Here is a 57671-nt window from a genome sequence, read left to right as displayed (position 1 = left end):
GCATCACGCGTGTTGAACAGCACCTGCGTGTTGGTGCCGAAGTTGGTGCCCACGAGCTCGATGACCTGGCCGACATTGGCCGCGGCCTGCGCCGCATTGGCGGCGTTGCCCTGCAACTGAGTCGAAATCACCTGGCTCAGCGTGGCGGCCTTGATGCCCACATCGACGGCGCCCAGGTCGAGCTTGTAGATCAGGCCCTGGTTGGTGGACGCGCGCAGCGTGCCGTCGGCAGCGAAGGCCAGGCCCGAGACGTTGGGCAGACCTTGGGTGGAGAAGTCCACGCGACGCAGCTCGACCCCGGAGCGGCTGATCTTGACCAGCTGCGCCGCGGCGTTGGAAGAGCCGATCCAGAAGTTGCCGTCGGTCGGGTCGATGGCCATGCCGGCCCAGCTCTGCACGTTGACGGGCAGGGCAAAGCGGGCGATCTCGACGCCGTTGGCCGGGTTGAGCTCGACGAGCTGGTTGAGGTTGTGCGAGAGCGCGAAGAGATGGCCGGTGGCGGCGTCGAAGACGCCGGCGGTGAAGGCGTAGCCCGTGGGGATGGCCTGTCGCTTGATGACGCTGCCGGTGGCAAGGTCGATGGCGGTGACGCTGTTGGAGTTGCCCTGGAAGAGCAGCAGGCTGCCGGCGGGCACGGTGGTGCCGCCCAGCGTCATGGACTGAGACAGGATCTGCAGCCCGGTGTAGTTGCTGCCGGACTGTGAGCCGAAGGCGGCGGTCAGCGTGAGGGTCTGCAGCACGGCACCGGTGGCGGGATCCAGGCGCAGCAGGTGGCCGGGGTTGGTGGTGTCGCTGGCCCACAGGGCGCCGGACACCGGATCGATGGCGACATCGCCGAGCTGGCCGGTGCTGGCCGTGTCGGAGCCGGCGCGCAATGCGTTGAGTGCAAGAGGGGCAGACGTGCCACCGGCCGTGGTGATGGTGGCCGAGCCCATGCCGAAGCGCGGCATGAGCGTCGAGTTCAGCGTGGCCAGGCCGCTGTAGAAGGTGGTGTCCAGCGCGCTGTCGGTGTAGTTGGAGACATCCACACCGGCGTTGGTGACCGAATCGACGACGGTGGCGCCGGGCAACGTGAACGTGGTGGCACCCTCGACGAAACCGGCGCCGTAGAGCGCACCGTTGCTGTCGATGCGGCGCAGCACTGGAACGACCTGCAGCACCGGCTGGCTGGTGGAGCCAAAGATCTGCAGCGAGAACGCGCCATTGGCATGGGTGGGCACGACAAGCGTGGCGCGCGTCCCGTCGGCGGATACCGAGACCGGGCGGAGCACCCCCAGCGCGGGATTGCCGTTGTAGTCGACGTAGCGATGCAGCACATCGGTGTCGGTGGTGAGACCCGTGCCGATGAGGGTGATGGCCTGGCCAGGGTTGGCCGAGGCCAGTGCAGCATCAGCGGGGGTGCCGGACAACGCAGTGGACTGGATGCTGGTGAGGCTGAGTGAGAAGGTGGCGCTTGTGCCGCCCGCCGTCTTGAGGGTGATGGGACCGAACACGCCGCTGGACAGCGGCACGGTCAGCGTCACCTGGCCGTTGAAGTACTGGCCCTGGTTGGGGTCGTAGATCTGCTGGACGTCGGGGCCGATGTTGGCGCCGGTGTCCGTGAGAACCACGCTGCCAGCACCGCTGCCAAAGCGGTACTCGGAGCTGCTGCCTTCAACAAAGCCGCTCCCCTTGATAACCACGACAACCGTGCTGCCGTCGCCGGAAACAGACTGCACTTGCACGTCCGTGATGCGCGGGACGATTTGCAGGGGGAAGGTCCCGTCAGGGAAGTCCGTGCGTGTGCTGCCTTCCAGGCCGAAGACGGTCACGTCACCCGTCACCGCGTTGAGCGGAACGGTGAAGTAGGCGATGCCTCGTGCCGCGTCCCAGCGCGTGGCGCTGACGGTAGTCGTCGACAGGTTGCCTCCCGCGTCGATCACGGGAACGGTGGCACGAGCAAGGACGGGATCAAAGGGAACGCCGATGCCAATCTGCTGGCCCGGATTGGCCGATGGTGCCGTCAGAATCTCGGCCACGCCGGATTCAGCTTTGACATCGCTCGCCGGGCGGATGGTGAAGTGGCGCACCAGATCTGCAGTGAGCTTGTTACCCGCCTTGTCGCTGACGGCGTCGCCCGCCACCCTGAGCTGATATTCGCCCGGTGCGAGGTAGCCGCCGGTCAGGACGGAGAACATCTGCCCTTGCGAGCGGAAATCCAAGCTGACTGGCAATGCCACGTCATCGGTCGTACCGAACTGGCCGTCAGCCCCGGCTCGAGCGAGCGTGACGGCGCTGGTGGTGAGGCGAGCAACGTCCAGCGGTTCATCGAAGCGGAAGTCCACCGACTTGACGAAGAAGCGCCGCGCGCCTTCCTCGACGTTGACGGACTGAAGGGCAGGCGCGAAGGTGTCGGGGACGACGTCCAGCGTCATCAGATTCGACAGGCCGACGTTGCCGCCGGTGTCGGTGGCACGGACCTGGATGGTCATCTTGGTGCCGCCTGCGGCGATCGTGGGCGCCTGAGCAAACAGCTCCCACGGGAACGCGACATCGGTGGAGACGACCTGACCGTTGATCAGCAACTCGATATTGCGAACCTGTACGTCGTCGCGGATGGACGGCAGGATCCGAACGGCACGACCTTCGAGCACCTGGACGCCTGGCGTGCTGACATCAGCATCGAGCGCGTCCGCCACGATGGAGACGACAGGCGCCACGCCCTGCGTGTCAAAACCGGCGTAGTTGACGATCTGAAGGCCGCTACTCCCGTTGGCCACGAAGGCCAGGCCGTTGGCCAGCGCGATGTCCTTGGGCGCAGACGGCAGGTTGATGCGCGTGAGGAAGGCGCCGGTGTTGGTCGGGTCGTTGCCATTCAACACGTCGAGTGCATAGATTTGCTGGCCTTGTGGGCCACGCAAATTGCCAACGTTGACCAGCAGACCGGAGCCGTTTGCGGCAATGCCTTGCCCAGCCACATTGACGGCGTCCACATCGCTCAACAAACTGATGTTGCCCGGATCGCGCACGTCGACCGTGCTGAACCCTTGATTGAAGTCGTTGGTCGTCCCAACGTAGGCGGTGCCGCCGCCCACAAAGATGTTGCCGCCGCCGTTTGCGAGCGTCAGCGAATCACGTGATACGAGCAGGTCCCCATTGATGGCGATCGTCCGCAGCGTGCGACTGCTGTCCATCGTGTAGAGCGCTGTGCCGTCGACCGCGATGTCGGTCAGCGTGCTGCCACCGAAGCTGGCGAGATCGAGCGTGCTGCGCACATCGCCGGTATTGAGGTCGATGGCAGCAATGCGCGAGCCGTAGATGGCGTATGCGATGCCGTCTCGGACAACCACTCCAGTGACGGAAGCACCAAGCGCAACCGTTTGCAGTAGCTTGGGAGCTGCCGGCGTTGAGATATCGATCAGATGCAGGCCAGCATCGCTGCCCGCGACTGCGGCGATGCCGCGGCCGCCATCCGCGGCGATATCGACGCTGGTACCGGCCAGATCCAGTTGGGAAAGCAGGCGCGGCTTGGTAAAGGACGATGCGTCGACGACGGCTAGGCCGTAGCTGCCTGTGGCAACAAGTGCGGTTGCAGTGCCGGCGCCGCTTGTTGCGCCAAGAGTCGCTACGGCTTCCGCGCTGCCTTGCAGGGCTGACGTGGCTAGTACGCCAACTGGCAAGTTAAGCCCACCCAAGGGGTCCAAACCTTGCTGAATTTCCGTGAAGTCGTCGAGACCGTCTCTATCTGTGTCTTTGCCGTTTCGATTGGTGCCGATCGCAAACTCGATATCGTCAGGCAGGCCGTCGAAGTCGGAGTCTGGTGCAGTGCTAGGCTTGAATATCAGATTTGAGGTCAAGTCCATGCCGCGACCCGACTGGCGAGTGACGCCGCTGCTTTGGGCGATCAAGCCACTTTCAGGATCGAAGACGGTGATCTTGTAGGGACTGTTGGCGGGGAGAAATACACTGAAGTTGCCGGCCGAGTCGCTGGTGGCGCGTAGTGTGTTTCCTCCCACCTCAACGGCAATGAAGTCATTTCCCCAATCGAAGGAATGAACGCCATTAAAGCCTGTTGCAGTCACTGACAACGTCAGATCAGGAGTGTTTGATGCATTCGAGCGAACAGTAATCTTCTGTGCAGTCAGTCCGGAACGGTCCATCCCCATCTCAACGCCGAATACCAGCGTCTCGCCAAATGCGAGTGTGACTGGGTGAGTCGCCAGATCTGCGGGGAGTCCGACAAGCTTGATGTCCGATCTTGCGTTTGCTAAGAGAACGTCATTGATGCTCAATGGCGTCAGCCCGTCGTTCCGCAGGACAAAGACATCGGCGGCAGAAGTTCTCGCGGAGAGGTCCAGACCTCCCAGGTTGTTCTCTGCTCTTTCGACGGTGAGGAAGGCTTCCGTGGGTCTCGCAAAGCCTTGTAGATCCAGCGAAACGTCTGCGCCGGCTTCATTGGCTTGAATGCTGATCCTGCCCGTCTGTGCTCCCACGGAGGACGGGTTGAATGTAACTGTCAGGTTCGCAGAGGTGCCTGCTTTGATCACGTCACCACTTTTGAGGCCGGTGAAGGAAAACGAGGCGTTCGAGCTGATTAAGTTTTTCAGCGTGAAATCGTCACTTCCATAGTTGAAGAGACGAAGTGTTTTCGTTGTGCCCGTTTGAGTCGATGACTGTCCGATGCTGATTGGTTGGGGGCCGAAGTCAATCGTGTTGAGAATCAGCGTTGCGCTCGATGTGTCGGTAACGGATATTCTTGCGCCGGCGAATGTGAAGTCTGGTGTTTCTGGTTCATCCGCGTCTGGCAGGGCAGAGAAGGGTGCTGCAGCGATGTAGTTTTGTGTGTAGTAGTCAATGGCCGTCACTACGTCGGAATCGCCGTAGACCATGTTGGCAGCCATCAGCAGGGATGGATTTGTAATTCCTGTGAATGCCAGCGGGCCCTCCCATAGGCTGCCCGCGTGACCCATCATCATGTCGTTCTGGCCGTGGATCCCTCCGATGACTACCTCCCTAGTAGGTTTGTCGGAGAAGGTCTTGTAGGTGTGTGCTAATCCCAGTGTGTGGCCATACTCATGTGCGGCTGTGTCGGACACAATCTTGATCAGCTGGTCGCGGGTCAAGGATTCGCTTCCTTCGAGATGCGTGTCAGGATGCAAGTCAACTTGGCCAGTCAATCGGTTGTTGATAACTGCATCAAGCCTGAAGGCCCGCTCTGCAGGGCTGTAGTTCTTGATTGATTCCATCAATGTCTTGATGGCACTCGCGTCGTCAACGCCGCCGGCGGGAGTGGATGTGCCAAAAAGGGTTGACGGTATTTGGCCCAATGCGAGGATCGAGAAGTTTGAATTTGTGCTGGCGACGACAGATGTCATGTCGCCGAATCCTGCGCCCGTAGCGATGCCCGAGGAGTAGGCCGCGAAATGCGCGTAGGTCGCGTTCGCGATGGCATTGGCCAGATCCAGCCTCTCGTTAGGCTTGGACGTTGTCAGGTCGTCTTCAAGGTTGTCGAAGAGTTTGATCTCCGCTGCAGAAACACCGGCTGTTTCTGAATAGACCGTGTACGAGTCATTGCGGCTTGCGATAGCCTCGAAAGTGCTGACAAGGCTTGTAACGTCGACGTAGACGCGCTGTATGAGCGCGCCCTGTCCAGCTAGATCCACCTTCTGCGGAACAAGAACGGCATTGGGGTATCGGAAGCGAAGCTCGCCCGTGTTGGCGCCGGAGGCTGTGGGATCGAAAGCGAGCTGCGTAGCGTTCGATCCAGTGAAAGCCGCTCCGCTTGCGTTGGCTTGCAATCCGGAGCTGCCTGCCAAGATCTTCAGCGGAACGGTTCGCGCCACGCCGTCCACCAATGCTGCACTGAACTCGGCTTTGGCGTCTTCGTGATCGCTGTCCGTGGCATCGATGTAGCGAGTTACATAAACGACTCGAGTCTTGGTATGCGTCGTACCGTCAGGACGCCCCGTCACCTCTTTGATGGTGATCTTGCTGCCGTAGAGGCGGTTCTCATTGATCTTTGACATCCCGCCGGATGGTTCAATCTCGGCGAAAGTCTTGGGGTTAAAGCTGAACTCCTTGCTGTCTCCTGAACCAGCGACCAGCTTGAACTCATCTCCGTCTAGCTTCACGTCACCCGTGGACTTCATGAACTCTGCTAGCGGTCCGTCCACTGCGATGTTCACCTTGATGTACGGCTGCTTTTTTCCTGGCGGATCAGCAGGGGGCGGCGGCACCGGGCAATCTGCCGGGGGAGCCGGCTGTGTGGGTGTGTCTGGTAGCGCGTCGGGCGCTTTCCATTCGGCCTCGAAGAAGCTATCGAAGAGAGATCCCAGCAGGCCAGTGCCGTCAGCCGTGATCAATTCCAGTACTTCGATGGTGGCAGGGTCTTCTGTGTCGCCCGGCTGCTTTGGCCTGGGCTGCTCAGGCGGCCCGCCCGTGCCACCACACTCTCCTGGCGGTGCTACGCCATGCCAACCAGGCGCTTTGATGCCGGAGTCAGGATCGGAAACCACCGTCAATCCGTCCGCCGATACGGTCCCGGTCCCGTTGATCACCAGCATGCCCGTCGTGTGATCGAAGCTCAGGATGGCCAGCTTCTCGCCAGGCGCTGCGCCGAACACGTTCGGGAACGTGATCTGAACCGGTTCGGCAAACGTGGCCACCCCCGGTGCCTGAATCGTGATGTCAAAGGTGTGCTGCATCACGCCGGGAGGCAGCATGTCGCGCACGAGCTCCGGCGGAACGGTGCTGAGGCCGATCTGCACGTTCTGCAGTACTTGCCCGTTCTCGCCGATCGCCGATCCCGGATTGACCGTCAGCGTCAGCGCGGAGCGCTCCTGCTCAGTGAGCTGCGGCGCTGACTTCGCATCGGTCACCGTGATCACCGTGGGGGCCGTATCGCTGACGGCCTGGAGCGAACTGGTCTGCACGCGCGGCAGGTAGACCTCCCTGCGATCCAGGTTCGTGAGCCGCTCTTCGACCGTCCCCATGCTGCCCATCAGCGTGTTCGACACACCCGGACGGAGTTGGGCATCCATCACCATTTCAGGGAAGAACACACCGTTCGGCGCATTGGTCGCCGTGCGCCCGTCGATGGCGACCTTCACCGTGCCAGCGGGCAGATCGGTCAGCTCGAAGTTGCCACTCGCATCCGTGTAGACGAACCGATCCTCTTGCCCAAGGATGTAGACCTTGGCGTGGGCGATGGGCAGCAGGAACACGTCGTCGGGCGTGTGGATCACGCCGTCCGGGCCGCGACGAATGTCGTCGAACGTCATCGGCTCCAGGTCAGGACCCGGGTCGACGACCTTGCCCACCAGCTTGGTGCCAGCAACTGCCGTTCGACTGACGGTCGTGAAGCTCTGTGCCAGCTCACCGCCCGGCGTTCCATTGCCATCCGCATCCAGGAAGCTGCCGTCGGCCGCGCCGCGGATCTTGTTGCCATCGAGATGGAGCGTGATCTGCGAGCCGCCCGGCATCGGGTTGGTGAAGAACAGCCACGCGTAGCTGCCGTCGCTGGCCGGCACGATGGTGGCGGCGAGCTTGCTGCCATCCGGACCGGTGGCGTAGAACGAGTCGGCCGTCAGCGTGGCGACGTTGACCGCGCGCGAGAAGCGCACCTGTGGTCGTACCGTGACACCTACATCACCCGATCCCTCCGTGGGCGTCAGCGCGGTGATCGTCAGGGGCGGCAGCGCCTCGAGCTTGACGGCACGCGTCAGGGTGGACGAGTTGCCTGCGGCGTCGATGGCAGTGACGGTCAGCGTGTGGTCACCGACCGACAGGTTGCGAAGGAACAGCGGCTCGTCAAAGGTGCCCGTGGTCGCGTCGAAGACCAGGTTCTGGGAGACGCCGGAATCGATCTGCACGCTGAGCTGGGTCAGTGTCGTGCCCGTGGGCGAGGCGGTCCCGGTCAGTCGAGTGGCTGAGCTCAGCGCATCGCCCGCGGCGATGCTGGTCAGCGTCACGGTGGGCGCCTTTGTATCCAGTGTGAAGCTGCGAACAAAGGCGGCGCTTTCGTTGCCGGCCGCATCCCGCGCGACGAGCGTCAGCGTGTGAGTGCCATCCGCCGTGCCGTCTAGCGCCAGTGCTGTCGTGATGCTGAAGTTGCCGTTGGCGTCCAGCGCCAGCGTCTGCGCGGCGCCGCTATCGATGCGGTACTGTGCCAGGGCGACGCCGGACAGGTTGTCCAGCACCTGCCCGGTGAGCGTCAGGTTGGTGCGCGTCGCGCCTGGCGTCGCCGACGCCACGATGGTGGGCGCGGTCTTGTCCTGCTGCAGGCTGAAGCGCGCCAGCGTGGCGGCTGCCACCTGCTGGCCCAGCACCTTGCCGGCGTCATTGGCGTACTGGAAGTGGATGCCGCCGTAGATGCGGCTGCGTCCGGCCTCCGTGGCGGCCTCGCTGAAGCTCGTGAAGCTGCGGGTCACATTCGGCAGCGTCACGCTGATGGTTGTGAACGCGGTGTTGTCTCCGAAGGCCGATGCCAGCACCGCGGCGGCGGCGTTGCTGAAGGTGGAGTGGCCCGAGACGTAGTCTGGGTGGGACGGATTGATCATCAACGGCGTCCAGTTCGGATCCGCCGTCGTCGCTGCGTTGCCGTCCGTGTCGGCCAACTGGATGGCCGTTTCGGGGCGCCAGGCACCGTAGTAATACTTGGCATCCCACGCCGCGATGGCGGCGTCGGCCATGGCCACATTCAGCTGTGCGAACAGCCGTGCATTGGCGCTCAGGCTGTTGCCCTTGGCTTGCGCCACCTGCGCAGCGATCAGGTTCCAGTGTCCGGGGGGCGTGTAGCTGCCTTTGCCGTCTGCCCAGAAGTGCGCCTGCTGCGTCTGGTCGGCAGTGCGGGTGGTGCTGTTGGCGCTGCCCAGCGCCTTGATTTCGTTCACGTCCGCGGCGTAGGCCGCGCTGTCCAGCGCCGGTGGCGCGGGCGGGCGGTATTGATCGGGTCGGCTGAGCACGAAGGGGGTGACCGTCGCCCACTCGGGCGCCTCGGCCACGTCGTACATGGGCGCAGTGGGGCGCCACTTGCCCGGCTCCGTGCTGCCGCTGAATGGCGCGAAATCCGCGGAGCCATCCCCGCTGCGGATGCTCCACACGCCGTCCGCCACGCTCAGGCCCAACGCGATGCCGGTGTCCTTCGCGGCACTGTCGGGGATGCCGGCAAGCGCTGTGGCGAGCGCAGCGTCGAACGTCGCTTTCTGCGCGGGGTAGGTCAGGCTCAGGATGCGGTGCGCGGCGACTGCTGCTGCCGCGTGGGCGCTGGCCGGTGTGCCAACAGTGCGCTGCACCAGAAACGCCGGCGTGCCGTCGATGGCAGCCAGCGCGTCGTACTGGGCGAGATTGATCATCGCCAGCGTGCGCGTGGCCACCTCGGGATCCGTCACGTCCTGCTGGATCGCGCGCAAGGCGACGGTGTTCCAGACCAGCACCTGGTCGGCCTGGACGACCGTGGTGCGCGTCAGCGTGCGTGTGAGGCTGGTCGTGTTCCCCGCGGCGTCCCTGGCCGTCAAGGTGAGGACGTTGGCGCCTTCATTGAGCTGCACCCCCGGGAGCACAAAGCTCCCATTGCCGGCAGCCGTCGTCGACAGCCCTTGCGCTTCCAGCCGAACGACGGCGCCAGGCTCGGCCGTGCCCTTGAGCTGCACGGTACCGCCCGACGTTTCGTCCAAGCTGGCGTTGGTGGCGTCGGCACTGCTGAGCGCGAACCCCGAGAAGTCCGGCGCGACGCTATCCAGCGTGAACTGGACGCTCAGCACGGCAGACTTGTTGCCTGCGGCATCAGCCGCCTGCAGGCGCACCAGGTGGGTGCCATCACTGAGCTTGCCGCCGATCAATGCCTCCAGGACTTCCCGGGAAAGCGTGAAGCTGCCGTCTCGCGCGAGCAGGTTGTCCAACTGCGCGCTGGGGAGTTCGTTGGCGGCGCCATCGACGATGGCATACAGGTGCGCGACGCCGACGTTGTCGCTGGCCTTGCCGGTGATGCTGGGATCGCGAGTCTGGCCGTCGGTCGCCGATGTACCGGTGTCATTGGCGAGCCCCGCCGTGATCGTGGGCGCTGCCTGATCGACGGCCGCGCCGGTGCGTGTCACCGACAGCGTGCTGGTGCGGGTGTTGCCCGCGGCGTCAGCCAGGAAAAGCGTGAACTCGGTGAGGCCGACCTCCAGCGAAACGTCGATGAAGCCGAGCTTGCCGTCTGCGCCGACCGTGCCGCTGGCCAACGGCGTGTTGCTGCCAGCGCGCCGCAGAACCACTGCTGCGCCCGGCTCCGCCTCGACCAGCAGGTCCACCTTGGCGAGATCGGTGATGCGGTCGTTCGGCGTGCCCGTATCGCTGGCAGCGGCGAGGTTGAAGCCGGTAATGCCGGGGGCCACGCTGTCAAACACAAAGCTCACATCCAGCTGCGCCGAGACGTTGCCCGCGGCGTCCTTGGCCATCAGCCGGACGGTATGCGCCCCGTCAGACAAGGTGCTCCCCGCCAGCGTGTCCAACACCTGGCGGCTCAACGTGAAGCTGCCGTCCGCGCCGAGCAACTGAGCAAGCTCGACGGTGGGGAGTTGGCCACTCGCCGGATCCAGCGCGGCATAGAGGTGCGCGACACCGACGTTGTCCAGGGCCCGGCCGGCGATGCTGGGGTCGGAGGTCAGGCGGTCATTCGACGCACTCCCCGTGTCGTTGGCCAATTGGGCGTTCAGCGTGGGCGCCGCCTGGTCTGCCGGCGGGATGCGTGTCACCGACAACTTGCCCGTCGTCGTGTTGCCCGCCGCATCCGAGAGCGATACCTCCAGGATGGTCTCACCCAGTTCCAAGGCGATATCGCTGAAGCTGAAGGTGCCATCCGCGCCCACGACCCCGCTGGCCAGCTCGGATGCCGAGCCAAACCGGCGCAGCACAGCCCGAGCCGCCGGCTCGCCGGTCCCGATCAGCTGAACCTTGGCGAGGTCAGTGATGCGGTCATTGGGGGCACCGGTGTCGCTCGCTGGCGCCAGGCCGAATGCTGTCAGTGCAGGGGCAATCAGGTCGGCAGGGGCGGTGCGGAACTGGGGCAGACCGCTCGGGTCGAGCGTGGCGGCACCGATGCGGACCGTCGTGGGGAAACCCGGCGCGACGATGCTGGTCCTGCCCAACAAGCTGCCACCGACAGTGAACTCCTGCAGCCTCTGCGCGACGCCCCCCAGTTGCGCGTCGTTGCCGTCGTTGAGCACGCCATCGGTGGGGTCGACGCTGACGAAGAAGGAGCTGTCGACGACGTCCCCGACCACCCGGAGGCGAGCCAAGGTACCGGCCTTGAAGCTGTCGGCATTGGCGCCGGCCCCCCCCAGCGCCGCGTCGTCGCCCAGGTTGGCGCCCACCATCACGTGCAGCGCGCGCGCGCTGCCACCAACCTGCAGCACTTGCAGTGCGGCGACCGCCACATCGCCGGACAGGTCGCCCTTGGAGACCAGTTGCGTGAGCGCGCCGTCGACGTTCACGCGCCAATCGGTGCGACTGGCGCCCACCGAGATCGAGCTTGCACGACCGTGGACGCTCCAGATGCCACGCTGAACGGTTCCGCCGATGGAAACGCTGCCGAGCGCGAACGCGCTGGTCGGGCCGCTCACGAACAGATCGGCCGCGAAGTCACCGCTCACCGTGGCGGACGCCACGGTCAGAGCATTGAGTCGGCTGCTGCCCGCCGTACTGGCCAGCCACTCTGTGGCTGTCAGCGTCACAGCGGCATTGCGCGCGTTCAGGACGGCGTCCTGCAGCGTGCTCGCTTTCAGGGTGAAACTGCCGGCACCCTCGACAGTCAAGGTGGATTGCTGGATTTGTCCGAGGGTCAGGCTGCTCACACGGCCGGAGAACTGTGCGGTGCCGCGCAGGTCGGCCAGACCCAGGTTGACGCTGCCAACGTCGGCACTGACCTGCAGATCCTTGATCAGGAAGCGCGTGCTGCCTGTGGCCGTCACCGTGGTCGCAGCCGTCGTGCCGGTCAGCTTGATGGCGTAGCCGCCATCTGGAATGGCCTGGACCTCCACCTGCCCGGGGCCGGACAGCTGGATGGTCGGCAACACCACCGTGGCTGCGGTCTGCATGGTCGGCCCGGCGTCCGTCGATGGAGCCACGACGTTCTGCACCGACGCGGCGATGTCTTGATACTGGCTGGGCATCGGGTTCCAGCCCGGTGCCAGATCGGCTGACAACAGCAACCTCGGCTCCAGCCCTTCAACTTTGAAGCTGCGCATCTGATCGCGCGATGCCTTCTGCGACGCCGCGTAGGCACGCCGTGCATCGCGCCAGCGACGGAACTGTGCCCAGCGTTCCTCGATCCAGCCCAGCCAGAAGATTCGGGCCCGACGCACCAATGCCATCAGCAGGGCGCTGGGCTTGGCCTGCGCGCGAGCCTGTTGGCGCGAACTGACGCGTTTTGTGGCGCGCGAGTAGTCGTTGCCTGCTTGGGCATTCATTGGATGTCTCCCAGGTTGCTGCCGTCCCGGCCTTGCTTGGCAGGTCACGGGCGCGGTGGGCGCCCAGCCAAGTTGTTACTACTTGTTGGATGGCAGGCGCCAACTGTGCGAATCGCCATATTTCGGCGCAACCGCAATTCCGAGGAATTGCCCCATCGGTCGTGGGATCGCCTTCATACGCTTGACGGATGGCTAGGTGAAAACTCTAGACAACGCAGTTAGCCAGCGGATGGCCTGGCAGCCCTGGGGTGGCGCGGGGTGACGCCCCTACGACGTTTTCCTTGGCCGCGCACTGACGATTGAAGACTTCGAGGATCGAGCGTGCTCGCGCGTCACCGAGGGCTTCCAGATGAGCCTGGTGCCCGCGCCGCTCACGCACAGCAAGGCTGGTTGCCCGAGTTCAATAGACACCCCAGCGTCGAGGTGGATGACGCACTCGAGATCTCCGAGCGGACGCAGATCTGAGGGGCCGACCGGCGGTCGTCACTTGCAATGGACGAGGTCGGCCGCCCGCATTCAATAGGGGGCGCCGTTCTTATGCGTGAAGAGCCATTTGCCGTCTTCACCAAGAAGGGCAGCGATGTCGTCGTCCGGATAGCTGGCTTGATCCCCGGCTGTCCTGTCGCCGACCACAAGACAGAGACACTCGCGCTCGCCGCGGTTGACCAGCATGTGGGCATCTCCGCTGCCGGCTCGGAACCCCGCACACATCCCGGGCCCCAGCAGGGTTTCTCCAGCGTCGGTGACGAGCGTCGGAGCCCCAGCAAGGACGTAGACAAACTCGTCCTGCCTCAGGTGCGCATGCCGCAGTGCCGACACGGCGCCCGGAGCCAGCGCAAGCAGATTGACGCCGAAGTTCGACAAGCCGAAAACATCACCCAGCGGCCGTATTACCCGGCCAGACATGCGCGAAGCGAAGGGCTCCGGGTAGCTGCTGGGCCTGCTTCGTGCCGCAGCCTGGTGTGCGTTGATGGCGACGGGCGGCTTGTCCTGGTTCATGTGTTTTCCTTGAGGTCGTTGCTGAAGTCGTCGAGCGCGTCGTCCTCACTCATGCTGCGCAAAGTCATGAGCTTGTCTCCAGCATTGGCCGGATCTCAGGTTCAGAGCGTCGCCTGTTCCAGGCTGCGCAGATAGTTGAACTCCGGCGCCTCGACACCGGCCAGGCGACGGATCTCCACCAGGAGGTCGGACTCGAAGAAGGCTTTGGCCTGTGCAAGCGAGGTCCACCTGGAGAAGTGAACGACACGGTTGCGATCGCACGCGTCGTGCAGCAAGTGATAGCTCTGCTCGCCGGCCTCCTTGCGCAGGGCGGCGGCCCCGTCAAAGACCTGCTTCCAGGCGGGATAGTCCTTGACGGCATGAATGATGAGTACGTGGTCCATGGATGTCCGGAGGTCGTCAGTCGGGCGAGTGGCAGGCAACACAGAGCTTGTTGCCATCGGGGTCGCGGAAGTAGGCGCCGTAGTAGTGCTCGTGATATTCGGGCCGCAAGCCCGGAGCGCCCTCGCAGGTGCCGCCATGCGCCAGGGCGGCGGCATAGGCATCGCGCACCGCGGCCCGGTTCGCGGCAAGAAAGGCCGTCATCTGCCCGTTGCCCGGCTGGTGCGCCTGCCCATCGTGAGGCTTGGCGATGACGAACAGCGGGCGCGGTCCCGGGCGCGATTGCCAGCCCGCCCAGGGGTGGCCCGCATCGCAGAACCGGGCTTGAACGCCGAGGGCTGCCATCAGGGGCTGATAGAAGGCGAGAGCGCGCTCGAAGTCGCTCACGCCGACAAAGATGTGTGAGTACATGGGCGGGAGCGCCACTTGCTAGCGATCGATTTCGACGGTGGCCCTGAGCGTGAGCGGAACGCCGCCACGCAGTGACAGGACGCCTATGACCGAACGGGCATGCAGCCCTGCTTCGCCGAAGATCTCGACGAGAAGATCGGAGGCGCCATCCAGGACCTTCGCGTGGCCCTCGAAGTCCGCTGTCGTGCAGATGGCGCCATGCAGCTCGACGATGCGTTCGACCCGGTCCAGGGAGCCGAGCGCATGCCTGATCGTGGCCAGCAGATCGATGCATGCGGAGCGCGCGAGTTCACGGCCCTGTTCCGTCGAATAGTCGCTTCCGACCCGTCCTCTCGGCGGCACGCCGTCGACCGGAAGAGGCGCCTTGCCCGACAAGAAGAGCAGCTGGCCCGACTGCACGGCCGTCGCGTAGTTGCCCGCCGGGCCGCTGCCCGTTGGCAGTTGGATGCCCAGAGACTTGATTCGTTGCTCAGCGTTCATGGTGCGCCGTCCTGAGAGTTTTCAAGAACAAAGGGGGAGAAGCTGCAGCCACGCTGCCAGGTGCCCGGGCGCCAGCCATGCGCGTGAGATCAGGGCGCCGGCCGCCATCAGCAGCAGGGCCGGCAGCAGGCATTGCCAGAGCCCGGCGTCGAGCCGCTTCATGCCGGCCTCCTGCTCGGAGCGGGTCGCGCAATCTCGCGGTCGCTGATGGGCCAGTGCAGCGCCGCAGCCAGCAGGCCCAGCACCACCGAACACCCCCAGATGAGGTCGTAGGACTGGGTTTGCTCGAACAGGTAGCTGCCCATCCAGACGCCCAGAAACGATCCCAGCTGGTGGCCGAAGAAGACGAAGCCGAACAGCGTGGTGATGTAGCGCAGGCCGAAGACCTGCGAGACCAGGCCGTTGGTCAGCGGCACCGTGCCCAGCCAGAGGAACCCCATCACCGCGGCAAATAGATACAGGCTGACGGGGCTCAGCGGCAGCAGCACGAACAGCGCCATCGCTGCTGCGCGCAGCAGGTAGATGCCGGCCAGCAGGTACTTTCTGCGATGGCGCGCACCAAGCAGCCCGAAGCAGTAGGTGCCGAGCACGTTTGCCAGCGCAATGATCGCCAAGGCAGTGACGGCATGGGCAGGCGCCATGCCTTTGTCGAGCAGATAGGCGGGCAGATGCGTGGCGATGAAAGCGAGCTGGAATCCGCAGGCCAGGAAACCCAGGTTGAGCATCCAGAAGCCCGAATGGCTGAAGGCCTCCTTCAACGCGGCTGGCAAGGGCTGCTCGGCCTGGGTGGCCATTGAGACCGCGCTTTCACTGCGCAAGGGGAAGGCCAGTGGCATAACGAGCAGCATGGCCAGTGCCAAGGCGATCAGGGTGCCGGGCCAGCTCCATGCACTCAGGAGTTGCTGCGCGGCCGGCACCAGGGCGAACTGCACGAGGCCGCCGATGGCCCCGGACAGGCCCAGAGCCCAGCTGCGCCGCTCGGGCGTCACCAACCGGCTGATGGCGCCGTACACCGCACCGAAGGTCGTGCCGGACAGGCCGAGGCCGATACACAGCCCAGCAGCCCAGACAAAGCCCGCCGGTGTTTCCGTATGCACCATGAGGAACAGACCCAGGGCGTAGAACAGCAGGCCTGCAGCGATGACCTTGGCGGAGCCGAAGCGGTCCGCCACCATGCCGGTGAAGGGCTGGGCAATACCCCAGCTCAAGTTCTGGATTGCCATGGCGAAGCCGAAGGTCTCGCGCGACCAGCCGCGGTCCAGCGTCACGGGCAACAGGAACAGGCCCTGCACATGGCGCACACCCAGCGCCAGCCCCATGACGATACCGCCGGCCAGGACCAGCACCCAGGCCTGCTGCCACCATGGGGCAGGCAGGGTTGTTGATGGCGACGGCGAAGAATGGGTTTGCACACGACCTCTCTTGGCGGCCATTACAGAATTTCCGGGCCCGTGCTTCAATCGATCTTCTCGTCGCACCACATGCGCCACAGGAATGTCACTGCCCCTCGTTCGCCTTTCCTTCCTGGATCTCGTCCGCGGGTTTGTCGCGGTCGGGCGGCGCATGAGCATCACGCTCGCCTCGCAGGACCTGTGCCTCACGCAATCGGCGGTCAGCCGCCAGATCAACGCCCTGGAGGAGCAACTGGGCGTCAAGCTGCTGGTGCGGGGCTACCGCTCCATCGCCTTCACGCCCGAGGGTGAGCGCCTGTTTCGAAGTGCCGATGGCGCAGTGCAGCAGTTGCAGGATGTGGTGGGCGAGATCCAAAGGACCGGCTTACTCAAGCCCGTCGTGTTGAGCGCGACCATTGGCGTCACGGGCTTGTGGCTGTTGCCGCGGCTGAGCCGCTTCCAGAAGCGCCATCCCGGCGTGGACCTGCGTGTCTCGGCGAACAACCGGGTGGCAGACCTGCGAACCGAAGGCATCGACCTGGCCATCCGTTACACCACGGCGGCCTTGGCGCCTGAGGGGGCCGTCCGCCTGTTCGGCGAGTCCGTCGCACCGGTTGCGCATCCATCCCTGGGGCTCAAGTCTTTGCGCTCGGTTCAAGCACTGGCCAAGCTGTCGCTGCTGGAGTTCGACAACCCGATGCATCCCTGGCTGCAATGGGGGGACTGGCTCAGCGCCCGCGGTTGGTCCGATGTGAAGCACCGGGGCGTCCTTCATTTCAATCAATACGATCAGGTGATCCAGGCGGCCCTCGATGCCCAGGGCGTGGCTTTGGGGCGGCTGGAACTGATCCAACCCCTGATCGACGAAGGCAGGCTGGTGTTGCTGGCCCCGCCCAAGCAAGGCGCCGAGATGGCGCACGCCTATTGGCTCATCTCCGCCAGCGATCACCCGCGGGCGGATGTGCACCGTGTGGCGGAGTGGATCGTGAGCGAAGCGCAGAGCTCGCGCGAGCTCATCGGGGCCGGCGCTGCGTAGGCTCTCTCAGTCCTGCCTGCAGCGGAGCAACGCATCCTCCAGGCGGTCGTTGCCCCAGAACATCTCGTCGCCGACGAAGAACATGGGCGCGCCGAACACGCCACGGCTCGCTGCGGCCTCGGTTTGGTGGCGCAAGCGCAGCTTGTTCGCGTCGGACACCGCCTCATCAAGGATGGCTTGGGCCGGCAGGCCGAACTGGGTGAGCACCTCCGCCAGTACTTCACGCGATTCGATCTCGCTGTCCTCCACGAAGTTGAGCGTCATCACCCGCCGGCAATAGGCACCCATCCAGCCTTGCCCTGCACCGACCAGCGCCACGCGCATCGCCAGCAGGGAGGGGCGCGGAAATGTCGAGGGCCGCGTCCAGGGCAGGCCGTATTTCTCGCACTCTCGCGCCATGTCCTGCCAGACATAGTCCCCCTTGGCCTTCTGCAGCACGAAGGGCGAGTTGTTCCAGCCCTGGTTGCGAAAGATCGGGCCCAGCAGAAAGGGCCGCCAGCGCAAATCCACGCCCAGCCGGGCCGCAGCCGCTTCGATGCGCATCACGCTCAGATAGCTGTAGTTGCTCGTGAACTCAAACCAGAACTCGATGGCTTTGGGGTTGGAGTTCGCGTTCATGGCTCTTCGCTCTCATAGACGACCAGGCAGCGCAACTCGATGCTCTCGCGAAGCGGTGCGTCGGTCGGAATCTCGGGCAGGTCGAAGGCCGTGTGCAGGGTGAAACGGGCCACGCCGCTGAGCTGGGAGTCGTACTGCTTGAATACCAGCGCCTCGTGGCGGTCCATCTCCGGGAGGTAGGACCAGCGATGCCGCTGTGAATGCCTCGCGACATAGATTTCCCCGGTCCGGCGAGGGTATCGAACCTCGCTTTCGACAAGGTCCCCCGCGCTGACCGTGCAGGCATCGCAAACGGCGAGCGGCGTGTCCAGCACCGGCCCCTTGATGGAACGCCAGATGTTGACGATGCCGTAACGCCCGACGCGAGCGGCCGCTTGCGCGTCGCCAATGACCAGAGCCAATCGCCTGCGGCCCGAGGCCTCGGTGTAGTCGTTGTGGATGCGGCCGTTGGCAGCGGCCATGCCTGCGCTTGAGCTTCGGCCAAAGCTCAGGGCGCTGCGGCCCACCTCGCGCCGACGGACCAGGTGATCGAAGACATGGGCCTGCCGTGCCCCGGTGGCGGCAAGCGCCAGTTCGGCGGCTTCCCGGTAGTAGATCGCCTTGACCGCCTCCTGATCGAGAAAGTCCGTGACCGTGGTCGGCGCATCCCACAGCGCGAAGCCTTCACGTTCGAGGCAAGGTCTCTCGCTGGCCTGGCGGGCATCGGCGATGAGCGTCTGGTGCAGGTCGTACTCGCAATTCTCCCAGGGCATGCCTGGCGGTGGCTCGCAGACATAGCTGTAGGGGCGCTCAGTTGTGGGCTTCAGGTAGTTCAGCCCCGCCCGGAGTTCCGGCCGGTCAGGTTGCGACGTCATGGGGGTCTCGGCTCTTGCACACAGCCCCATTGAACCCAGCCGAGGCAGTTGCCTCAATCAACTTTCTGGTTCCTCCGCATGCGCTGCCGGAATGTCGTGAGGCGGGAAAGTCGTTTGATGAGGGGCGCCGTGAACGCTTCAATGACCCCGTCAGTTCGATGAGGCGGTGCCAGCATGATGTGGATGAGAAAGCCCCGGAGCCCCACGGCCGTGGATGTCGAGTTCGCGAAGTCCTACCGCATCACCACTTCAAGAGACGTGTGGGTCACGTGCCTGACAGGCACGGCCTGGTTGACGCGAGACGGCTGCCTCGCCGATCTGATTCTTTCGCCGGGCGATGTGACGCGGGTCTCAAAGGCGGACGCTGCCCTCGTCACCGGCATGCCGCGCTGCAGAATCGGGATAGGCGAGAAGCGCGAGCACTTGGCGGCGTTGCAAGGGATAGCCTGACCATCAGGCGCATGAATGCCGAGCAGGACGAAGTTGAAGAACGCGGAGATCGGCGCGAGGTCGGCCGCGCTGCCGAAGATTCCCCAGGAACTGCTTGATCAGTTCGTCATGGGGCCGATGACCGCCCAGGAGATCCAGCAGGCCTCAATGGCCATCATGAAGGCGTTGATCGAGCAGATGCTGGGCTATGAGTTGAACCTTCGATTCGGCCCATGCACGTGCTGTGGCCGGACGTCGATCTTCTTGTGAAACGGTAAGACTAACGGTGCGTTGCCCTTACCCGGCGGGGCGCGTCAGAGTCCATCGCGCCCGCCAGATCCGACGGGGAAGTCACGCGCTGAACGCCGGTTCAAGGGCTTGGCCGTCGCCAGTTGCGCGAGCCGCGGCGAGGAGCATGGCTGGTGCATTTCGACTCTCTGATGAAAGTCCCGTGTCGGATCTTCCGAGACCGTCGCTGATTCAGGGGGCAGTCGTGCCCCGCTGAGTGCATGTCCCGTCACAGGCGCTGCACATCGCATTCCTAGAGTCGCCCGCCATCCCGACTCTTCTCTCCGGAGTGCCCCCATGTCCCCCAATGATCGCCGCGGCTTCCTGCGCAGCCTGGGCCAGGCCGCTGGCGCCAGCGCCATGCTGGCCAGCTTCCCGCCCGCCATCCAGCGAGCGCTGGCCATCCCCGCCAACCAGCGCACCGGCACGTTGCACGATGTCGAGCACATCGTCATCCTGACGCAGGAGAACCGCTCCTTCGACCACTACTTCGGCACGCTGGCCGGCGTGCGCGGCTTTGCCGACCCGTTTCCGGTGCCGACGCTTGACCGCCCCGGTACCTTCACCGGCAAGACCGTGTTCGTGCAGCCCAACGGCGGTGGCGCGAAGGTGCCGGGCCGGCCCGACTGGGGTGGCCAGCGCACGGCCATCGCGCCCTTTCACCTGAACACGCAGCAGGACTTCTCCGTCATGCGCGTCGCCGGCACGCCGCATTCGTGGACCGACGCGCAGGCCGCGTGGGACCACGGCCGCATGAACAACTGGCCCGCGGCCAAGCAGGCCCATTCGCTGGGCTATTTCAAGGAAGCGGACCTCCCGTTCCAGTTCGCGCTGGCGCGGGCCTTCACGCTGTGCGACCACTACCACTGCGCCACGCAGACCGGCACCAACACGAATCGTCTGTTCCTGTGGAGCGGCGGCAACGACCCGCTGGCGCAAGCCGGCGGCCCGTCCACCGACAACAGCCACGACTGGTTCAACGAGAACCCGGCCACCGACTACACCTGGACGACCTATCCCGAGCGCCTGCAGTCCGCCGGCATCTCCTGGCAGGTCTACCAGAACATGGATGACAACTTCACGGACAACTCGCTCGCCGGTTTCCGTCCTTTCCGCGACGCCTGGTACGGCCGTCCGGGCTATTCGGCGCAGCTGAAGGCGCGTGGCGTCAGCACGCGTGACCTCGACATGCTCAAGGCCGACGTGCAGGCCGGCCGGCTGCCGCAGGTGTCGTGGATCGTCGCGACCGCCGAGGGCTCCGAGCATCCGGGACCGTCCAGCCCCGCGTCGGGCGCCGACTACACGGCCCGCGTGCTGGACGCGCTGACGTCCAACCCGGAGGTCTGGTCCAAGACCGTGCTGTTCATCAACTTCGACGAGAACGACGGCTTCTTCGACCACCTGCCGCCGCCAGCGGCGCCGTCGTACCAGACCTACGACGCCGACCCGGCCAAGGCGGTCTTCGCCGGCGCTTCGACCGTGGACACGACCGGCGAGTACCACCACGTGCTCAACGGCAGCTCGCCGACCTACCAGCACCGCAACTACGGCATGGGGCCGCGCGTGCCGATGTACGTCGTGTCGCCGTGGACCAAAGGCGGCTGGGTCAACTCCCAGGTGCACGACCACACGTCGGTCATCCGCTTCATCGAGGCCCGTTTCGGCGTGCAGGAGCCGTTGATCACGCCGTGGCGCCGCGCGGTCAGCGGCAACCTGGTGGGCTGCTTCGACTTCGCTCACCCCGAAGACAGTGCCTTCGTGCAGAACCTGCCGGCCACCGCCGCGCTGCGTGCCCGCGCGCTGACGCTGCCCGGTACCAAGACGCCGGTTACGCCCACCACGCTGGCTGCGCCCATCCAGGAGGCCGGCCTGCGCATGGCGCGCGCGCTGCCGTACGAACTGCAGGTACAGGCGAACGCCGCGGCATCCGGCGTCACGCTGCGCTTCGAGAACGCCGGCGAGGCCGGCGCGGTCTTCCACGTCTACAACCGTCTCGCGCTGGACCAGATCCCGCGCCGCTACACCGTCGAGGCCGGCAAGCAGCTCGATGGCGTCTGGACCGGCGCTGCCGGCGCCGCTTACGACCTGTGGGTGCTGGGCCCCAATGGCTTCCACCGCCATTTCACCGGCAACCTGCCCAAGCCCGGCGTGGCCCAGGCCCAACCCGGTGTGACGGTGAAGGCCGACCGCGTCTTCCTGGAGCTGGTGCTGGAGCTTCGCAACGCGGGCACCAAGCCCTGCACCTTCGTGCTGCAGGCGCACCGCTATGCCTCTGTGCCCAACCGCAGTTGGATCGTCGCGGCCGGCACAGTGCAGACCGTGCGTGCCCCTGTGGACAGCGAGCACCGCTGGTACGACTTCAGCCTGAAGGCCACCGAGGTCGCCGGCTTCGGCGTACGCCTGGCGGGCCACCTGGAGAACGGCGAACCCTCCGTCAGCGACCCGGCCATGCATGGCCCCGCCGTGCTCGACCAGACCCGCCCCTGAATCCTTCACGCATCAAGAGACTTTCATGATCAAGCACACCCTCGCCCTGGCACTCATGGCGCTCAGCCTGAGCGCGCAGGCGCAAGCCACGCTCGGCACCAATCTCATCATCAACGGCGATGCCGAGAGCGGCGTTGCCGGCTGGACAGGCTTCGACGGCTACTCGATGTTCCAGTCCGTGAACTACGGCAGCAACTGGGTGCTCCCCACGCAGCCCGGCCCGGCAAACCGCGGCAGCAAGATGTTCACCGGCCTGACGGCACAGGCTGCAGGCTTCCAGACCATCGAGCTCGGCGGCGCGCTGGCTGGCCAGTCGCTGCACTACGACCTGAGCGGCTATCTCGGCGGCTGGGCGGAGCAGGGCGACAACGCGCTGCTCTACGTGTCGTTCCTCGACACGGTGGGCAACGAGATCGGCTCCGCCAGCATCGGTCCGGTGACGCCGGCCGACCGCAACAACCAGACCGGCCTGTTCCTGCGCACCGCGTCGGGTGAACTGCCCCTCGGCACGACGTCGCTGCAGTTCTCGCTGTCGATGGAGCGCGTGGGTGGTGGCGACAACGACGGTTATGCCGACAGCCTGTCGTTCGTCGTCAGCAGCGTGCCGGAAGGCAGCACGCTGGCCTATGCGCTGGCAGGCCTGAGCCTGCTGGGCGGCCTGGCGGCACGGCGTCGCCGCTGATCTCAGGACGTCGGGCGCGTTGGAACAGGCTCCAGGTGCCGACCCGGGCGCCGTTCATCCACAGGCCCGGCGTGCGGGTGTGCGAGCGACGGCCCATGGCACCAGGCTGGCTGGTGGCTTGGTGAGCCAGAAGCCGTGGTGGGCGCCAGCTGCTTGCCTAGCGCGACCTCGACACCGAGGCTGTTGAACAGCCGCAGCAGCCTGGCGGACCCCACCTTGTCTGCGTACCTCTCCATCGAGGAGTACGTCTGCCGCGAGACCCCCTGCTGCAGGGTCACCTCTTCCTGGGTCAGGCCGGCCCCCTTGCGGAAAGCCTGGAGCAGGTAGGGCAGTTGACGGGCGTGCGGACGACGAACTGAGACATACAACTTCTAGGCTGTAAACGGAACTCACAGCTTTCGATGTGTATGTCCAGTCTGCTGCCTGAAGGCAGTAGATCCAATAAACAGCCTTTGATCTGTGATCAAAGCGGTGACACCGCTCACCCCACTACGCCAAAGAGGTAAGGAACTGGGCAGCGCGACGCGCTCGTTGCGCGGCAGGAAGTTGGTACAGCGCCTCTAGCAGCTTCGCCACCTCGTCATCCTCGCAGTAGAGGTACGGGAGCGATACGCCCAGGGCGTCGGCGAGCAATCTTGCGGTTGCGACGGCCGGCTCATGAACGCCCAACTCGTACCGGCTGATTCTTGCCCGGCTGCTGGACTCATCGATACCGATGAGTACGCCTAACTTCTCCTGAGACCAGCCCAGCGCCTCTCGCCGGGCACGCATACGCCGCCCGACAACGGTTGTTGCTGAACTCTCATTTGTTGGCATGTCACGAGTCTCGTAACAGGTGCATAATTCGTCGTCACGAAATACGTGACATCAGGGTGAGGTGACTCCTGACGCTTTGCCACATTGAGGAGAGTGACCTATGGCTTACTTCTTCTGTGAATCCCCCCGCTGGTTCAGCGGCCCGCTGTGCTGCCGATACCTGGTTGCCCGGTTCAGCAAGCTGAGCGTTCCGATGATCGAAGAAGGCGCCCCCGTGCCTGCCGAATGGCACTGGGCGCTTGGCTTCTTCGCGGACGGCCAGTTCGAGGCGCTCGGCGCATGGCAGGGTGAAGGCGAGGGCACAGCCCAGCGCATTGCCAGGGACCTCCATGACCGGGGCATCGAGCGCATCAAAGCCATTGCCGCCGAGGATCGCCTTCTGGAAGCGATGGCTGGCCTGCGACCCAAGGTCTGTCGGAACACGACCGCGCAGCTTGTCGAGTTCGGGAGCCTGGGCTCCCGCATGCGACGTGCTGTCCGCTGGACCGACGTCGCCGGCCAGCATCTGCAGGCGCGCCTTTCGCGCGTTGCCCGGCGCCAAGCCCCATTTGCCGACCCGGCCGCAGCCGCCGACTTCATCGCCCAAGCCTTCCAACGCGCGGATCGCGATCTGCTGCGCGACCGCTGGGACCGGAAGCACCCCGCGCCCTTTGGGCAGGGAGCCTTCATCGCCGCCATGGCCATCGCGGCCTGACTGTCATGTCCGCTCGGCTGCTGAAGAACTGGCAAGACGTCCTGGCGAGGGTGCGGGGTGCGTTGCAGCGCCGTGGCCGTACTGCGCACGAGGCGGATGACCTCGTTCAGGAGGCTTGGCTGCGCCTGGTCCGCTACGAGGATGAGAAGCAGCCTGTCGAGCAGCCCGAGGCCTTTTTGATGCGAACGGCGCTCAACCTGTCGATCGACACCCATCGCACCAGCGCGGGCCGCGGAGAACACGTGCTGCTGGAGAACGTCGTGCTCATCGACACGGCGCCGTCCATGGAGGCTGTGCTGCTGGCCAAGGAGCGCATGGCGCGCCTCAACGTGGGATTGGGACGTCTGAGCGACAAAACCCGGGACGTCTTCCTGGCCCATCGCATCGATGGCCTGCCCTACACCGAGATCGCAAAGCTGCATGGCATCAGCGTCGCGACGGTTCATCACCACGTTGCCAAGGCGACTCTGCGGCTGACCAGCTGGATGGAAGGCTGGTAGCCGTGCAACCGCCGAATGCGCCTGCGACACCCGGGGCGCGAGACGAGCAGCCGTTCGTGACCCAGGAAATCGCCGCAGAGGCCGCCGTGTGGCTGGCCCGGCTGCATGGGCCCGGCAACTCCCGGGCGGTGCAGCGCGCCTGCCTGGCATGGCAGGCGAAGTCGGCCGCACACCGCCTGGCTTTCGAGCGCTGCACCGACACCTGGCAGGACGTTGCCGGGCTCCTGCGTGACCACATTCCCGCGGTGCCTTCCGACAACCCAGTCCACCGGAACGGCCGCAAGGGCAGGCGCCTGGCGCTGGCCGCCGCAGCGCTTGGCTGTGTGTCCGTGGTCGCCTGGCGACAGTGGCCGACCGAGACGTACAGCACCGGCGTGGGCGAACAGCGGCTCATCGTCCTGGCCGACGGCAGCCGTGTCACGCTGAACACGGCCACCGACATCCGTATCCAGCTGACCGAGGCGCGGCGCTTGGTGACGGTGGAGCAGGGCGAGGCACTGTTCGAAGTCGCCAAGGACGCCAGCCGACCCTTCGTGGTGCAAGTGGCAGGAACCGAGGTCGTCGCCACAGGCACTGAGTTCGTGGTCCGTTACAGCCAGGACCTCAAGGCCGATGAGGCCCTCGCCGTGACGCTGATCGAAGGGCAGGTGGTGGTTCAGGGTGCCGGCCGGAGCCCGGGGCGATCTCCGGCCGTGCCGCTGGTGATGACGCCCGGGCAGCGTGTTCGCATCGGCCACCCCTCGAAGCGTGACGCGGTTCAGGTTGATCGGCCGCGCGTCGACCAGGCGTTGGCTTGGCGTCGTGGGCAGGTGCTTCTCGACGACGTCCCGCTGGCTGAAGCCGTGACCGAGATGAACCGCTACAGCATCAAGCAGATCACCCTCGAGAGCGAAGAGTTGAGGGGCCTGCGTGTAGGCGGCGCCTACCGTACGGGAGACAGCGTGGGCTTCGCCGACGCGCTGGCCGACTTGTATGGTCTGGTGGTCCGCTCGCGGGGCGATCGGTTGGAACTGGCGATCAAATAGCGCGCCGTTCAACAAACGCGACAAAGTACGGCTGACCCGCAGACATTGCCTGCGGGTCAGGCCTGCGCGTGCAGGCGTGCTTCGTTGGGCAGCTGGGCGCAGATGTTCTCGCCGACCGTCGTCAGTTTGAGGCTGCCGCCTCGCCAGCTGAGCCAATCGCAGTCGACGTAGGCATCGATCACGGCCTCCGGCAGCAGGTCGGCGCGTCGTCGCATGAGGAGATCGACTATCTGTGGAAACGCAGCGCGCAAGGGAGCCGCCGGCTCCTTGATCGCTTCGATCGCCGTGGTGTCCTTGACTGGCAGGCGAGTCGGGTCGCTGCCTTCGGAGAGTCGTCGATCACGTCGTGTCTTCGATGAAAATCACAGCACTTGGTTGCGTTGGTTGGATTCAAGAAGCGGCGCTGGCCGTTTGTGTACCAACGACCTAGATCGAATCGGATGGAGCGAGCGCTGGCGCGTTCTCCGGAGTGCTTTGAAAATCCAACCCCGCATCACATGACCTGCCCCTTGTGCACCACCGACGGCGGCCTCGTCGTCGCGCGCACCGACCAATTCCGCGTCATCCGCGTCGTCGATGGCGACGAAGCGCGCCGCTTCCCGGCGTTCTACCGGCTCATCTGGAATGCCCATGTCGCCGAGTTCAGCGACCTGGCGGATACGGACAGACACGCCTGCATGGACGCTGTCACCGAGATCGAGCGCGTCCTAAGGTCTTTGCTGGCGCCAACCAAGGTCAACCTGGCCGCGCTGGGCAATGCCGTGCCGCATCTGCACTGGCACGTCATCGCCCGCTTTGACTGGGACAGCCACTTCCCCGCACCCGTGTGGGCCGCGCCGCAGCGGGACGAGGTGGCGGGCGGTGCGGCCGCGCGCCTCGCGCAGCCGTTGGCGGCGGTGGACGCCGCCATCGCCGCGGCGATCAGCCGCCGCTGCTGATGCGGATGCTGCGTGCAGCCATGCGCGTGTCGGCGCTGGCCTGCGGGTCGACGAAGTCGACGCTGAAGCGGTAGACCTGCGCGTCGGCCGTCGTGCTCGACGTGCAGTCCACCTTGTGCATGGCGGCGCGCACCTGGCGGGCGATGGTGCTGGACACGCCGCGCGCCTGCACGGTGCTGACGCGGCCGTTCTCCAGCACGAATTGCACCTTCACCTCGCCGTACTTGCCCTCGTCGACCCAGGTGCGGGCCAGCGCGGTCTGCAACTCTTCTTCAAGGGCGCTGCAGGCCATGCGCACGTCATGGCGCGGCACCGTTTCCAGCACGCGGCCGCCGCGCACTTCGACGCGCTCCATGCCGCTGTTCTGCGCCAGCGCAGGGCCGGCGGCCAGCGTCAGGAGGGCTGCGCCGGCGAGCAGGCGGCGGGTGAAAGAGGTGGATGTGGACATGGTGGACTCCTGGACTTGACGGTGGGGCTGGAGACGCGGAATTGCGTCGACCTGTGCTCAGGCTAGGTGCCTGTTCGAACGGGCCCAAGGCGCAAGTGATGAGATGCCGCCAGCGTGCGATGGCCTGCCGAAAATCGAGGCCGAACTGAACTCGCGCCGCGACTCCGTGGCAACGCCCTTGCATCCCATTCGTCATGGGCTGCCATCCGTGTTTGCCCGCTAGGGTGACTTCTGTCGCTGCGGTGGGTGACAACCCTGGTTTCGTGCCAGGAAGACACTGCGCGCCGCTTCGGAAAGCACCAGGCTGGCAGAGGGGCAAGAAGTCTTGGGAGAGATCCCGCCGGCGAGCCATCGACAACAAGGGTGGTGTTCCCAATGTGGAGATCCCACGGGCCGAGCCGGCACGCCGTACGCCACGGCGACTTTTGCGGAATCACCAAGATGAGTTTTGTCCTTGCAAACCGGAAATCCCTGATCGCTCTGGCCTGCGGCCTGCTGGCGACCGGCGTCGGCCAGGCCGGCGTGTCCAACACCCAGGTCGACGTCGGCCTGGCCAGCATCGTGCAACGCGCCGCCCCGGCCACCGACCGCCTGATCATTGGCTACCGCGACGCCGCCGAGGCCGACGCGGCCGACGGCCGCGTCATGCGTGCCCGCAGCGTGGATGCCACCGCCATGTCCCACCGACTGGGCTCGGTCAACACCACGCTGGGTCTGCGCGGCGCCCAGGCCAAGCTGCTGCGCCAGACCGGCACCGGCGCCCACGTGTTCAAGCTGAACAAGGCGCTGTCGCATGGCGAACTGGAGCGCGTGGCGGCCGAGCTGAAGGCCTCCGACCCCAACATCGCCTACGCGGAACCTGACCGCAAGATGTACCCGCTGATGACGCCCAACGACTCGAGCTACAGCTCGCAGTGGGACCTGTACGAGACCACCGGCGGCATCCGCGCGCCGGCCGCGTGGGACCTGGCGACCGGCTCGGGCGTCACGGTGGCCGTCATCGACACCGGCATCCGCCCGCATGCCGACCTGTCGGGCCAGATCGTGGCCGGCTACGACATGATCAACGACACCGCGGTGTCCAACGACGGCAACGCCCGTGACAGCGACCCCAGCGACCCGGGTGACTGGGTGGCAGCCAACGAGTGCGGCAGCGGCGATCCCGCGTCCAACTCCAGCTGGCACGGCACGCACGTGGCCGGCACCATCGCGGCCAAGACGAACAACTCGTCCGGCATCGCGGGCATCGCCTTCAACGCCAAGATCCAGCCCGTGCGCGTGCTGGGCAAGTGCGGCGGCTACACCTCCGACATCGCCGACGGCATGATCTGGGCGTCCGGCGGCACCGTCAGCGGCCTGCCCACCAACGCAACGCCGTCGCGCGTCATCAACATGTCGCTGGGCGGCGGCGGTGCCTGCGACACGACGTCGCAGAACGCCATCAACAGCGCCCGCTCGCGCGGCACGGTGGTGGTCGTCGCCGCCGGCAACGAGAACCAGAACGCCAGCAACTCCAACCCGGCCAACTGCTCGGGCGTCATCACCGTCGCGGCGACGGACCGCAACGGTGCGCGCGCCTACTACTCCAACTACGGGTCCATCGTGACGCTGGCTGCGCCGGGCGGCGACGTACGCTCGTCCAGCAGCAACGGCATCCTGAGCACGCTGAACGCCGGCACCAAGGCGCCGGGCGCCGACAGCTACGCCTACTACCAGGGCACCTCCATGGCCACGCCCCACGTGGCCGGCGTCGTCGCACTGATGCTGAGCGCCAAGCCCACCGCCACGCCGGACCAGGTCAAGGCTGCCCTGCAGAGCAGCGCGCGGGCCTTCCCCGGCACCTGCTCGCAGTGCGGCTCTGGCATCCTGGACGCCGCCGCCGCCGTGGCAGCCATCACCGGCACGGGCGGGCTGCCGACGGTCAACGAGACTGAGTCCAACGGCACGATCGCGACGGCCAACACCGTCTCGGCACCGGCCAACGTGGCGGGCACCATCGGCTCCACCAGCGACACCGACTACTTCAAGGTGACGCTGCCCGCCGGCAAGACGCTGAGCGCCACGCTGACCATGGCCAGCAGCAGCAACGACTTCGACCTCTATGTGAAGAACAGCGCCGGCGCGACGCTGGCCAAGAGCGAGAAGGCCGCTGGCCAGGTGGACAGCACCACGTATGCCAACGGCGGCTCCAGCGCCGTGACGCTGTACGTGCAGGTGCTGCGCTACAGCGGCACCGGCGCCTACACGCTCAAGCTGCAGTGGTGAGTGGCTGCTTCTGATGAATGCGATGCGCGGCCGATCTGGAGTGACTTCAACGGGTTGAAGGGTTGACTTCACCGGCCAGGGCCTGAGTTCGGTTTCCTACCGTGCTCAGGCCCTCTTGCTTGCCAATCGAATGAAGCCCCGGCTTCCCGCAGCCGCGCCCCTGTTCAGGTGGCACGTCCTGTTTGACCCAGCCGCGCCTTCAGGTCGCGAACGCGGGTCCATGAAGTGGCAGCGCAGCTGTCACCCTGGAAGCCGAGCGCTGAGAGGGTGGCCGCGCTGCTGGCCGTGCTGGCGGCCTGGAATGCACGGGCGCTGCCGAATCCGCGCCGGCCGTCCACCGGGGTCGTGCGCCTCGTCGATGTCCTTGCCGAGCTGCTTCGTAAGCCAGGCATCTGGAAAATGATGCTGTTCATCATCGTCTTCCGCCTTGGCGAAGGGCAGACGCAGATCATCGGTCCTCTCTTTCTCGCCGAGGCCAGAGACAAGGGAGGACTGGGACTGAGCTGCGACCAGGTCGGCCTGGCCTACGGGACCGTCGGCACCGCAGCCTTCCTTGTGGGCTCCGTCCTGGGAGGCTACTTCACGTCCTGGTGGTCACTGCGCCGCGCCATGCCGGTGCTCGTCATCGCCATGATGGTTCCCAGAGCCGTCTTCTACGCGCTGAGCATGATGCTGCCGACGCAGTCCTGGACGATCAGCGCGGCGATCGGGCTCGAGATGCTCGCCTACGGATTCGGTTTCGTGGGCATGGTGCTGTTCATCATGCAGGCTGTCGCACCTGGCCGCTACCAGACGGCTCACTACGCCTTGGGCTCCGGTGTCATGCAGCTTGGCTTTGTGCTGGCGAAGACGGTCAGCGGTGATATCCAGCTGAACGTGGGCTACCCCCACTTCTTTGCCTGGACCTTCGCATGCGGTCTGCTTCCGCTTGCCTTGTTCCCCTGGATTCCGATGCCTAGCGGCGGACAGGCGCGCACAACTTCCTCCTGACACCGACACCCGGAGGACGATGGAGCCATCGTGCCTCCAGGCGCAGCGGTCCCCGGCCAATCAATCCGTCCAAAGCGTACTCGACCGCGATCTGCCGGCCAGCTCGCAGCAGCTTCAACTCGCCTGCGCTAGGCACCGTTCGAAAGCGGGTGGCGAGGAGCTCAGTTTGCGCCGCCTGAGCACATCCGCCCCTGAGCGTTGGAAGCTTCCCAAGCTATCTATCGAGCGTGATGCTCGCAGAAGGCCTTGAGCATGCGCATGGCAAAAGCTGCGTCCCTCTCGCTGAGGCCCGCCAGCCATGTCTGCATCGCCAGTGCCTGCGAGGAGGGCGCTGGCGGATCCTCTGCCAGCAAGTCACCACAGGTGGCATTCAAGATGGCGGCCAGCCGTTCCAGCGTCAACAGCGACGGGACGTGCTTGCCGCGCTCGAACCTCGACAAGGTCTCGGTATCTACCCCGAGCCGCTCAGCAATCCCCGCTTGCGTCAAGCCGAGGGACTTCCGCCGCGCAGCGAGGTTGCGCCCGAGGCGGAGCGGCAACTCTGTATGAGTTGCTTCTTCGAGAGGCGGTTGCCCGCGGGCTTTGTCAACCATTCTTGTTGGGCGGTTAGTCAACGTAGATGGTTGCCTTAGGGGTCTTGTTGCGCCAGAATCAAATATGTTGGTTTGATGGGCGACGAATTGCATCGGGTTGCGGCTTTGATGCAGGGGCGCTGACAGGAGAAGCGATGACCAGCCAATCATCTGCCGTGAAGTTCGGTACGCGTCATCACCCCGCGTCCCGCCTCGTCGTGAGCCAGTCCGCATGGCTCTCCAAACCGCTCTGCTGCAGGTACCTCCTCGCAGAGTTCAACGTCCTCCGGTTACCCGTCAAAAGCGGGAGCGCCATCAAGCAATCCCATTGGCGTTGGGCGCTCGGAACGTTTCGACAGGCAGAGTACGAGCTTCTGGGCGCATGGCCTCGACAAGTGCCACTGCCCGCCGTCCTTGATGAACTGCGTGACCGCGGCATCGAGCGCATGGAGGCGTGCTGCGCTGAAGCTGACGAGGATGTCGCCTCCCGGTTTCCCGACGCCGTCCCATTGCTTCGGACCGACGACCGGAAGGCTGCCGTGCCGCCTTCGCACCTTCGCCGGTTCAGCGCCAAGCGCTGGGCTGCGCTTGAGGCGGCCGTGGCTAAAGCAGAATTTCTTCAGCTCAGCCTAGAGCGTGCAATCGAGCGCCACGGGCCATTTGCGGACGAGGGCGCTGCCGCGGCCTTCGTCTTGGACACCCTAGAGAACGCCGACCGCCAGTTGCAGGGACTCCCCAGGTCGCGTTCAACCAGGCCCCGGTGGTCGCAAGCTGGCACTCTTCACGCCCTCGCGTCAGGGCCGGCGGCCGGCAAATGACAGGCGCGCTGGTCAGGAACTGGCGCGAGACGCTGGCGCGTGTGCGCGGCGCCCTGATGCGCCGCGGCCGCAACGCACACGAAGCCGATGACTTGGTGCAGGAAGCGTGGGTCCGGCTGGCCTGCTACGAGCGCGAACAGCCCGTCGAGCGTCCCGAAGCATTCCTGATGCGCACCGCGCTCAACTTGTCCATTGATGCCCATCGCGCACAGGCCACCCGAGGCGAGGAAGTCCTGGTGGAGGACATCGTCCTCATCGACTTTGCACCGACGGCCGAGGCCACGCTCCTCGCCAAGGAACGGCTTGAGCGCATGAGCGTCGGCATCAGTCGCATGAGCGAGACGACCCGGAACATCTTCCTGTCCCACCGGATTGACGGCCTGACCATCGTCGAGATCGCGCGGCTGCAGGGCCTGAGCACCACGACCGTCCACAAGCACATCGCCAAGGCCACGCTGCAGCTCACGACCTGGATGGAAGGCTGGTAGCGATGCTTCGCCGTCGGGCCTGTGAAGCGGCTGCGCTGCCGGAGAGATCGCTGCCTGTGCCGAAGGACGTGGCTGCTGAGGCCGCCGTGTGGATCACCCGCCTGCACGGTGGTCAGCGTACCCCGCAGATGGATAGCGAATGCCTCGCATGGCAGGCACGCTCGGCCGTACACCGTCTGGCCTTTGAGCGTTGCACCGACACCTGGCAGGACGTGGCAGGACTCACGCTCACGGACTACGCCACCGCCACGTCAGCCCGCAAACTGACGAACGGCGGCAGGGCAGGGCGGTCATTGGCCTGTCGCTCCGTGCAGGCCATTGCCCTGGTACTGGTGGCTGGCGTGATGGCACCCTCACCCTGGCGACCCGGTATCACCTATGACACCGGCGTCGGCGAACAGCGCATCGTGGTGCTTCAGGACGGCAGCCGCCTCTCGCTGAACACCTCCACGCGGATCCGCGTGGATTTTGGGAAGGCGCAACGGACCGTCCACGTGGAGCGCGGCGAAGCCCTGTTCGAGGTCGCCAAGGATGCAAGTCGCCCCTTCGTCGTGAAGGCTGTTGAAACGGACGTCGTCGCCACCGGCACCGCATTCCTGGTGCAGGCGTTGCCCGCGGCCACGCCGGGCGACCCGGCTCTGGCCGTCACCCTGGTCGAAGGCCAAGTGGTGGTGCGAAGCGCCGCCGGGGAGGGACGCTGGCAGGAACGATCGTGGGTCATGACGCCCGGGCAGCGCCTGCGCCTCAATCGTGCCGGTGAAGCGTGGCACCCCGGCACGGCGACCCGCGTGGATCGACCTCCGATGGATCAGTTGCTGGCCTGGCGGCGGGGCGAGGCCGCCTTTGACAACGTGTCACTGCTCGACGCGGCGGCCGAGATGAACCGCTACGACCGCCTGCCCATCGTCGTGTTGGGCGCTGCCGGAGAGAAGCGCGTGAGCGGCATGGTCAAGACAGGTGACAACGCCAGCTTCGCCCAGGCCATGGCAAGCCTGCACGGCCTGCTTGTGCGCCATCACGGGCATTGGCTGGAGCTCGCGCAACAGTAGGCCCTCGCAGTGGGCGAGGGCCACGCTTGCGCTTTCAATCCATTGAACGACGCCCGCGAGGCGTCTATCGGCTGCACGATGAATGGCTGGCACGGTGCCTCGGCGACTCAACGAAAGTTCGAGGTCACCACACCGTCAACGGATCCGCCGCCACCATCGCGCTGCCCGGCTTGCAGTTGAATGCCTGCCCGAAGTAGGGCGTGTTGCTCATCGGCGTGACGACGCGGTAGCGGGCAGGCGAGTGAGAGTCCGTGCGCAGCTGGTTGATGAGGAACTCGGTGCGCACCTTGGTGCGCCACATCAGCGCGTTGCTCAGGAAGAAGCGCTGCGCCGGCGTCTGCCCGTCGACGAGCTTGCTGGCTGCCGGCCCGCCGCGCTTGAGGGCCTTCTGCAGCCCCTCGTAGGCGATGGGCAGCCCCGACACGTCGGAGATGTTCTCGCCCAGCGTCAGCCGCCCGTCGATGTTGTAGCCCGGCAGCGGCGAGATCGCGCCGTAGCGGGCAGCCACCTTGTCGGCACGGGCCTTGTAGCCGGCGGCGTCGGCAGGCGTCCACCAGTCCGTCAGCGAGCCGCCGGCGTCGTAGTTGCGACCGCTGTCGTCGAAGTGGTGCGTGATTTCGTGGCCGATGACCATGCCGATGCCGCCGTAGTTGACCGCGTCGTCGGCCTTGGCGTCGAAGAACGGCGGCTGCAGGATGCCGGCCGGGAAGGTGATCTGGTTCAGCCCACCGGCGAACGCGTTGACGATGTGCGGGCTGGTGCGCCAACGGGTGCGTTCGACCGGTGCGTCCAGGTCCTTGGCCTGCTGGCCGCTGTGCCACAGCGCCACCTTCAGCCAGTTGCCGGCGTAGTCGTTGGTGCTCAGCTGCAAGCCTTCGTACTGCGGCCATTTTTCCGGCGCGCCGATCATCGGCTGCATGCGGGCCAGCTTCTCCAGCGCCTTGGCCTTGGTGGGCGGCGTCATCCAGTCCAGCTTCTCGATGCGCTCCTTCATGCTGGCGCGGATGTCCTCCACCAGCGCCGACGAGCGCCGCTGCGCCTCCGGCGAGAACGCGCGGGCCACGAACAGCTCGCCCAGAGCCAGCGCCACCGGCTCGGTGCCATAGCGGCCGCCGATCTGCTGGATGACGTCCTCGCTGCGCGGTGCCGGCGCCTGCAGGCCGGTGATGGCCTTGCCGCGGTACTCGAACGACGCGTTGGCGAAGGCTTTGGGCAGCCGCGGCGCGGTCGTGTCCAGCACGCGCAGCGCCAGGTAGCTGCGCCAGACGTCCAGCGGTGTGTCGGCCGCCAGCTTGGCGACGCGCGTGGCGAACTCGGGCTGGCTGACGATGAGGCGTTGCGGCGTCTTGGCGCCGGCCGTCAGCACGGCCAGGTAGGCCGGCCAGTCCAGCCCCGGCGCGGCGGCACCCAGCTCGGCCGGCGTCATCGCGTTGTAGTTGGCGTTGGGGTCGCGCAGCTTGGCGCGTTCGCGCGAGGCCTCGGCCAGCTGGGTCTCCAGCGCCAGCACGGCGTCCACGTCGGCGTCGGCGGCGGGGCGGCCGGCGGCGGCCAGCACCGTCTTCGCGAACGTGCGGTAGGCCGCCGTGACGGCGCGGGTGCGCTCGTCGCTGCGGAAGTAGTCGTCGCGGTCCGGCAGGCCCAGGCCCGACTGGCCCAGCGCCAGCACGTTGCGGCGCGTGTCCTTGCGGTCGGGCTGTACGGCCCAGCCCAGCGGCGCGGCCACGCCGCCCCGCGCCAGCAGCGCCAGCACGGTGGGCAGGTCCTCGCGGCGCTGCAGCGCGTCGATGCGGTTCAGCAGCGGCGTGATGGAGGTCAGCCCGCGCGCCTCGATGGCGGCCTCGTCCATACCGCTGGCGTAGTAGGCGGCGATGAGCTTGAGGCCCGGCGTGGTCTGCTGCGCCGGTTTGTCAGCCAGTTCCTTGAGCGCGCGGTTCAGCAGCTCGTCGTTGGCCTGGCGCAGCTGCTCGAAGCTGCCGATGCGCGCACGGCTGGCGGGCAGCTCCGTGGCGGCTTCCCAGGTGGCGTTGACGAAGCCGTAGAAGTCGTCACAGGGCTGGATGTCCTTGGACAGGCTGCTCAGGTCGAGCGCGGGTGCCTGGGCGGCCAGGGCCAGCAGGGTCGCTGCGAGGGCCAGGCGGTGGCGGGTGAAGCGTGGCATGGAGTGTGCGCAAAGCCGTGGAAACGCCGGATTAGAGCCCCCGCCGCCGCAGCGGGCTGGAAGACACAGGGCATGATTGCGGGTTTTCACCAAGTTCCCTGGCCGATCCATGCTTTCCCTCCGGCGCCTGTGCCTGACCCTCGCCGCCACGTTGCTGCTGGCCTCCTCCGCCATCGCCCAGTCGGTGCAAGGGCAGGGGGCCACATTCCCGTCCAAGGTCTACGCCACCTGGGCCAAGGCCTTCGAGAAGGCGGGCGGCGGCACGGTGGCCTACAAGGGCACCGGCTCGGGTGACGGCATCAAGCAGATCACCGCGCGTCAGGTGGACTTCGGCGGCACCGACGCGCCGCTGCCGGCCGCCGAGTTGGCCAAGCACAAGCTGGTGCAGATCCCCATGCTGGTGGGTGGCGTGGTGCCGGTGGTCAACCTGCCGGGCCTGGCGGCGCCGCTGCAGCTGGACGGCGAACTGCTGGCCGACATCTTCCTGGGCCGGGTCAAGGTCTGGAGTGACACCCGCATTGCTGCGCTGAACCCGGGTGCCGCGCTGCCGGCCTGGCCCATCAAGCGTGTCGTGCGCGCCGAGAAGTCGGGCACGAGCGACGGCTTCAGTCGCTACCTGGCCAGCGCCTCCGCTCGGTTCAAGGATGAGGTGGGTGCCAGCCAGGCGCCGGCCTGGCCCGGCGAGCCGCTGAAGGCCGAGGGCAACGACGGCATGGTGCAGACGCTGCGCGCGACGCCTGGCGGCATCGCTTACGTGTCCTTCGACCGCGTGCTGCGCGACAAGCTGTCCGCCGTGAAGCTGCGCAACGCCGCCGGCCGCTTCGTGCTGCCCACCGAGTCGGGCTTCCGCGTCGCCATCCTGGAGAGCGACATGCACCGCCAGGGCGACGACCTCGCGACGCTGCTGGACCGTGCCGGCAATGACGCCTGGCCCATCACGCTGACCAGCTTCGTGCTGGTGGATGCCGAGCCGGCCACAGGCGCCAAGGCGCTGGGGGCGCTGAAATTCCTGTACTGGTGCTTCATGCACGGCGACGACCTGACCCGCGGCACCGGCTTCGCACCGCTGCCGGTCAGCGTGCAGTCGCGCCTGGCGGTGCGCTTCACGCAGGTCCGGCCCAAGGACGGCCAGATGCCGGCCTACCAGAGCTTCTAAACTGCCGACCATGCCCGCCCCCATCGACATCACCGTCCACCAGCAATCCCGTGTGCTGGAAGTCGCCTTCGACGACGGTGCGCGCTTTCGCATCCCGTTCGAGCTGATGCGGGTCTACAGCCCCTCGGCCGAGGTCATGGGCCACGGCCCGGGCCAGGAGGTGCTGCAGACCGGCAAGCGCGATGTCGTCGTCACCGGGCTGGAGCCCGTGGGCCACTACGCCGTGCGCCCCGAATTCAGCGACGGCCACGCCAGCGGGCTGTTCACCTGGGACTACCTCTACAAGCTCGGCAGCCAGCAGGACGCGCTGTGGCGCGACTACGAAGCCCGCCTCGCCGCCGCCGGCAAGGCGCGCGACGACGCCGTGCCCGTCAAGGGCGGCGGCTCCTGCCACTCACACTAATTCCATGAGCCAGACACATTTCGGTTTCAGCACGGTCGACGAGGCTGAGAAGGCCAGCAAGGTTCGCGGCGTCTTCGACTCGGTCGCGTCCAAGTACGACCTGATGAACGACCTCATGTCGGCCGGCCTGCACCGGGCCTGGAAGGCCTACACGCTGCAGGTCGCCAACCTGAAGCCGGGCGAGCGCGCGCTGGACATCGCCGGTGGCACGGGCGACCTGTCGCGCGCCTTCGCCCGCAAGGTCGGCGAGACTGGCGTGGTCGTCCACACCGACATCAACGAGGCCATGCTGCGCCAGGGCCGAGACCGGCTGCTGGACGAAGGACTCATCCTGCCCACCAGCCTGGCGGATGCCGAGAAACTGCCGTTCAAGGACGAGAGCTTCGATCTCGTCAGCGTCGCCTTCGGCCTGCGCAACATGACGCACAAGGATGTGGCACTGGCCGAGATGTGCCGTGTGCTGAAGCCCGGTGGTCGGTTGCTGGTGCTGGAGTTCTCGCGCATCGCCGAGCCGCTGCGCAAGCCCTACGACTGGTACTCCTTCAACATCCTGCCCAAGCTGGGCTCGCTGTTCGCCGGAGACGCCGACAGCTACAAGTACCTGGCCGAGTCCATCCGCATGCATCCCGACCAGGCGACGCTGAAGGCCATGATGAAGACGGCCGGCTTCGGCCACGTGGACGTGCACAACCTCAGCGCCGGCATCGTCGCGCTGCACGCCGGCATCAAGTGTTGACGTCGCCCTCCGCGCCCCTGGCGCACTGACTTCAGACGGCCGGTTTTCCCGGCCGCCGTTACTTCCGGGTTTCACGATCCCCCCCAAATACGTGGGGGCGATGGAACTTGTCCCTTGAAAGGGCTCTAACCGCGGGTTCGGCCCACTTTTATCCGGGACAAGCGCCCCATAGAAGCGACATATCCGGCCGCTACACTCGTTTGTTACCCGGGCCTGGACCCCTTTCTACGCACAACAAGGACATCGAAAAGATGGCAAAGCGACTCATCAACACCCGCGTTTCGCTGCTCGCCGCCGTGTCGGCCGCGGTGCTGCTGGCGGCATGCGGTGGTGACAAGGGCGACAAGGCCTCCCAGACGGCGGCCAAGGTCAACAAGGAAGAGATCACGGTCCACCAGATCAACTTCGTGCTGCAGCGCCAGCCGGGCCTCAAGCCCGAGCAGGCCGAAGCCGCGAGCCGCCAGGTGCTGGAGCGCCTCGTGGATCAGGAACTCGCCGTGCAGAAGGCCCAGGAACAGAAACTGGACCGTGACCCGCGCGTCGTGCAGCAGATCGAGGCTGCCAAGCGCGAGATCATCGCCCGCGCCTATGTCGAGCGCGTCGGCGAAAGCGTTGCCAAGCCCACCAACGAAGAGATCGCCAAGTACTACAACGACAAGCCGGCCCTGTTCAAGGATCGCCGCATCTACAGCCTGCAGGAACTGCAGATCGAGGCCAAGCCCGAGCAGTTTGATGTGCTGCGCGCCAAGCTGGGTGCCGCCAAGAACCTCAACGAGTTCGTCGACTTCCTGAAGGCCAACGACTTCCGCTTCGCCGGCAACCAGGCCGTGCGCGCCGCCGAGCAACTGCCGCTGTCCAGCCTGGACGGCATCGCTCGCATGAAGGACGGCGACTCCATGGTCAGCCCCGCGGCCAATGGCATCACCGTGCTGTTCCTGGTCGGCTCGCGCAGCCAGCCCGTCGACGAGGCCCGCGCCCGTCCCGCCATCGAGGCCTTCCTGCTGAACCAGCGCAAGGCCGAGGTCGTGCAGAAGGACATCAAGGCGCTGCGTGACAGTTCCAAGATCGAGTACGTCGGCAAGTTCGCGCAGCCCGCACCCGCGGCGGCCAGTGCACCGGCGGCCGCAGCGCCTGCGCCCGCACCGGCGCCCACCGAAGCACCCGCGCCCGCCCCGGCCGCCAGTGGCCTGGATCCTGCTTCCATCTCCAAGGGCATGGGCCTGAAATGATGATGAAGATGCGTCTCTCCGAACTGCTTGTCGCCGCCACGCTGGGGCTGGGTGCGCTTTGCGCGCATGCCCAGGCCGTCGCGCCCGCTGCTGCCGCCTCGGCCGAGTACCGGCTCGGTTCCGGCGACGTCGTGCGCATCGTCGTCTACCAGAACCCCGACCTGACCCTGGAGACTCGGGTCTCCGAATCGGGCGTCGTCAGCTTCCCGCTGCTGGGCAACATCCGCATCGGTGGCCTGGGTGTCAGCGCCGCCGAGAAGCTCATCGCCGACGGCCTGAAGAGCGGCAACTTCGTGAAGTCGCCCCAGGTCACGCTGACGCTGCTGCAGGTCAAGGGCAACCAGGCCAGCGTGCTGGGCCAGGTCAACCGCCCGGGCCGCTATCCCATCGAGACGGCCGACATGCGCCTGACCGACCTGCTGGCCACCGCCGGCGGCGTGGCCGGCACCGGCGGCGACCAGTTGGTGCTGACCGGCACCCGCAACGGCAAGCCCTTCCGCCAGGAGATCGACCTGCCCAACGTGTTCAGCGCCGAGCAGAACCGCGCCAACGATGTGCTGATCCAGAACGGCGACGTGTTGTGGGTGGACCGCGCACCGCTGGTCTACATCTACGGCGAAGTGCAGCGCCCCGGTCCGATGCGGCTGGAACGCGGCATGACGCTAATGCAGGTGCTCGCCGCCGGCGGCGGTTTGAACCAGCGCGGCACCGAGCGGGGCATTCGTGTGCACCGCAAGGGGGCAGACGGCAAGGTGCAGGTCATTCAGCAGGCCATGGATGAAGCGGTGAAGGACGGAGACGTGGTCTTCGTCAAGGAAAGCCTGTTTTGACGCAGGCGCGAGGTAAACGATGACGTTCGATCAGTTTCTTTCTGTGCTGCGTGCTCGGCGCTGGCTCGTTTTCGCTGTCTTGCTCGGGGTGCTAGTTCCTGTGGTGGCGCTTAGCCTTCTGCTGCCAAAGAAGTACATTGGCACTGCAAGTGTGGTGGTTGAGGTGCGTCCTGATCCTGTGACGGGCATCGGTTATCAGTCGATGCTCACTCCTGCAGTGGTTGCCACGCAGATAGACATCATCAACAGTGACCGGGTTGCCAGGCGTGTGATCCGTCAGCTCAAGATGGCGGAGTTGCCTGCGTTCCGTGAGCAGTGGCAGTCAGAGACAAATGGTGAAGTCGATATAGAGACTTGGCTGGTTGCGTTCGTGCAGAACTACCTAGACGTTCGCCCGTCGCGCGAATCAAGCGTCATCAATATCAATTACAAGGGTCAGGATCCCGCCTTCGCGGCAGGTCTCGCCAATGCCTTCGCCAATGCCTATCTGGCCACTGTGCTTGAGTTGCGAGTAGATCCTGCCAAACAGTACAGCAGTTTCTTTGATGCTCGCGCCAAGGAAGCGCGTGATGCGTTGGAAAAGGCCCAGACTAAGCTCAGCGACTTTCAGCGTGAGAGTGGCGTGGTGATGACTGACGAGCGCATGGACATCGAGAACCAGCGCCTGAACGAACTCAGCAGTCAGCTCGTTGCCATCCAGGCGATGTCGGCGGAATCTGGTAGCCGTCAGGCGCAAGCGGCGGGTGGTGCGGCGGACAAGCTGCTAGAGATCAATTCGCATCCGGTGGTTGCGGCCTTGAGGGCTGACCTCTCGAGAACTGAAGCTCGGCTCCAAGAATATGGGGCGAAGCTTGGGGACAAGCATCCTCAGGTAATCGAACTCAGGGCCAACATCAGCGAGCTTCGTGAGCGGCTGGACAGTGAGGTTCGTCGTCTGTCCGCCGGTGTTGGTGTTGCCAACAACATCATGCGCCAGCGGGAATCGCAGGTGCGTGGCGAACTCGAAGCTCAGCGGGCAAAGGTTCTGAAGATGAAACAAGTGCGCGACGAAGGCATGCTCATCCTCAGAGACGTTGAGGCTGCGCAGCGCGCTTACGACCAAATTCAGCAGCGCTTGACTCAGACGAGTTTGGAAAGCCAGGTCACGGCGACCAATGTAAGCCTGCTCAATAGTGCTATGCCTCCGGCAACTCATGCTTCGCCCAAGGTTTTGCTGAACACGGCATTGGGACTGGTGCTTGGTTTGCTCATGGGCGTTGGTACGGCACTCGTGGCTGAAATGCGCGACCGGCGCATCCGGAATGAGCAAGACGTTCCCGATTTGGTTGGCCTGCCTTTGTTGGGCGTTCTGCCCGGGCCGGGAACCAAAGCGACGAAGAATCGTGAAGGCCTGCACCACAGCTTGATCGGCAACCATGTGCCCAAACTGGGCAAGACGGCCTGAGTTGAACAGCATGAGTGAATCAAACACGACAACAGCGGACGACAGCGTCCGCGACCGTAGCATCGGACGAATCATCGCCGAGGCAAACAAGCTCACTGCTGCCGAGGTCGAGCAGATCCTCGCTCATCAGAAGAGGCATGGTGTCCGGTTCGGTGAGGCGGCAGTCGCCTTGGGCCTTGCCAATGGCGAAGACGTCATCTGGGCACTGAGTCAGCAGTTCCACTACCCGTACGCGCCGGGGGCTGCAAGTCAGCTCGGGGACGAGCTGGTCGTCGCCAACAAGCCATTCAGTGCGCAAGCTGAAGCGTTTCGGGTGCTGCGAAGCCAGATCAACATGCGGTTGGCAGTGGGTGATGTCGACAAGCGGGCTATCGCGGTGATCAGTCCGGATAGTGGCGATGGCAAGAGCTTTTTTGCTGCCAACCTCGCTGTTGCCCTCAGCCAGCTCGGCGGAAGGACGCTGCTAGTTGATGCCGACATGCGGAACCCCCGGCAACACGAGATATTCGCGCTCAGTGACGCGGGCAATAAATCGGCTGCGGGGCTGTCGGGCATCCTTTCCGGACGTGCCGAGGCGCACGCCATACGTGCAGTGCCGAACCTGCCCAGCCTTTTTGTCATGCCAGTGGGAACGGTGCCTCCGAATCCAAATGAGCTCGTTGAGCGGCGTGCATTCGGTCTGTTGATGAGCGAGCTCACCGGTAAGTTTGACTACGTCGTCGTTGACACTCCTGCAGCTGCCTTCGGCGCCGACTGCTCGGTGATCGCAGCCCATGCCGGCGCTGCTTTGATGATTGCTAGGCGCAATGGGACAAGTGCGGCTGGACTCAGGGCGTTGAAAGACACGCTCTCCAGCACGCCTGCCCGCCTGCTAGGCGTTGTCTTGAATGATCGCTGAGAGCGGTATCTGTCACTGCGCCGACGACTTGAAATGACCAATCGCGAGAATTCGCCTGCAGTTGAGTTACCTCAGGCAAATGTCGAGACCTTCTCGAACCAGGCCTTGGTTCAGTGGGCGCTGCTTTTCGTATGTTTGGCGGTACTGTTTGTTCCCACCTTCCATGCGTTGGCGAACGGTCTCTGGAGTACTGACCAAAACGCTCATGGGCCGATTGTTCTCGCGGTCGCAGGTTGGTTTTTCTATTTCAAGTCCAAGCAGCTAGCGGAGGCGGGTGAGTTGACTTGCTTGCCCTCCCCGGTGGCGGGGTACGCCTGCTTGGTCCTCGGCCTCATCTTGTATGCGGTCGGGCGCTCTCAAGATTTTCACCTGTTCGAGATGGGGGCCTTGCTCCCGCTGATTGCAGGGGTGGTCTTGATTTTCTTCGGGCGTCAGGTGCTGCGGCGCCTCTGGTTCGCCTTTTTCTTCCTGTTCTTCGCGATACCGCTGCCTGGGGCAGTCGTCGACGTGCTCACTCACCCGATGAAGATTTTTGTGTCGTGGGGGGCGGAGCATCTGCTTTGGAATGCAGGCTACTCGATTACGCGGACTGGCGTCATCCTCATCATTGGAAACTATCAGCTGCTGGTTGCGGATGCGTGTGCGGGGCTGAACTCGCTGTTCACGTTGGAAGCGCTGGGCATGCTCTACCTCAATGTGATGCGACACGAGTCGGCATTACGAAATGTCGTGCTGGCGATCCTGATCGTGCCAATCAGCCTGACGGCGAATCTCGTGCGTGTCATCGTGCTTGCTCTTGTTACCTACCACTACGGCGACGAGGCGGGCCAAGGCTTTGTACACGGGTTCTCAGGCATGGTCTTGTTCCTGACCGCTTTGCTGCTGATCATTTCTATGGACGGCCTGTTGCGCAGGGTCTCCAAGGTCTACCGCGCGTGACAACGGTTTCCGCCACCATGAAAGCACCTCGCCTGCCGCGCTTGCCTTGGAAGCACGTGGTCTTCGTGGCGTTTTTCGCCGTCGCGGCAGCCATCGCCGCAGCAGCACTTCGCCCCAATGCTGATGCCCAAGTGCCGGCAATCGATCTCGACAGCGTTATTCCAAGCCGATTCGGTCAATGGAATGAAATCAAGAGCCCTCTTGTTCAGATGGGGCTGACTCCGCAGGGTGCACGGGACGCTGCAGTCGCGGCGACTTACGATGCATCGTTGATGCGCAGCTATTCGGATGGCAACGGGCCGCCGGTGATGGTGGCATTTGCCTATGGGCGTAGCCAGCGCCAGGAAGGCAAGATCCACCGACCGGAGTTGTGCTACTCGTCGCAAGGGTTCACCGTGGACGGATTAGTCGATAGCACGCTGTCGACGCAGCTTGTGCCAAATGGAGCCATAAACATCAAGCGCCTGGTGGCCAAGTCGCGGGGGCGACTTGAACTCGTCAGCTACTGGATACGTATCGGCGACATGTTCAGCCAGAGCGCTGTCAAATCTCGGTTGTACATCTTGGGTGCAGGGCTCCAGGGTCACATTCCCGACGGCATCCTGTTCCGTGTCTCTCAGATCGTGTCCCCGGACGCGACGCCTGATGTCGTCGAGGCAGCCTACCGCCGTCAGGAAGCCATGATGCTCGAGATGAGTGCTTCCATGCCTCAATCGACTCGTTGGGTCCTTGTCGGCGCTGCCGGTCAGTGAGGATCGCATGATGTTGCGGACGTGCGGCTGGCGCGCCTGCGTGCGCGCCGCTCTTCTTTTCGTCACAGCCGCCCTGCTTTCTACGGTCACTCACGCCCAAGACTCGTTTGTTGCTGGAGTGGCGCTCTCCTGGAGAGACCCCCCCCGGGTCATCGCCCAGGCTGAGGCACTCGGTGCCCGCAGCGTGAGGGTGGATGCACCCTGGGAGCAGATCGAAAGCGCTGATGGCAGTTACTCGCTCCCTCCTTGGCTTCAGCGGTTGGTCGATGAGGCTCAGGCGAAGCGCATCGACATTCTTTTGATCCTGGACTACGGGCATCCGAGGTACGGTGGCGACAAGCCGAAGAACCAAGCGCAGCGCGAGGCCTTCGGTCGCTACGCGGCGTGGTTGGTCCGTACGCTGAAAGGCAAGGTGAAGTATTTCCAGCTCTGGAATGAATGGGAGGCCAAGACAGGCGGGACGACACCCGGTACCGCGAGGGAGTATGCGGAGCTTGCCCGAGTTGTCATGCCCATGGTTCGTGCTGAGAACGGTAATGCCATCTTCCTGAGCAATGGAAGTTCCTACCCGGCACTCACCACAGCCTGGCTCGACGAGCTGCTGGCCGCCAAGGTTCTGCATCTGTTTGATGGCTTCGCTGTCCATCCGTACGTCTTCTTCCGCCGTTCCGACTGGAGCCCGGAAGCCGCGATCCGGTTGATCGACAAAGTGCATCAACGTGTTGTGGCTGCTGGATATGACATCCCGTTTTACGTAACTGAGTTCGGCTTTCCCGATTACGCAGGCCCGCAAGGCGTTGCTCCTGAGTCTGTCGCCGCATTTCTGACGCGCTTTTTCCTGATGGCAGAGGCGCGACCGTGGATACGCGGAGTCTGGTGGTACTGCCTGAGGGATCAGGGGCTGCATCCTGCAGAGCGAGAACACAGCTTCGGTTTGCTCGACGCCAACTTCGGCGAGAAGCCCGCCTCGGCGGCCTTCCGGCAGATCGCCGGTTTTGTTCACTCGGGCAGACGCGGGCAGCTGCGCGTGCAGGGGCCCGAATATGAATGGCAGCCGGCAGACGGAGGGCGGCGACTGACCTGGACCGAAGACCCCACCGGGCTTGCCACCGGTTCACGCCGGCGCCCGGCCAATGCCCCGAAGCGGGAGAACTAGACCTTGTTTGAGCTCACTCTCCTGCTGTCAGTCCTGGCAGCTTTCGGTCTGCTTGTCAGTGTGCTGCTGCCGCTTCGGCTGGCGGTGATGGCGGCCATCGGGCTGTGTGTGTTGCAGCTCTACACAGTCTCCACCGCGGGCGTCTACATGTCGGTTGCGCACCTGGCTGCGTTGGCCCTGTGGCGGCATGTGATGGAGCCAGCAACGATCAGGCAACCCTGGTTCATTGCCGTCGTGTGCTTGTTGTTCATCCAGATCGTCTCGGCCATCTGGTCGCCCTCGCCGGTGCTGGCGATCCGGTATGTGCTTTATTCGCTGCCGTTCCTCTTGATCGTGGCGGGTGTCGTCAAGCTGGCCCGCGTCGACTTCCCGGCGGTGAGGTACGCGTTCCTGTTTGCCTTTGCAACCTCTGCCCTTCAGGCGCTGTTGATCATCCTCTTCCGTGTGTTGCCCTCGGTGGAGCTGGCTTTCCTCTACTCGCCGGTGGCGCGGTTCTTCATTTCCGCGAACCTGCTCTCTGACATCGCGAATGGCGCGTACACCGTGTTCGACCCCGGCAAGGCGGGCGGGCTGTTCATCAACGCCAATGTGGCGGCGGTATTCAGTGGTGTCATGGCGTTCGCCGCCTGGGGTTGTGCCGCTTTGCTGCAAGCCCGCTGGCTGCGCTGGATCGCCCTGCTCAACCTTGTGTCGGTGTTGTTCACGGGCTCCAAGGCCGGCATGGGCATGGCCGTCCTGATGCCTGCGTTGTTCTACTTGACCACCGTGTTGCGCAGCGGCAGGATCAGCATGGGCCTGGTTGCGACAGCGTGCTTTTCGCTGGCGGCTGCGGTGCTCGTGGCGGCCTTCATCGCTGACCGCGCCGCTGACAGCGCCTACGTTGATGCCTCGGGCCAGACGATGGATGAGCGCCTCAAGATCTGGCGCTTCGCCTGGCAGGTCGTCCGTGAGTCGCCAGTGACCGGGCTTGGCTTCGGGGGCTGGGAGTTGAAATGGCCCGCCTACGCGCAGGCCGTCGGGTCAAACCCGTTTTTTCCGCCACACAACGCGTTCCTGGCGCTGTTCATGCAAAGCGGCCTGACGGCTGCGCTGGCGGGCATGGCATTTGCGGTGACATCGCTGACCTACATCTGGCGGCGGTTCGTGGCTGCGGAAGGCGTCGTCAAGGAGTTCGCGCTCAGCGTGTTGGTGGCCCAGGTCTGGCTCGTTGTGCAGGCCCAAGGCGAGAACTACGGATTGATCGGCGAAGTCCACCTCACGCTGCTGATGGCCGGGCTGATGGGAATGCTGGTGCACAAAACGCAAGGGGAAACGGCCCGTGGCCACTGATTTCAAGGACGATTCGCCGCCGGTGGCGGCGGTTTTCCGGCTGCAACTCTTCAAGCCGTCGGAGACATTCATTGCGGACCAGGCACGCAGCCTCAGCCGCTACCGACCATGCCTGATGGGCCGTGACCATGAAGCTTCGACGCCGCCCGGCTTGGACTACTGCGTGCCCGACCGCACGGGCGTCCTGGGTCAATGGCGGCGCAAGCTCGTCGGTGCTTCCGACGCCTACCGGTCGATGTTGGTGACGCAGCGTGCTGTCGTAGCACATGCGCACTTCGGTGTGGATGCCGTGGCGCTGCTCGACGCGGCCCGCGCGGCGGACATCCCGCTAGTGACCACCTTTCACGGGTACGACGTCACAACACAGTTCGCCCGCTTCGTGCGCTCCGGCAGCCCGACGCTGATCCGCTACGCGCTGCGCCGGGGGCAGCTGGCGCGCACCGGCGAACGCTTCATCTGCGTGTCCGAGTTCATCAAGACCAAGGCGCTGGCCCTGGGTTTTCCGGAAGACCGGCTTGTCAAGCACTACATCGGCACCGACATCCGGCGCTTTTCGGGCGTGACACCTGAGTTCGGCAAGCACCGGCCCACCATCCTGCACGTCGCGCGACTCGTGGAAAAGAAAGGCACTGCCGATCTCCTGCACGCCTATGCCGAGGTCAGGAAGGTGATGAAGGACGCGCGCGTCGTGATCGTCGGCGCTGGCCCGCTGCGAGCGTCTCTGGAGGCCTTGGCGGCATCGCTCTCGCTGGAGTTGGGGGAGGATGTCATCTTCACCGGTGCATTGCCGCATGCCGATGTCATCGCGTGGCTGAAGCAGGCAAGCGTCTTCTGCTTGCCCAGCGTCACCGCAGCCAACGGAGACTCCGAGGGCTTGCCCATCTCCATCATGGAGGCTGCCGCCGCAGGCCTGCCCATCGTGTCCACGTGGCACAGCGGCATTCCCGAGGCCGTGACCGATGGCGAAGGCGGGCTGCTGGTGCAGGAACGGGACCGCGCCGCCCTGGCCGACGCGCTGATGCAGGTGCTGCGAGACAGCACGCTCGCGAGCCGGCTGGGCGCGAATGCGCGGCGGCATGTGGAGGCCAACTTCGACTTGGTGGCCCAGGGCCGCAAGCTCGAACAGATCTACGACGATGCGCGCCGTTGATAGCCCCTTGCACATCCTCGGCCTGAGCCGTACCTTGCCCTTCCACAGCATCGGGGGCATGCAGGCCATCGCGTGGGACGTCTTCCGCATGCTCGCCCAGCAGGGCCACCGCGTCACGGTGTTGACCACGGCCATTCCCGGGCGGGGCGAACCCTTCGAGGCCGAGGGGGTGCAGGTCTGGCCATTGCCCAAGGCGCCGTCCGAGCGCTACTCCCCGGTCTGGTGGCGAGCTTCGGATGCCGCCGCCTTGCGCATCCACGCGGCCGCGCCGGTGCAGGCCGTCCTCAGCATCAGCGCGGCCGCGGCCGAGATGCCGGCCTTCCGTGCCCAGGCGCCTCACGTGCCCTTCGTCTTCCAGGCTCATGGCACATCGTGGGGCGAGTTCCAGTCCAAGTGGCGCTCCGGCCAACCGCTGCAGTGGCTGAAGTCTGCCAAGAACCTGCTCTGGCTCTTCAAGGACGCACGCATCTACCGCCGTTTCGACCACGTGGCGCTGTGTGGCGACGTGCTCGCCCAGCAGTTCGCCGACTGGCCCATGCCGTGGGTGGCTGGACGCGTGCCGCGCAGCGTCATCCGCAACGGCATCGACACCCAGCGTTTCCGCCCCGACGCGGATGCCGCGCAGCGTGTGCGCCAGCGGCTGGGGCTGTCGGAGAGCCAGCCGCTGGTGGTCTTCGCTGCGCGGCTGCACCCGCAGAAGGGGGCGCGGCAACTGCTGCAAGCCTTTGAACGGCTCGCTGCCCACCACCCCGAGCCGCACCTCCTGATCGTCGGCGGCGGCGAGGATGAGGCCGCCCTGCGCGCGCAGGCCCAGGCCAGTGCCCATGCCGCACGTATCCACTTCACCGGCGCCGTGAACCGTGACGACATGCCGTCCCTGCTGGCTGCCGGCCAGGTGTTCGCCTTCCCGAGCCTGCGCCAGGAAGGCCTGCCCATGAACGTGCTGGAAGCCCTTGCGTGCGGCCTGCCGGCCGTCGTTTCCGAGAGCATGCGTCCGGTCTTCCTGCCCAGCCTCGGATTGCGCTTTTGCGATCCCCGTGACCCCGACGCGCTGGCTGCGGGTCTGGCCGACGCGCTTGCTGCCAACCCGACGGGCGGCGCCGCGCGCAGCCGCCTCACGCCCGAGTACGCGTTGCCCGAATGCGCGCAGGCGTACGCGCGCCTGCTCTCTCAGCGCAAGGGCTGACCGATGCAGGGGCTGGTCAAACGGCTGCTCTTCGGAGGCATTGCCGGCAAGGTGCTGGGCGTGCTGCGCGAGCTGGTTGCGGCGTGGTGCTTCGGCACCGGGCTGGTGGCTAACGCGTACCGCTTGGCCCAGGCCGCGTTCCTGCTGCCGCTGCACGGGTTCGTGTCGGACGCAATCAATGGCGCTTTCACGCCTCGTTATGCGCGGCTTCGAGCGGATGACCCGGCCGAAGCGCAGCGTCTGTTCGTGGCCGTGCAGCAGGTCCTGCTTGTGGCTGCTGTTGTCGTGGGCGCAGCGCTCATGTTGTGGGCAGAGCACTTGGTCGCATTAATGGCTCCTGGCTTTTCCGCCGAAGCGCGCCAGTTGTCAGCCCAGTACGTCACAGTCCTGGCGCTGGCTCTGCCCGCGTATGTTCTGGTCGGGCTATACGGGGCGACCGAGTTGGTACATGGAAAAGGGACGCTCATCGCTGCGCGTGCGTCAGTGCAAAGCGTTGGCTTGCTGTTGGGGACGCTCGCCGCATGGGCGTTCAACAGGCCTTTGTTGATAGCAGTCGGCTTCGTCGCGGCGTATCTTGGGCTGCTCGTATGGGCTGCCCTCGTGAACCGCAGGCTGGGTGTACGTTTGACTGGTCGAGTCGGTCCGGCCGCCGCTTGGCGAGCTACCTTGCAGCCGGTTGCCCGGGTGTTCGGTGTGCTGATTTGGGTGCCCCTAGCCTTGCAAATCGCACAGGTCGTCGAGCGCCGTACCGCATCTGGCCTCGATGTCAACGCTGTTGCTGCGCTGGACTATGCGCGCTTCATCACTGAGACGCTCCTGATCCTTATCGCCATGCCATTCGGCGTTGCGGGCCAAGCTGCGATGCCCACGATGACAGACGGGGCGTTCCGGCGAGAGGCATTGCGCGCTACGACGGTACTGGTCGTCGTTGGATTGCCGCTGTCTGCCTTTATCTGGGCGCATGCGCAGTTCATCGTGGCGGTGCTGTTTCAACGTGGTGCATTCACTCAGGCGTCCGTTGCCGTAACTGCGCAGATTCTTGGTGCATATGCGCTCGGAGTTGTCTTTTTGCTGGTTGCATACGCCGGCCAAAAATTCTTGAATGCGCGAGGCAAGAACGGCATGGTGCTCCGTTCGACTCTTTTTGGGGTCGGATCTGCCGTCGTGTGCAACTTGGTCTTGGCGCGCTGGGTTGGCGTTGCTGTGTTGGGAGCCGCAGCAGCACTGTCTGGGCTGGTCATGATGGTGCTGGTGCTTCGTGCGCTCGGACTCACGCGAGCTGTTTGGCAAAGAACGTGGACCTGGTGGTTGACTGCCGTGCTTCACCTTCTGCTTATCCAAATTGGCCGTGTATTGATCACGCCAGCGTGGTGGATGGAGTTTTTGGTTGGCGTAGCTTTCTGGCTGTCTGCCGTGGCGGCTATTCGTCCGCAGCGAGAGCTGGTTATGCAGGCTTGGCGGATGCTTAGAAGGCGAGGAGGAAACGTTGACCCGAGTGAATGAAGATCCGCTCAGCCGAGTGAACCGCGCAATTGTCTGGATGTGCAGTGATGGGCGGCCACGCTTTCTGGCCAAGCTAGTGCAGTTCGTGTTCCATGTTGAGCTGCCAGCACTGACGAGCCCGGTGCGCTTGCCACATCCGTACTGTGTTGTGGTGAACCCGAAGGTGCGTTTAGGCCGAAACGTCACTCTCTATCAAGGGGTGACGTTGGGGGGCAAGCGAACTGGCCGGCGTGCTGGCGTGCCGCAGATCGGCGATGGAGTCGTGATCTTTCCCAACGCGGTAGTCGTTGGCGCGGTATTTATTGGAGACGGGGCACAGGTTGGGCCTGGCGCAGTCGTGAATGAGGACGTTCCGGCGGGGGCTACGGTGGTTGGCAACCCGGCGAAGCGGCTTGTTATTGAAGGATCCTGAATTGCCAAACGTCTACGACATCGTATTGCTCTCTACCGCAGACTGGGATAACCCTTTCTGGACGAACAAACAGCACGTGGCTTGTGAGTTCGCCCGCACGGGTCACCGTGTGCTGTACGTAGAGTCGCTGGGCCTGCGCCGGCCGTCGGCCAGTGCGCAGGACGTGGGCCGCCTGTGGCGCCGCCTCAAGCGGGGTCTGAAGCGGCCGCGCGAGGTGCGCCCCAACCTGTGGGTGTGGTCGCCGCTGGTGGTGCCACTGCAGCGATTTGCGCTGGTGCGGGCGCTCAATCGCTTGCTGGTGCGCGGCGGGCTCAAGCTGTGGTCAACGGTGCTGGGTCTCAAGCCCACGCTGCTGTGGACGTACAACCCGATGACGGTTCGCTTCGTGTCGCTGGGCAGCTATGAACACACCGTCTACCACTGCGTGGACGAGATAAAGGCCCAGCCGGGCATGCCGGTACAGGAGATCGAGCAGGCCGAGCAGGAACTGATGGCGCAGGTAGACCTCTGCTTCGTGACGGCCGAGCATCTGCTGGAGACCCGTCGGCAGCAGAACCCGAACACGCACTATTTCCCGAACGTGGCGGAGTTTGACCATTTCGCCGCCGCACGCACCGAGGCATTGCAGGTGCCCGCCGACCTGGCGGCGCTGCCCGGCCCGCGCATCGGCTTCATCGGCGCCATCAGTGGGTACAAGGTGGACTTTGCGCTGCTGCGCCGCATGGCCGAAGCGCACCCGGAGTGGAGCATCGTGCTGATCGGCAAGGTGGGCGAGGGTGACCCTTGGACCGACGTGAGTACGCTGCAAGACCTGAAGAACCTGCACTTCGTCGGGCCACGCAGCTATGCCGACCTGCCGGCGTACCTGAAGGGCTTCGACGTGGCGATCCTCCCCAGCATGATCAACGAGTACACGCGCGGCATGTTCCCGATGAAGTTCTTCGAGTACCTCGCCGCGGGCCGGCCCGTGGTGTCCACGCAGCTTCACGCGCTGCAGGCCTATTCGCATGTGGCTTGCCTGGCAGACAACCACGCGGCATTCATTGCCGGTATCGAGGCGGCGTTGCGCGACGAAGCCGCGCCGCTGGATGCGCGGCTGGACGCCGCCCGCGACCAGACCTACGAGCGCCGTACGGCCCGCATGATGGCCTTGATCGCCCCTGAAGCCGGCGCCGGCGCGGCCGCCCGCTGAACCGATCGATCGACTGCCGAGCACATTTGTTATGAACGACCCAACCGCCACCCCACTGCGCTCGCCGCGCGTGGCCATCGTGCACGACTGGCTGACCGTCTATGGCGGTGGCGAGAAGGTGCTGGAGAAGATCCTGGAGACCTGGCCGGAGGCCGACCTGTTCAGCGTCGTGGATTTCGTGCCGGAGAACCTGCGCTTCTTCCTGAAGGGCCGCACGCCGAAGACGACGTTCATCCAGCGCCTGCCGTGGGCGAAGACGAAGTACCGCTCCTACCTGCCGCTGATGCCGCTGGCGATCGAGCAGCTGGATTTGTCGGCATATGATGTGGTGCTGTCCAGCAGCCACGCGGTGGCCAAGGGCGTGATCACGGGGCCAGACCAGGTGCACGTGAGCTACGTGCATTCGCCCATCCGCTACGCGTGGGACCTGCAGCACCAGTACCTTGCCGAGGCTGGGCTAGTGAAGGGGCTCAAGAGCGCGGTGGCGCGGTTGATCCTGCACTACATGCGGCTGTGGGACACGCGCACGGCACACGGCGTGAATGCCTTCGTCGCGAACTCGAAGTTCGTGGCGCGCCGCATCGCGAAGGCCTACGGGCGTGAGGCCGAGGTGATCTATCCGCCGGTGGACATCGACCGTTTCACGCCGCGCGAGGCGAAGGAGGACTTCTACCTGACGGCATCCCGCATGGTGCCGTACAAGAAGATCCCGCTCATCGTGCAGGCGTTCGCTGGCATGCCGGACAAGCGGCTGGTGGTGATCGGCGAGGGGCCGGAGTTCGAGAAAGCGAAGGCGGTGGCGACGCCCAACGTGCAGTTGCTGGGCTACCGCTCGACGCCGGAGCTGATCGACCACATGCAGCGGGCCCGGGCATTCGTGTTCGCGGCGGAAGAGGACTTCGGCATCACGCCCGTCGAGGCCCAGGCCTGCGGCACGCCGGTGATCGCCTATGGCAAGGGCGGCAGCCTTGAAACGGTGCGCGGCCGGCCCGGCGACGCGGGCCGCACGGGCGCGTTCTTCTACGAGCAGACGGTGGAAGCCATCCAGGCTGCGGTGCGCGAGTTCGAGTCGGCGCCAGCCTCGTTCTCGGCCCAGGCGTGCCGCACGCACGCGGAGAGCTTTGCGCCGGAGCGCTTTCAGCAGCAGCTGCGCGGCGTGGTGGACAAGGCCTGGCGGTCATTCTGTGGTTCGACCGGAAACTGATGAGGCGTCTTCCTGGGGGGCTCATATCCGTCCCAGGTCATCGCTCCACGATCGACGGCCTCGTCTCACCGTTTCAGGATCAGACCTGTACTTTCGTTGATGCGTGTCGAGGTGCGCTGACGGCTGCGCGACCCCGATCAACAAATGGGCGGCTGCTGGGAGGTGGGAACACGCCTGCGCAGTGACAAGCCGACGATCAGCAACCCCGTCATCAGCAGTCCGTAGTTGGCCGGTTCGGGCACCGTGGTGATTCCCACGCCGGCGTACTGCTCTCGAATGACCAACGCGTCCTTCGCCTCGACGAGGCAAGAGGAGCCAGCGCAGTTTGGGTCCGTAGAGGGTGTGAGGTAGCGGCCCGCTTCGAAGTGGAGGGCATAGTCGAACTGGATCCAGGTGGGTGCCGTTTCCGGGCCAGGGCAGACGGTAGAGCTGGCGTAGCAAGCCCACTCACGGTAGCCATAAGGCAGGAGACCGTTCTGGTCAGAGACGGTTCTGGACTCTGTTAGCACGCTGTCGGAGATGCGTTGTGCTTGCGGAAGCGGGGTGGTGAGATACGTCCAACTGAATCCAGTCCCGGTAACCCACACCAAGTGATAGCCCGCCCCCCCGGGTGCAAGCACTTCGGCTGGATAGCCTGGCAGGCCAGTGGCCAGGTTCACGATGGAAGCTCTAAGGGAGACGGTGAGGTCGCCATCGGTCGTCGTTGGCGCGGCGTTGGCTGGCTGCAGCCGCAAGCCAATGGAGAGCCGGGTTCCCAGCATCAGCGGATCGTTGGCCTTGTAGCCGTCCACCGTCAGCACGTCAAAGCTCATGGCGCCGAGAGTGGATTGGTAGCTGCCCTCCACCACATACCCATAGCCGGGTAGCGTAGTGAACGCACCAGACTGAGAAAAGGAGCCATCGACCGCGTAGGCGAGCGACGGCGCGAGCAACAGCGCTGAAAGCAGCTTCATGGTGAGCCTCGGGAACGCACACCGCACGACGCGGTGCAGTAGTTCTACGTGCGGCTCGGTCGGATGGCTACACCTAACAACCATTTGCATGGCGCCGCGCGACGGCGCGACCCATCTCGGCGTGTCGCTGCCTTCAAGCCGCAACTGCCAAGTCATTGACGTGACCCGCAAACCGTGCAGCGGATCTCGGCTTGGCAGCGCGGCGTTTGCAGTCGCTCAGGCAAACAAACTGGGCCCTGCGCCGAAGCTCGACAGATTGGGCAGCACCACCTGCTGCTCCGATGCGCTCAAGCCCATCCAACCCGCCATGCTGCTGGCCAATTGAGTGACGCTGGTGCTGGGCAGCAGCCGCCCAGAGCCGATGTCGTTCGCGGTGCCGAGAGCGGTGTTCGGGAACTGGCCAGCAATCTGGCGGCCCTTCACGGCGCCGCCCACCACGAAGTGATGGCTGCCCCAGCCGTGGTCGCTGCCGTCGCCGTTGCTCAGCAGAGTGCGGCCGAAATCGGACGCCGTGAACAGCGTGACGTTGTTCTGCAGGCCGAGCGCGGTGAGTGCCGACATGAAGTAGCCGATGGACTGGGCAACCTGCGCCATCTGCGCAGGCTGGTCCCGCATCTGGTTGGCATGGGTGTCGAACCCGCCCATCTGCACCATGAACACCTGTCGCCGCATGCCCAGCGCCTGGTTGGCAGCAATCATCTGCAGCACGATCCGCATCTGACGGGCGAGGCTGAGCTTGTCCAGCGTGGTGGGGCTGGCATTGACCTGCGCGATGGCCGTCGTCGGGATGGCGGGCACGTTCACGCCGGCCAGCGCTGTTTGCAGCACGTTGGTGGAGGTCAGGCTGCGCTGTAGGACGCGGGCGTACTCCTGCTGCACGCGGTCGGTCGTGGCAGCGCCGTAGGCGCGCTGCAAGGCCTGGCTGGCGGTGGACGAGCCGAAGATCACGCCGCCGCCCATGGAGTTGACCAGCACCGGGCCTTCAGCGCCGACTTGGTACTGGCTGACCTGCTTGCCGGCCAGGAACACGGCATTGCCGCTGGCCGACACGGCAGTGAACACCGGGTTCGCGTTGGCGGACATGAGCAGGTCGCCCATGCGCCCGCCCCAGCCAGATGGTGCGCCCTCTGTGGCGAGGCTTTGCCAGGTGGAGGCTTGGTCGTTGTGCGAAAACAGCTTGGCAGGCACGCTGACACCTGCGGCGTATTCGGCCTTGGTGATGGGGCGAACAAGGGGGCCGACATTGGCGACGATGGCGGCTTGCCCTGCCTCGTAGAGGTCACGCAATGGGGCCAGTTCCAGCGGCATGCCGAAGCTGCGGCCACTGCCCTGGTTGGCCACAGTGATGGGTTGCAGGCGCTGGGCGTCCCAGGCCAGTTCGCCGCGCGCCTTGGCGTACTCGGCAAAGCCGCTGACGTCGATGGGGACGACCCAGTTGTGCATGTCGCTGCCGCCGTTCATATACAAGCAGACCAGCGCCTTGTAGCCGTCGGTGGTGGCTGCGTGGCTGCTCTGCGTGGCCATGGCGGCCATGCCGGCCAGGCTGGTTGCCAGCGGCAGCGCGCGTGTGGGGACGACAGTGCTGCTCGCCAGGCCGCCGATGGCCTGAAGGAAGCTGCGGCGGGAGGTGTTTGCTCGCATGGGGTGGGTCATCGTTGCACCATGTATTCGGGGGAAGCCAACGCCAGGAACACGGCGACACGGGCGCGGTTCAGGTGGGCGTCGGCGTTGGTGCCACCCACATTCAGCATCGCGTCCATCAGGTCCTGCTTCAGCGAGGCGCTCATGCGGCCCGCGTACAGCACCAGGTTCAGTTGATCGATCAATGCGTCCAGGCGCCCCGCCGCGGCCATGTCAGCCAGTGGCTGGAGCGGAGCGATGACGTCGGACTGCGCCCCCGTCCAGCCCAGGCCGGTGCTGGCCATGCGCTGTGCCAGGTTGACCCACTGGGCGGTGGTCGCTTCGTTGACGATCTGCATCGGCGGGATGGTGGTACCTTCGGCTGAGAAGGTTGTGTTCGGCGGCACGTAGCCGGGGCGGAAGTAGCCGAATACGGAGCCAGCGTGGTACGGCCGCTGGCCGAGGCGGTCGAGGTCCGTCGTGATCGCATACTGGCCAGTGGCGGATGTGGCGCCGAGACCGCGCAGCCAGTAGGTGACGCGCTCCACGGGCTCTCGCAGCTTGCCGGCGCTGCCGGCGGGCGGCGTGGCTGCTTCGGCATCCAGCAGGATGGCTCGCGCCACGGCGCCCAGGTCGCCACGCACGCCCTTGCCGTTGTTGTTGAACACGGCCGCAACACGGGCGACGTAGCCCGGGCTCGGGTGGCTGCTGACCAAGTGCTGAATGAGCTGGCGGCTGATGAACGGCGCGACGTTCGGATGGTTGAAGAGGGCATCGAGTGCGATCTTCAGGTCGGCCTCTGCACTCGAGCCTGCAGGCAGTGTCACGGCCTGCGCCTTGCCGGCGAACAGGCGCTTCTCGCTGGGCGAGTGCATGCCGGGGTAGGCCTTCATGGGCTGCGTGTCGATGAACTGGTCGCCGGTGGCGCTGATATCAGGGTTCTTGTAGCGGAAGGTCTGCTCGGTGAGCTGCGCGTCCGGGAACGCCCAGCTCCAGCCGGTGAACACCTTCGACAGCGCCATCACGTCGTCGTTGGTGTAAGTCTCGATGGGCTGGCCGCCGCTGGTCCGGGGCGTGCCATCGATGTTGAGTTCATGCAGGCCGATGGTGAACAGTTGCATGACCTCGCGGGCGAAGTTTTCGTCGGGCATGCGGCCTGTGGCCGCGCTTTCCGGCCGGTTGCGGATGTGCGACAGGTACATGCCCATGGCCGGGCTGATGGCGACGGCACCCAGCAGGTCCCGATAGTTCCCGAGCGCATGGCGGTTGACCGTGTCGACGTACTGGGCGTACGCGCGGGCGTGGCTGTTCACGTTGGAGTCGGCCAGCGAGACCATGAGGATCTGGTGCAACGCGAAACCCATGCGCCGGCGGAGTTGGTCGGGGCTGGTCGCAGCGGCGGCCCAGAAGCGTTGCTCAACCCAGTCGGCGCTGTAGTTGACTCCGCCCGGGCGATAGGCGTCGCCGAGTGCGTAGCGCGCCTGCACTGCCGGCACCATGTCGGCCGAGAAGGGAAGGGCGAGCTGCTCGTCGATCCACGCCGCATGACCGATCTGTGCCACGCGCTGGATGTCGGCTAGCGTCGGGCCGAAGCTGCCCTGCTGGAGCAGGCGTGAGGCCGCCTGGTGCGCAGCGCTGTACACCGGCGTGGTGTCGGGCATGGTCATCCGCAGCGCGCCGTTGCTGTACATGGCACCGGTCGTGGCAGCGGTGGACGCGCCATCGACGGCAGCCTCGCCGCTGCCGGCGTCGAACAGCACGTTGTTGGCAAACGGCACAAGCGTGGAGCCACTGGTCCGGACGTACTGGACGAACAGGTTGCGATCCACGCCGTTGACGGTAGCGTCGTTGGTGTAGACGAGATCGATGCGGCTTCCGGCAGTCAGCTTGGGAACGGCGAAGGTGTAGTCCGCCGGCGTGGTGCTCCGAACCTCAGTCGTGCCGACGATGACGCCGTCGATGCGCAGTTGCAGCAGGGCGCCGACGCCGCCCGCGACCTGGGCATACGCGCGCACCGTGAGGGAGCCGGTGAGGTTCTCAGCGGGCCATGAACCGGTCAGGTTCCCCGCCGAATAGCTGACACCGGCGGAGGTGGGCGACAGGAAAGTGGTGCCAGCGATGAGGTAGGCGACGTTGAGCTGGCGGGTGACGCCGTCAACAACACCGGGGTTGGCGAAGGTGACAGCTACCTTGCTGCCGGGCTTGAGGGCCGTGGTGGGCATCAGGTAGTCGGCCGGGGCAGTGCTGTTGACCTGCGCGGCACTGACGGCGATGCCGTCGACCCACAGCGTCATCAGCGCGCCCACACCGCCGGCCGGTACGGCGCTGGCGCGC

47 protein-coding genes and 2 pseudogenes (1 of these 49 running past the window's edge) are annotated in these 57671 nt (G+C 65.3%); 31 read left to right on the top strand and 18 right to left on the bottom strand.

Going from position 1 to position 57671, the window contains the following annotated elements:
* The 7 genes from AC1Q7O_RS25715 to AC1Q7O_RS25685 all read right to left on the bottom strand — a co-directional run.
* On the bottom strand, nt 1-12428 hold part of the coding region annotated (locus AC1Q7O_RS25715) for an Ig-like domain-containing protein (RefSeq protein WP_492662765.1) (this coding region is incomplete at its 3' end). Its footprint begins 5979 nt before the window's first position; 12428 of 18407 annotated nt are visible.
* Nucleotides 12429-12944: 516 nt separating this feature from the next.
* Nucleotides 12945-13427, bottom strand: coding sequence for a cupin domain-containing protein (locus AC1Q7O_RS25710; protein WP_492661846.1), 483 nt, complete (start codon nt 13425-13427; stop codon nt 12945-12947).
* Between the two features lie 101 nt (nt 13428-13528).
* Nucleotides 13529-13810 (bottom strand): antibiotic biosynthesis monooxygenase, encoded by a 282-nt coding sequence (locus tag AC1Q7O_RS25705; RefSeq protein ID WP_492661847.1) that lies wholly within the window; start codon nt 13808-13810, stop codon nt 13529-13531.
* A gap of 16 nt (nt 13811-13826) precedes the next feature.
* Nucleotides 13827-14219: a VOC family protein gene (locus tag AC1Q7O_RS25700; RefSeq protein WP_492661848.1), complete on the bottom strand. Its 393-nt coding sequence runs from the start codon at nt 14217-14219 to the stop codon at nt 13827-13829.
* Nucleotides 14220-14237: 18 nt separating this feature from the next.
* Nucleotides 14238-14699, bottom strand: coding sequence for a RidA family protein (locus AC1Q7O_RS25695; protein ID WP_492661849.1), 462 nt, complete (start codon nt 14697-14699; stop codon nt 14238-14240).
* A 21-nt stretch (nt 14700-14720) separates the two neighbouring features.
* On the bottom strand, nt 14721-14861 hold the full coding sequence (locus AC1Q7O_RS25690; RefSeq protein WP_492661850.1) for a hypothetical protein: 141 nt from the start codon (nt 14859-14861) through the stop codon (nt 14721-14723).
* On the bottom strand, nt 14858-16042 hold the full coding sequence (locus AC1Q7O_RS25685) for an MFS transporter (RefSeq protein WP_492661890.1): 1185 nt from the start codon (nt 16040-16042) through the stop codon (nt 14858-14860). The genes AC1Q7O_RS25690 and AC1Q7O_RS25685 overlap by 4 nt, the downstream gene beginning before the upstream one ends.
* Nucleotides 16043-16193: 151 nt before the next feature.
* Between AC1Q7O_RS25685 and AC1Q7O_RS25680 the strand changes: the two genes are divergently transcribed.
* The gene (locus AC1Q7O_RS25680; RefSeq protein WP_492661851.1) at nt 16194-17126 is read left to right on the top strand and encodes a LysR substrate-binding domain-containing protein; all 933 of its coding nucleotides are present in this window, start codon (nt 16194-16196) and stop codon (nt 17124-17126) included.
* A 6-nt stretch (nt 17127-17132) separates the two neighbouring features.
* Here the strand turns inward: AC1Q7O_RS25680 and AC1Q7O_RS25675 are convergent, their stop codons facing one another.
* Entirely contained in the window at nt 17133-17744 is a 612-nt protein-coding gene (locus tag AC1Q7O_RS25675) for a 2-hydroxychromene-2-carboxylate isomerase (protein WP_492661852.1), read from the bottom strand.
* Complete coding sequence (locus tag AC1Q7O_RS25670) at nt 17741-18598, bottom strand: CmcJ/NvfI family oxidoreductase (RefSeq protein WP_492661853.1); 858 nt, start codon at nt 18596-18598, stop codon at nt 17741-17743. Before AC1Q7O_RS25670 ends, AC1Q7O_RS25675 begins: the two co-directional genes overlap by 4 nt.
* Before the next feature lie 210 nt (nt 18599-18808).
* On the opposite strand from AC1Q7O_RS25670, the gene AC1Q7O_RS25665 reads away from it, so the two are divergent.
* The 4 genes and pseudogenes from AC1Q7O_RS25665 (at nt 18809) to AC1Q7O_RS25650 (ending at nt 22484) form a co-directional block, all read left to right on the top strand.
* Nucleotides 18809-19048, top strand: coding sequence for a hypothetical protein (locus tag AC1Q7O_RS25665; RefSeq protein ID WP_492661854.1), 240 nt, complete (start codon nt 18809-18811; stop codon nt 19046-19048).
* Between the two features lie 15 nt (nt 19049-19063).
* A pseudogene (locus AC1Q7O_RS25660) lies at nt 19064-19258 on the top strand (IS256 family transposase); the annotation flags it as partial.
* 354 nt (nt 19259-19612) lie between these two features.
* The gene (locus AC1Q7O_RS25655) at nt 19613-21802 is read left to right on the top strand and encodes a phosphocholine-specific phospholipase C (protein WP_492661855.1); all 2190 of its coding nucleotides are present in this window, start codon (nt 19613-19615) and stop codon (nt 21800-21802) included.
* A gap of 25 nt (nt 21803-21827) precedes the next feature.
* A complete protein-coding gene (locus AC1Q7O_RS25650; RefSeq protein WP_492661856.1) occupies nt 21828-22484 on the top strand; it encodes a PEP-CTERM sorting domain-containing protein in 657 nt (218 codons plus the stop codon).
* A 2-nt stretch (nt 22485-22486) separates the two neighbouring features.
* Here AC1Q7O_RS25650 and AC1Q7O_RS25645 read toward each other — a convergent pair whose 3' ends face one another.
* Both AC1Q7O_RS25645 and AC1Q7O_RS25640 read right to left on the bottom strand, forming a co-directional pair.
* Nucleotides 22487-22762, bottom strand: a complete 276-nt coding sequence (locus AC1Q7O_RS25645) for a hypothetical protein (RefSeq protein ID WP_492661891.1) — start codon at nt 22760-22762, stop codon at nt 22487-22489.
* A 211-nt stretch (nt 22763-22973) separates the two neighbouring features.
* Nucleotides 22974-23255, bottom strand: a complete 282-nt coding sequence (locus AC1Q7O_RS25640; protein WP_492662766.1) for a helix-turn-helix domain-containing protein — start codon at nt 23253-23255, stop codon at nt 22974-22976.
* Nucleotides 23256-23400: 145 nt separating this feature from the next.
* On the opposite strand from AC1Q7O_RS25640, the gene AC1Q7O_RS25635 reads away from it, so the two are divergent.
* The 3 genes from AC1Q7O_RS25635 to AC1Q7O_RS25625 are packed head-to-tail and all read left to right on the top strand — an operon-like array spanning nt 23401 to nt 25519.
* Nucleotides 23401-23994, top strand: a complete 594-nt coding sequence (locus AC1Q7O_RS25635; RefSeq protein WP_492661858.1) for a hypothetical protein — start codon at nt 23401-23403, stop codon at nt 23992-23994.
* A 5-nt stretch (nt 23995-23999) separates the two neighbouring features.
* A complete protein-coding gene (locus tag AC1Q7O_RS25630) occupies nt 24000-24494 on the top strand; it encodes an RNA polymerase sigma factor (protein WP_492661859.1) in 495 nt (164 codons plus the stop codon).
* 56 nt (nt 24495-24550) lie between these two features.
* Nucleotides 24551-25519, top strand: a complete 969-nt coding sequence (locus tag AC1Q7O_RS25625; protein WP_492661860.1) for a FecR family protein — start codon at nt 24551-24553, stop codon at nt 25517-25519.
* Nucleotides 25520-25575: 56 nt separating this feature from the next.
* Here AC1Q7O_RS25625 and AC1Q7O_RS25620 read toward each other — a convergent pair whose 3' ends face one another.
* Entirely contained in the window at nt 25576-25734 is a 159-nt protein-coding gene (locus tag AC1Q7O_RS25620) for a hypothetical protein (protein ID WP_492661861.1), read from the bottom strand.
* A 282-nt stretch (nt 25735-26016) separates the two neighbouring features.
* On the opposite strand from AC1Q7O_RS25620, the gene AC1Q7O_RS25615 reads away from it, so the two are divergent.
* A complete protein-coding gene (locus AC1Q7O_RS25615; RefSeq protein ID WP_492661862.1) occupies nt 26017-26457 on the top strand; it encodes an HIT family protein in 441 nt (146 codons plus the stop codon).
* Here the strand turns inward: AC1Q7O_RS25615 and AC1Q7O_RS25610 are convergent.
* Nucleotides 26441-26905 carry a hypothetical protein gene (locus AC1Q7O_RS25610; protein WP_492661863.1) on the bottom strand — a complete coding sequence of 155 codons (465 nt, stop codon included), beginning with the start codon at nt 26903-26905 and terminating at the stop codon, nt 26441-26443. The genes AC1Q7O_RS25615 and AC1Q7O_RS25610 overlap by 17 nt on opposite strands.
* A gap of 441 nt (nt 26906-27346) precedes the next feature.
* Between AC1Q7O_RS25610 and AC1Q7O_RS25605 the strand changes: the two genes are divergently transcribed.
* Both AC1Q7O_RS25605 and AC1Q7O_RS25600 read left to right on the top strand, forming a co-directional pair.
* On the top strand, nt 27347-29170 hold the full coding sequence (locus AC1Q7O_RS25605; RefSeq protein WP_492661864.1) for a S8 family peptidase: 1824 nt from the start codon (nt 27347-27349) through the stop codon (nt 29168-29170).
* 267 nt (nt 29171-29437) lie between these two features.
* A complete protein-coding gene (locus tag AC1Q7O_RS25600) occupies nt 29438-30160 on the top strand; it encodes an MFS transporter (protein WP_492661865.1) in 723 nt (240 codons plus the stop codon).
* Between the two features lie 218 nt (nt 30161-30378).
* Here the strand turns inward: AC1Q7O_RS25600 and AC1Q7O_RS25595 are convergent, their stop codons facing one another.
* A complete protein-coding gene (locus tag AC1Q7O_RS25595) occupies nt 30379-30753 on the bottom strand; it encodes a helix-turn-helix domain-containing protein (protein ID WP_492661866.1) in 375 nt (124 codons plus the stop codon).
* Nucleotides 30754-30887: 134 nt separating this feature from the next.
* On the opposite strand from AC1Q7O_RS25595, the gene AC1Q7O_RS25590 reads away from it, so the two are divergent.
* From AC1Q7O_RS25590 to AC1Q7O_RS25580, 3 genes are all read left to right on the top strand, one after another.
* Complete coding sequence (locus tag AC1Q7O_RS25590; protein WP_492661867.1) at nt 30888-31550, top strand: hypothetical protein; 663 nt, start codon at nt 30888-30890, stop codon at nt 31548-31550.
* Nucleotides 31547-32038: an RNA polymerase sigma factor gene (locus AC1Q7O_RS25585; RefSeq protein ID WP_492661868.1), complete on the top strand. Its 492-nt coding sequence runs from the start codon at nt 31547-31549 to the stop codon at nt 32036-32038. The genes AC1Q7O_RS25590 and AC1Q7O_RS25585 overlap by 4 nt, the downstream gene beginning before the upstream one ends.
* A gap of 86 nt (nt 32039-32124) precedes the next feature.
* Nucleotides 32125-33087 (top strand): FecR family protein, encoded by a 963-nt coding sequence (locus AC1Q7O_RS25580; protein ID WP_492661869.1) that lies wholly within the window; start codon nt 32125-32127, stop codon nt 33085-33087.
* 124 nt (nt 33088-33211) lie between these two features.
* Here AC1Q7O_RS25580 and AC1Q7O_RS25575 read toward each other — a convergent pair whose 3' ends face one another.
* Complete coding sequence (locus AC1Q7O_RS25575) at nt 33212-35245, bottom strand: M13 family metallopeptidase (RefSeq protein ID WP_492661870.1); 2034 nt, start codon at nt 35243-35245, stop codon at nt 33212-33214.
* Nucleotides 35246-35354: 109 nt separating this feature from the next.
* Between AC1Q7O_RS25575 and pstS the strand changes: the two genes are divergently transcribed.
* The 17 genes and pseudogenes from pstS to AC1Q7O_RS25490 all read left to right on the top strand — a co-directional run.
* Entirely contained in the window at nt 35355-36401 is a 1047-nt protein-coding gene (gene pstS / locus AC1Q7O_RS25570; protein WP_492661871.1) for a phosphate ABC transporter substrate-binding protein PstS, read from the top strand.
* Between the two features lie 10 nt (nt 36402-36411).
* The gene (locus tag AC1Q7O_RS25565) at nt 36412-36804 is read left to right on the top strand and encodes a gamma-butyrobetaine hydroxylase family protein (RefSeq protein WP_492661872.1); all 393 of its coding nucleotides are present in this window, start codon (nt 36412-36414) and stop codon (nt 36802-36804) included.
* A 4-nt stretch (nt 36805-36808) separates the two neighbouring features.
* On the top strand, nt 36809-37540 hold the full coding sequence (ubiE, locus tag AC1Q7O_RS25560; RefSeq protein ID WP_492661873.1) for a bifunctional demethylmenaquinone methyltransferase/2-methoxy-6-polyprenyl-1,4-benzoquinol methylase UbiE: 732 nt from the start codon (nt 36809-36811) through the stop codon (nt 37538-37540).
* A gap of 251 nt (nt 37541-37791) precedes the next feature.
* A complete protein-coding gene (locus tag AC1Q7O_RS25555; RefSeq protein ID WP_492661874.1) occupies nt 37792-38769 on the top strand; it encodes an EpsD family peptidyl-prolyl cis-trans isomerase in 978 nt (325 codons plus the stop codon).
* Nucleotides 38770-38777: 8 nt separating this feature from the next.
* Complete coding sequence (gene epsE / locus AC1Q7O_RS25550) at nt 38778-39599, top strand: polysaccharide export protein EpsE (protein ID WP_492661875.1); 822 nt, start codon at nt 38778-38780, stop codon at nt 39597-39599.
* Between the two features lie 19 nt (nt 39600-39618).
* Nucleotides 39619-41043, top strand: coding sequence for a chain length determinant protein EpsF (epsF, locus tag AC1Q7O_RS25545; RefSeq protein ID WP_492661876.1), 1425 nt, complete (start codon nt 39619-39621; stop codon nt 41041-41043).
* A 10-nt stretch (nt 41044-41053) separates the two neighbouring features.
* Nucleotides 41054-41941, top strand: coding sequence for a polysaccharide biosynthesis tyrosine autokinase (locus AC1Q7O_RS25540; protein ID WP_492661877.1), 888 nt, complete (start codon nt 41054-41056; stop codon nt 41939-41941).
* A gap of 33 nt (nt 41942-41974) precedes the next feature.
* The gene (gene xrtB / locus AC1Q7O_RS25535) at nt 41975-42880 is read left to right on the top strand and encodes an exosortase B (protein WP_492661878.1); all 906 of its coding nucleotides are present in this window, start codon (nt 41975-41977) and stop codon (nt 42878-42880) included.
* A gap of 17 nt (nt 42881-42897) precedes the next feature.
* Nucleotides 42898-43632, top strand: a complete 735-nt coding sequence (locus AC1Q7O_RS25530) for an exosortase C-terminal domain/associated protein EpsI (RefSeq protein WP_492661879.1) — start codon at nt 42898-42900, stop codon at nt 43630-43632.
* On the top strand, nt 43610-44788 hold the full coding sequence (locus AC1Q7O_RS25525) for a glycoside hydrolase family protein (RefSeq protein ID WP_492661880.1): 1179 nt from the start codon (nt 43610-43612) through the stop codon (nt 44786-44788). Before AC1Q7O_RS25530 ends, AC1Q7O_RS25525 begins: the two co-directional genes overlap by 23 nt.
* A gap of 3 nt (nt 44789-44791) precedes the next feature.
* Entirely contained in the window at nt 44792-46117 is a 1326-nt protein-coding gene (locus tag AC1Q7O_RS25520) for an O-antigen ligase family protein (RefSeq protein ID WP_492661881.1), read from the top strand.
* Entirely contained in the window at nt 46107-47267 is a 1161-nt protein-coding gene (locus tag AC1Q7O_RS25515) for a glycosyltransferase (RefSeq protein ID WP_492661882.1), read from the top strand. Before AC1Q7O_RS25520 ends, AC1Q7O_RS25515 begins: the two co-directional genes overlap by 11 nt.
* Nucleotides 47254-48453, top strand: a complete 1200-nt coding sequence (locus AC1Q7O_RS25510) for a glycosyltransferase family 4 protein (RefSeq protein ID WP_492661883.1) — start codon at nt 47254-47256, stop codon at nt 48451-48453. The genes AC1Q7O_RS25515 and AC1Q7O_RS25510 overlap by 14 nt, the downstream gene beginning before the upstream one ends.
* A 3-nt stretch (nt 48454-48456) precedes the next feature.
* A complete protein-coding gene (locus tag AC1Q7O_RS25505; RefSeq protein WP_492661884.1) occupies nt 48457-49956 on the top strand; it encodes a lipid II flippase MurJ in 1500 nt (499 codons plus the stop codon).
* Nucleotides 49949-50368 (top strand): serine O-acetyltransferase, encoded by a 420-nt coding sequence (locus tag AC1Q7O_RS25500; RefSeq protein WP_492661885.1) that lies wholly within the window; start codon nt 49949-49951, stop codon nt 50366-50368. Before AC1Q7O_RS25505 ends, AC1Q7O_RS25500 begins: the two co-directional genes overlap by 8 nt.
* A gap of 109 nt (nt 50369-50477) precedes the next feature.
* The gene (locus tag AC1Q7O_RS25495) at nt 50478-51560 is read left to right on the top strand and encodes a glycosyltransferase (RefSeq protein ID WP_492662764.1); all 1083 of its coding nucleotides are present in this window, start codon (nt 50478-50480) and stop codon (nt 51558-51560) included.
* A 31-nt stretch (nt 51561-51591) separates the two neighbouring features.
* Nucleotides 51592-52725: pseudogene (locus AC1Q7O_RS25490) on the top strand (glycosyltransferase family 4 protein); the annotation flags it as partial.
* Between the two features lie 176 nt (nt 52726-52901).
* On the opposite strand, the gene AC1Q7O_RS25485 reads toward AC1Q7O_RS25490, so the two are convergent.
* The 3 genes from AC1Q7O_RS25485 to AC1Q7O_RS25475 form a co-directional block, all read right to left on the bottom strand.
* Entirely contained in the window at nt 52902-53717 is an 816-nt protein-coding gene (locus AC1Q7O_RS25485) for a PEP-CTERM sorting domain-containing protein (protein WP_492661887.1), read from the bottom strand.
* A 216-nt stretch (nt 53718-53933) separates the two neighbouring features.
* Nucleotides 53934-55358, bottom strand: a complete 1425-nt coding sequence (locus AC1Q7O_RS25480; RefSeq protein ID WP_492661888.1) for a DUF1501 domain-containing protein — start codon at nt 55356-55358, stop codon at nt 53934-53936.
* An 8-nt stretch (nt 55359-55366) separates the two neighbouring features.
* Nucleotides 55367-57631: a DUF1800 family protein gene (locus tag AC1Q7O_RS25475; protein WP_492661889.1), complete on the bottom strand. Its 2265-nt coding sequence runs from the start codon at nt 57629-57631 to the stop codon at nt 55367-55369.
* Nucleotides 57632-57671: the final 40 nt, after the last annotated feature.

Source organism: Roseateles sp. GW823-FHT07B05 (assembly GCF_058794515.1).
Note: the sequence above shows the minus strand (reverse complement) of the source record. Positions and strands in the feature narration are given on the sequence as shown.

Coding starts and splice junctions, on each gene's coding strand:
- AC1Q7O_RS25655 (WP_492661855.1), top strand. CDS start 19,613: ATGTCCCCCAATGATCGCCGCGGCTTCCTGCGCAGCCTGGGCCAGGCC.
- AC1Q7O_RS25590 (WP_492661867.1), top strand. CDS start 30,888: ATGACCAGCCAATCATCTGCCGTGAAGTTCGGTACGCGTCATCACCCC.
- AC1Q7O_RS25675 (WP_492661852.1), bottom strand. CDS start 17,744: ATGAACGCGAACTCCAACCCCAAAGCCATCGAGTTCTGGTTTGAGTTC.
- AC1Q7O_RS25575 (WP_492661870.1), bottom strand. CDS start 35,245: ATGCCACGCTTCACCCGCCACCGCCTGGCCCTCGCAGCGACCCTGCTG.
- AC1Q7O_RS25480 (WP_492661888.1), bottom strand. CDS start 55,358: ATGCGAGCAAACACCTCCCGCCGCAGCTTCCTTCAGGCCATCGGCGGC.
- AC1Q7O_RS25690 (WP_492661850.1), bottom strand. CDS start 14,861: ATGAAGCGGCTCGACGCCGGGCTCTGGCAATGCCTGCTGCCGGCCCTG.
- AC1Q7O_RS25670 (WP_492661853.1), bottom strand. CDS start 18,598: ATGACGTCGCAACCTGACCGGCCGGAACTCCGGGCGGGGCTGAACTAC.
- epsF (WP_492661876.1), top strand. CDS start 39,619: ATGACGTTCGATCAGTTTCTTTCTGTGCTGCGTGCTCGGCGCTGGCTC.
- AC1Q7O_RS25680 (WP_492661851.1), top strand. CDS start 16,194: ATGTCACTGCCCCTCGTTCGCCTTTCCTTCCTGGATCTCGTCCGCGGG.
- AC1Q7O_RS25565 (WP_492661872.1), top strand. CDS start 36,412: ATGCCCGCCCCCATCGACATCACCGTCCACCAGCAATCCCGTGTGCTG.
- AC1Q7O_RS25620 (WP_492661861.1), bottom strand. CDS start 25,734: ATGCGACGACGCGCCGACCTGCTGCCGGAGGCCGTGATCGATGCCTAC.
- ubiE (WP_492661873.1), top strand. CDS start 36,809: ATGAGCCAGACACATTTCGGTTTCAGCACGGTCGACGAGGCTGAGAAG.
- AC1Q7O_RS25700 (WP_492661848.1), bottom strand. CDS start 14,219: ATGTACTCACACATCTTTGTCGGCGTGAGCGACTTCGAGCGCGCTCTC.
- AC1Q7O_RS25615 (WP_492661862.1), top strand. CDS start 26,017: ATGACCTGCCCCTTGTGCACCACCGACGGCGGCCTCGTCGTCGCGCGC.
- AC1Q7O_RS25635 (WP_492661858.1), top strand. CDS start 23,401: ATGGCTTACTTCTTCTGTGAATCCCCCCGCTGGTTCAGCGGCCCGCTG.
- AC1Q7O_RS25705 (WP_492661847.1), bottom strand. CDS start 13,810: ATGGACCACGTACTCATCATTCATGCCGTCAAGGACTATCCCGCCTGG.
- AC1Q7O_RS25595 (WP_492661866.1), bottom strand. CDS start 30,753: ATGGTTGACAAAGCCCGCGGGCAACCGCCTCTCGAAGAAGCAACTCAT.
- AC1Q7O_RS25610 (WP_492661863.1), bottom strand. CDS start 26,905: ATGTCCACATCCACCTCTTTCACCCGCCGCCTGCTCGCCGGCGCAGCC.
- AC1Q7O_RS25475 (WP_492661889.1), bottom strand. CDS start 57,631: ATGACGCTGTGGGTCGACGGCATCGCCGTCAGTGCCGCGCAGGTCAAC.
- AC1Q7O_RS25555 (WP_492661874.1), top strand. CDS start 37,792: ATGGCAAAGCGACTCATCAACACCCGCGTTTCGCTGCTCGCCGCCGTG.
- AC1Q7O_RS25585 (WP_492661868.1), top strand. CDS start 31,547: ATGACAGGCGCGCTGGTCAGGAACTGGCGCGAGACGCTGGCGCGTGTG.
- AC1Q7O_RS25505 (WP_492661884.1), top strand. CDS start 48,457: ATGCAGGGGCTGGTCAAACGGCTGCTCTTCGGAGGCATTGCCGGCAAG.
- epsE (WP_492661875.1), top strand. CDS start 38,778: ATGCGTCTCTCCGAACTGCTTGTCGCCGCCACGCTGGGGCTGGGTGCG.
- AC1Q7O_RS25710 (WP_492661846.1), bottom strand. CDS start 13,427: ATGAACCAGGACAAGCCGCCCGTCGCCATCAACGCACACCAGGCTGCG.
- AC1Q7O_RS25530 (WP_492661879.1), top strand. CDS start 42,898: ATGAAAGCACCTCGCCTGCCGCGCTTGCCTTGGAAGCACGTGGTCTTC.
- AC1Q7O_RS25640 (WP_492662766.1), bottom strand. CDS start 23,255: ATGCGTGCCCGGCGAGAGGCGCTGGGCTGGTCTCAGGAGAAGTTAGGC.
- AC1Q7O_RS25650 (WP_492661856.1), top strand. CDS start 21,828: ATGATCAAGCACACCCTCGCCCTGGCACTCATGGCGCTCAGCCTGAGC.
- xrtB (WP_492661878.1), top strand. CDS start 41,975: ATGACCAATCGCGAGAATTCGCCTGCAGTTGAGTTACCTCAGGCAAAT.
- AC1Q7O_RS25510 (WP_492661883.1), top strand. CDS start 47,254: ATGCGCGCCGTTGATAGCCCCTTGCACATCCTCGGCCTGAGCCGTACC.
- AC1Q7O_RS25485 (WP_492661887.1), bottom strand. CDS start 53,717: ATGAAGCTGCTTTCAGCGCTGTTGCTCGCGCCGTCGCTCGCCTACGCG.
- AC1Q7O_RS25605 (WP_492661864.1), top strand. CDS start 27,347: ATGAGTTTTGTCCTTGCAAACCGGAAATCCCTGATCGCTCTGGCCTGC.
- AC1Q7O_RS25630 (WP_492661859.1), top strand. CDS start 24,000: ATGTCCGCTCGGCTGCTGAAGAACTGGCAAGACGTCCTGGCGAGGGTG.
- AC1Q7O_RS25695 (WP_492661849.1), bottom strand. CDS start 14,699: ATGAACGCTGAGCAACGAATCAAGTCTCTGGGCATCCAACTGCCAACG.
- pstS (WP_492661871.1), top strand. CDS start 35,355: ATGCTTTCCCTCCGGCGCCTGTGCCTGACCCTCGCCGCCACGTTGCTG.
- AC1Q7O_RS25540 (WP_492661877.1), top strand. CDS start 41,054: ATGAGTGAATCAAACACGACAACAGCGGACGACAGCGTCCGCGACCGT.